This window comes from Facklamia sp. P12950 (assembly GCF_050409465.1).
Lineage (GTDB): Bacteria > Bacillota > Bacilli > Lactobacillales > Aerococcaceae > Facklamia.
The window spans coordinates 230,685-288,355 of sequence record NZ_JBNUPK010000002.1 but is presented as its reverse complement, the minus strand read 5'-3'; the positions used below and the strand labels follow the sequence as shown (position 1 = coordinate 288,355).

At 38.1% G+C, this 57,671-nt stretch carries 52 protein-coding genes, 1 pseudogene and 1 riboswitch (2 of these 54 cut by a window edge); of the genes and pseudogenes, 42 read left to right on the top strand and 11 right to left on the bottom strand.

Annotated elements, in window-relative coordinates; translation table 11 throughout:
- The 10 genes from ACQV2Q_RS03295 to ACQV2Q_RS03250 form a co-directional block, all read left to right on the top strand.
- Positions 1-261, top strand: the 3' portion of a protein-coding gene (locus ACQV2Q_RS03295; RefSeq protein ID WP_428881920.1) for a PTS transporter subunit EIIC. Its footprint begins 1,395 nt before the window's first position; the window shows 261 of its 1,656 coding nt (coding positions 1,396-1,656); its start codon lies beyond the left edge, outside the window; its stop codon occupies positions 259-261.
- The gene (locus ACQV2Q_RS03290; RefSeq protein ID WP_428881919.1) at positions 248-1,570 is read left to right on the top strand and encodes a 6-phospho-alpha-glucosidase; all 1,323 of its coding nucleotides are present in this window, start codon (positions 248-250) and stop codon (positions 1,568-1,570) included. The genes ACQV2Q_RS03295 and ACQV2Q_RS03290 overlap by 14 nt, the downstream gene beginning before the upstream one ends.
- Before the next feature lie 61 nt (positions 1,571-1,631).
- Positions 1,632-2,774, top strand: a complete 1,143-nt coding sequence (locus tag ACQV2Q_RS03285) for a glycerate kinase family protein (protein ID WP_428881918.1) — start codon at positions 1,632-1,634, stop codon at positions 2,772-2,774.
- Positions 2,775-3,470: 696 nt separating this feature from the next.
- Complete coding sequence (locus tag ACQV2Q_RS03280; RefSeq protein WP_428881916.1) at positions 3,471-3,716, top strand: hypothetical protein; 246 nt, start codon at positions 3,471-3,473, stop codon at positions 3,714-3,716.
- A 327-nt stretch (positions 3,717-4,043) separates the two neighbouring features.
- Positions 4,044-4,976 carry an NADP-dependent oxidoreductase gene (locus tag ACQV2Q_RS03275; RefSeq protein ID WP_428881914.1) on the top strand — a complete coding sequence of 311 codons (933 nt, stop codon included), beginning with the start codon at positions 4,044-4,046 and terminating at the stop codon, positions 4,974-4,976.
- A 71-nt stretch (positions 4,977-5,047) separates the two neighbouring features.
- Positions 5,048-5,188, top strand: a complete 141-nt coding sequence (locus tag ACQV2Q_RS03270; protein WP_428881913.1) for a hypothetical protein — start codon at positions 5,048-5,050, stop codon at positions 5,186-5,188.
- A 93-nt stretch (positions 5,189-5,281) separates the two neighbouring features.
- A complete protein-coding gene (locus ACQV2Q_RS03265) occupies positions 5,282-6,004 on the top strand; it encodes a DUF5058 family protein (RefSeq protein ID WP_428874153.1) in 723 nt (240 codons plus the stop codon).
- A gap of 10 nt (positions 6,005-6,014) precedes the next feature.
- Entirely contained in the window at positions 6,015-6,731 is a 717-nt protein-coding gene (locus ACQV2Q_RS03260; RefSeq protein WP_428874151.1) for a hypothetical protein, read from the top strand.
- Between the two features lie 52 nt (positions 6,732-6,783).
- Entirely contained in the window at positions 6,784-7,950 is a 1,167-nt protein-coding gene (locus tag ACQV2Q_RS03255; protein WP_428874150.1) for an amidohydrolase, read from the top strand.
- 740 nt (positions 7,951-8,690) lie between these two features.
- The gene (locus ACQV2Q_RS03250; RefSeq protein WP_428881912.1) at positions 8,691-9,023 is read left to right on the top strand and encodes a hypothetical protein; all 333 of its coding nucleotides are present in this window, start codon (positions 8,691-8,693) and stop codon (positions 9,021-9,023) included.
- Positions 9,024-9,442: 419 nt separating this feature from the next.
- Here ACQV2Q_RS03250 and ACQV2Q_RS03245 read toward each other — a convergent pair whose 3' ends face one another.
- Genes ACQV2Q_RS03245 through ACQV2Q_RS03230 form a run of 4 tightly spaced genes read right to left on the bottom strand, consistent with a single transcriptional unit; the run spans position 9,443 to position 14,816 of the window.
- Complete coding sequence (locus ACQV2Q_RS03245) at positions 9,443-11,185, bottom strand: ABC transporter ATP-binding protein (protein WP_428881911.1); 1,743 nt, start codon at positions 11,183-11,185, stop codon at positions 9,443-9,445.
- Entirely contained in the window at positions 11,175-12,938 is a 1,764-nt protein-coding gene (locus ACQV2Q_RS03240; RefSeq protein WP_428881910.1) for an ABC transporter ATP-binding protein, read from the bottom strand. The genes ACQV2Q_RS03245 and ACQV2Q_RS03240 overlap by 11 nt, the downstream gene beginning before the upstream one ends.
- Positions 12,931-13,389 carry a MarR family winged helix-turn-helix transcriptional regulator gene (locus ACQV2Q_RS03235; RefSeq protein ID WP_428874144.1) on the bottom strand — a complete coding sequence of 153 codons (459 nt, stop codon included), beginning with the start codon at positions 13,387-13,389 and terminating at the stop codon, positions 12,931-12,933. Before ACQV2Q_RS03235 ends, ACQV2Q_RS03240 begins: the two co-directional genes overlap by 8 nt.
- A gap of 59 nt (positions 13,390-13,448) precedes the next feature.
- Complete coding sequence (locus ACQV2Q_RS03230; protein WP_428875373.1) at positions 13,449-14,816, bottom strand: PLP-dependent aminotransferase family protein; 1,368 nt, start codon at positions 14,814-14,816, stop codon at positions 13,449-13,451.
- Between the two features lie 84 nt (positions 14,817-14,900).
- Here ACQV2Q_RS03230 and pdxS point away from each other — a divergent pair, with 84 nt between their 5' ends.
- Positions 14,901-15,761: a pyridoxal 5'-phosphate synthase lyase subunit PdxS gene (pdxS, locus tag ACQV2Q_RS03225; RefSeq protein ID WP_428874142.1), complete on the top strand. Its 861-nt coding sequence runs from the start codon at positions 14,901-14,903 to the stop codon at positions 15,759-15,761.
- Between the two features lie 73 nt (positions 15,762-15,834).
- Here pdxS and ACQV2Q_RS03220 read toward each other — a convergent pair whose 3' ends face one another.
- Positions 15,835-16,176, bottom strand: coding sequence for a phage holin family protein (locus tag ACQV2Q_RS03220; RefSeq protein ID WP_428874141.1), 342 nt, complete (start codon positions 16,174-16,176; stop codon positions 15,835-15,837).
- Between the two features lie 122 nt (positions 16,177-16,298).
- On the opposite strand from ACQV2Q_RS03220, the gene ACQV2Q_RS03215 reads away from it, so the two are divergent.
- Positions 16,299-19,193 (top strand): insulinase family protein, encoded by a 2,895-nt coding sequence (locus ACQV2Q_RS03215; RefSeq protein WP_428874140.1) that lies wholly within the window; start codon positions 16,299-16,301, stop codon positions 19,191-19,193.
- A 70-nt stretch (positions 19,194-19,263) separates the two neighbouring features.
- Here ACQV2Q_RS03215 and ACQV2Q_RS03210 read toward each other — a convergent pair whose 3' ends face one another.
- Positions 19,264-20,217 (bottom strand): NAD(P)-dependent oxidoreductase, encoded by a 954-nt coding sequence (locus ACQV2Q_RS03210; protein WP_428874139.1) that lies wholly within the window; start codon positions 20,215-20,217, stop codon positions 19,264-19,266.
- Between the two features lie 333 nt (positions 20,218-20,550).
- Between ACQV2Q_RS03210 and ACQV2Q_RS03205 the strand changes: the two genes are divergently transcribed.
- Positions 20,551-22,293, top strand: a complete 1,743-nt coding sequence (locus ACQV2Q_RS03205; RefSeq protein WP_428881909.1) for an ABC transporter ATP-binding protein — start codon at positions 20,551-20,553, stop codon at positions 22,291-22,293.
- A complete protein-coding gene (locus ACQV2Q_RS03200; protein WP_428874137.1) occupies positions 22,280-24,025 on the top strand; it encodes an ABC transporter ATP-binding protein in 1,746 nt (581 codons plus the stop codon). The genes ACQV2Q_RS03205 and ACQV2Q_RS03200 overlap by 14 nt, the downstream gene beginning before the upstream one ends.
- 81 nt (positions 24,026-24,106) lie before the next feature.
- Here ACQV2Q_RS03200 and ACQV2Q_RS03195 read toward each other — a convergent pair whose 3' ends face one another.
- Positions 24,107-24,790: a histidine phosphatase family protein gene (locus ACQV2Q_RS03195; RefSeq protein ID WP_428874135.1), complete on the bottom strand. Its 684-nt coding sequence runs from the start codon at positions 24,788-24,790 to the stop codon at positions 24,107-24,109.
- A 158-nt stretch (positions 24,791-24,948) separates the two neighbouring features.
- Between ACQV2Q_RS03195 and ACQV2Q_RS03190 the strand changes: the two genes are divergently transcribed.
- Both ACQV2Q_RS03190 and ACQV2Q_RS03185 read left to right on the top strand, forming a co-directional pair.
- The gene (locus tag ACQV2Q_RS03190) at positions 24,949-25,800 is read left to right on the top strand and encodes a YihY/virulence factor BrkB family protein (protein ID WP_428881906.1); all 852 of its coding nucleotides are present in this window, start codon (positions 24,949-24,951) and stop codon (positions 25,798-25,800) included.
- Positions 25,801-25,863: 63 nt separating this feature from the next.
- Positions 25,864-27,075, top strand: a complete 1,212-nt coding sequence (locus tag ACQV2Q_RS03185) for an FtsW/RodA/SpoVE family cell cycle protein (protein WP_428874133.1) — start codon at positions 25,864-25,866, stop codon at positions 27,073-27,075.
- A gap of 50 nt (positions 27,076-27,125) precedes the next feature.
- Here ACQV2Q_RS03185 and ACQV2Q_RS03180 read toward each other — a convergent pair whose 3' ends face one another.
- On the bottom strand, positions 27,126-27,857 hold the full coding sequence (locus tag ACQV2Q_RS03180; RefSeq protein ID WP_428874132.1) for a gamma-glutamyl-gamma-aminobutyrate hydrolase family protein: 732 nt from the start codon (positions 27,855-27,857) through the stop codon (positions 27,126-27,128).
- A 130-nt stretch (positions 27,858-27,987) separates the two neighbouring features.
- On the opposite strand from ACQV2Q_RS03180, the gene holA reads away from it, so the two are divergent.
- Together holA and ACQV2Q_RS03170 are read left to right on the top strand one after the other, a co-directional pair.
- Entirely contained in the window at positions 27,988-29,007 is a 1,020-nt protein-coding gene (holA, locus tag ACQV2Q_RS03175) for a DNA polymerase III subunit delta (protein WP_428881904.1), read from the top strand.
- A 15-nt stretch (positions 29,008-29,022) separates the two neighbouring features.
- Positions 29,023-30,000 (top strand): diaminopimelate dehydrogenase, encoded by a 978-nt coding sequence (locus ACQV2Q_RS03170; RefSeq protein ID WP_428874129.1) that lies wholly within the window; start codon positions 29,023-29,025, stop codon positions 29,998-30,000.
- Positions 30,001-30,163: 163 nt separating this feature from the next.
- Here ACQV2Q_RS03170 and rpsT read toward each other — a convergent pair whose 3' ends face one another.
- Positions 30,164-30,424, bottom strand: coding sequence for a 30S ribosomal protein S20 (gene rpsT, locus ACQV2Q_RS03165; protein WP_428874128.1), 261 nt, complete (start codon positions 30,422-30,424; stop codon positions 30,164-30,166).
- A 186-nt stretch (positions 30,425-30,610) separates the two neighbouring features.
- Between rpsT and uvrB the strand changes: the two genes are divergently transcribed.
- The 10 genes and pseudogenes from uvrB (at position 30,611) to ACQV2Q_RS03115 (ending at position 42,241) form a co-directional block, all read left to right on the top strand.
- Positions 30,611-32,608 (top strand): excinuclease ABC subunit UvrB, encoded by a 1,998-nt coding sequence (uvrB, locus tag ACQV2Q_RS03160; RefSeq protein WP_428881903.1) that lies wholly within the window; start codon positions 30,611-30,613, stop codon positions 32,606-32,608.
- Between the two features lie 61 nt (positions 32,609-32,669).
- Positions 32,670-32,762: riboswitch (THF riboswitch) on the top strand.
- Positions 32,763-32,836: 74 nt separating this feature from the next.
- Positions 32,837-33,829 carry a dihydropteroate synthase gene (gene folP / locus ACQV2Q_RS03155; RefSeq protein ID WP_428874126.1) on the top strand — a complete coding sequence of 331 codons (993 nt, stop codon included), beginning with the start codon at positions 32,837-32,839 and terminating at the stop codon, positions 33,827-33,829.
- A gap of 8 nt (positions 33,830-33,837) precedes the next feature.
- A complete protein-coding gene (gene folB / locus ACQV2Q_RS03150; protein ID WP_428874125.1) occupies positions 33,838-34,188 on the top strand; it encodes a dihydroneopterin aldolase in 351 nt (116 codons plus the stop codon).
- 3 nt (positions 34,189-34,191) lie between these two features.
- Positions 34,192-35,263 (top strand): annotated as a pseudogene (gene folE / locus ACQV2Q_RS03145) (GTP cyclohydrolase I FolE).
- The gene (locus ACQV2Q_RS03140; protein ID WP_428874124.1) at positions 35,260-36,534 is read left to right on the top strand and encodes a bifunctional folylpolyglutamate synthase/dihydrofolate synthase; all 1,275 of its coding nucleotides are present in this window, start codon (positions 35,260-35,262) and stop codon (positions 36,532-36,534) included. The pseudogene folE and the gene ACQV2Q_RS03140 overlap by 4 nt, the downstream one beginning before the upstream one ends.
- A complete protein-coding gene (locus tag ACQV2Q_RS03135) occupies positions 36,521-37,054 on the top strand; it encodes an NUDIX hydrolase (RefSeq protein WP_428874123.1) in 534 nt (177 codons plus the stop codon). Before ACQV2Q_RS03140 ends, ACQV2Q_RS03135 begins: the two co-directional genes overlap by 14 nt.
- Before the next feature lie 131 nt (positions 37,055-37,185).
- A complete protein-coding gene (gene rpsO, locus ACQV2Q_RS03130; RefSeq protein WP_428874122.1) occupies positions 37,186-37,455 on the top strand; it encodes a 30S ribosomal protein S15 in 270 nt (89 codons plus the stop codon).
- Positions 37,456-37,616: 161 nt separating this feature from the next.
- Positions 37,617-39,722, top strand: a complete 2,106-nt coding sequence (gene pnp, locus ACQV2Q_RS03125) for a polyribonucleotide nucleotidyltransferase (RefSeq protein ID WP_428874121.1) — start codon at positions 37,617-37,619, stop codon at positions 39,720-39,722.
- Between the two features lie 228 nt (positions 39,723-39,950).
- Complete coding sequence (locus ACQV2Q_RS03120) at positions 39,951-41,639, top strand: ribonuclease J (RefSeq protein WP_428873766.1); 1,689 nt, start codon at positions 39,951-39,953, stop codon at positions 41,637-41,639.
- Positions 41,640-41,641: 2 nt separating this feature from the next.
- Positions 41,642-42,241, top strand: a complete 600-nt coding sequence (locus ACQV2Q_RS03115; protein WP_428874825.1) for an energy-coupled thiamine transporter ThiT — start codon at positions 41,642-41,644, stop codon at positions 42,239-42,241.
- A gap of 95 nt (positions 42,242-42,336) precedes the next feature.
- Here ACQV2Q_RS03115 and ACQV2Q_RS03110 read toward each other — a convergent pair whose 3' ends face one another.
- Positions 42,337-42,687 carry a hypothetical protein gene (locus ACQV2Q_RS03110; protein WP_428881901.1) on the bottom strand — a complete coding sequence of 117 codons (351 nt, stop codon included), beginning with the start codon at positions 42,685-42,687 and terminating at the stop codon, positions 42,337-42,339.
- Positions 42,688-42,877: 190 nt separating this feature from the next.
- On the opposite strand from ACQV2Q_RS03110, the gene gmk reads away from it, so the two are divergent.
- The 11 genes from gmk (at position 42,878) to ACQV2Q_RS03055 (ending at position 54,273) form a co-directional block, all read left to right on the top strand.
- Complete coding sequence (gene gmk / locus ACQV2Q_RS03105; protein ID WP_428873763.1) at positions 42,878-43,519, top strand: guanylate kinase; 642 nt, start codon at positions 42,878-42,880, stop codon at positions 43,517-43,519.
- Positions 43,516-43,710: a DNA-directed RNA polymerase subunit omega gene (gene rpoZ, locus ACQV2Q_RS03100; RefSeq protein ID WP_428873762.1), complete on the top strand. Its 195-nt coding sequence runs from the start codon at positions 43,516-43,518 to the stop codon at positions 43,708-43,710. Before gmk ends, rpoZ begins: the two co-directional genes overlap by 4 nt.
- A 75-nt stretch (positions 43,711-43,785) precedes the next feature.
- A complete protein-coding gene (priA, locus tag ACQV2Q_RS03095) occupies positions 43,786-46,200 on the top strand; it encodes a primosomal protein N' (RefSeq protein WP_428881898.1) in 2,415 nt (804 codons plus the stop codon).
- A 14-nt stretch (positions 46,201-46,214) separates the two neighbouring features.
- On the top strand, positions 46,215-47,195 hold the full coding sequence (fmt, locus tag ACQV2Q_RS03090) for a methionyl-tRNA formyltransferase (protein ID WP_428873760.1): 981 nt from the start codon (positions 46,215-46,217) through the stop codon (positions 47,193-47,195).
- A gap of 6 nt (positions 47,196-47,201) precedes the next feature.
- On the top strand, positions 47,202-48,563 hold the full coding sequence (gene rsmB / locus ACQV2Q_RS03085) for a 16S rRNA (cytosine(967)-C(5))-methyltransferase RsmB (RefSeq protein ID WP_428881896.1): 1,362 nt from the start codon (positions 47,202-47,204) through the stop codon (positions 48,561-48,563).
- Between the two features lie 8 nt (positions 48,564-48,571).
- Positions 48,572-49,348 (top strand): Stp1/IreP family PP2C-type Ser/Thr phosphatase, encoded by a 777-nt coding sequence (locus ACQV2Q_RS03080; RefSeq protein WP_428873758.1) that lies wholly within the window; start codon positions 48,572-48,574, stop codon positions 49,346-49,348.
- The gene (gene pknB / locus ACQV2Q_RS03075; RefSeq protein WP_428873757.1) at positions 49,332-51,311 is read left to right on the top strand and encodes a Stk1 family PASTA domain-containing Ser/Thr kinase; all 1,980 of its coding nucleotides are present in this window, start codon (positions 49,332-49,334) and stop codon (positions 51,309-51,311) included. The genes ACQV2Q_RS03080 and pknB overlap by 17 nt, the downstream gene beginning before the upstream one ends.
- Positions 51,312-51,389: 78 nt before the next feature.
- Complete coding sequence (gene rsgA, locus ACQV2Q_RS03070; protein WP_428876399.1) at positions 51,390-52,310, top strand: ribosome small subunit-dependent GTPase A; 921 nt, start codon at positions 51,390-51,392, stop codon at positions 52,308-52,310.
- A 12-nt stretch (positions 52,311-52,322) separates the two neighbouring features.
- On the top strand, positions 52,323-52,967 hold the full coding sequence (gene rpe, locus ACQV2Q_RS03065; protein ID WP_428881893.1) for a ribulose-phosphate 3-epimerase: 645 nt from the start codon (positions 52,323-52,325) through the stop codon (positions 52,965-52,967).
- Positions 52,968-52,978: 11 nt separating this feature from the next.
- Positions 52,979-53,641 (top strand): thiamine diphosphokinase, encoded by a 663-nt coding sequence (locus ACQV2Q_RS03060; RefSeq protein ID WP_428881890.1) that lies wholly within the window; start codon positions 52,979-52,981, stop codon positions 53,639-53,641.
- 131 nt (positions 53,642-53,772) lie between these two features.
- The gene (locus ACQV2Q_RS03055; protein WP_428873753.1) at positions 53,773-54,273 is read left to right on the top strand and encodes a hypothetical protein; all 501 of its coding nucleotides are present in this window, start codon (positions 53,773-53,775) and stop codon (positions 54,271-54,273) included.
- Between the two features lie 67 nt (positions 54,274-54,340).
- On the opposite strand, the gene rpmB is transcribed toward ACQV2Q_RS03055, so the two are convergent.
- Positions 54,341-54,529 carry a 50S ribosomal protein L28 gene (gene rpmB, locus ACQV2Q_RS03050; protein WP_258436016.1) on the bottom strand — a complete coding sequence of 63 codons (189 nt, stop codon included), beginning with the start codon at positions 54,527-54,529 and terminating at the stop codon, positions 54,341-54,343.
- A 202-nt stretch (positions 54,530-54,731) separates the two neighbouring features.
- On the opposite strand from rpmB, the gene ACQV2Q_RS03045 reads away from it, so the two are divergent.
- The 3 genes from ACQV2Q_RS03045 to recG all read left to right on the top strand — a co-directional run.
- Positions 54,732-55,088 (top strand): Asp23/Gls24 family envelope stress response protein, encoded by a 357-nt coding sequence (locus tag ACQV2Q_RS03045; protein WP_428873752.1) that lies wholly within the window; start codon positions 54,732-54,734, stop codon positions 55,086-55,088.
- Positions 55,089-55,108: 20 nt separating this feature from the next.
- Positions 55,109-56,776: a DAK2 domain-containing protein gene (locus ACQV2Q_RS03040; protein WP_428874819.1), complete on the top strand. Its 1,668-nt coding sequence runs from the start codon at positions 55,109-55,111 to the stop codon at positions 56,774-56,776.
- Between the two features lie 75 nt (positions 56,777-56,851).
- Positions 56,852-57,671 carry the 5' end (the start) of an ATP-dependent DNA helicase RecG gene (recG, locus tag ACQV2Q_RS03035; RefSeq protein ID WP_428881888.1) on the top strand. It continues 1,217 nt past the right edge of the window, so only the first 820 of its 2,037 coding nucleotides appear in the window; the start codon lies at positions 56,852-56,854; its stop codon lies off the right edge, out of view.

Here is a 57,671-nt window from a genome sequence, read left to right as displayed (position 1 = left end):
GGCTTAGGAGGCGTTGATAATATTACTGATGTTGATAATTGCATCAGTCGTTTACGTGTGGAAGTCAAAGACAGTTCGTTAATTGATGAAAGTTTACTTAACCGGACCCAACCCAATGGTATTATCAAACCAGATGACCATACCATCCATGTGGTTTACGGCGGAAGAATTACACAAATGCGTAACATCGTTGACGATTACATTTATAATCGTAAAGATCAAAAAATACAAAAGGAGACCGCAGAAAATGAAAAAAAATAATATAGTGGTTGTCGGTGGCGGATCTACTTGGACACCGGGTATTTTAAAAGCAATGACTAAACATCTGGATAAGTTTCCGATTAACAAATTGGTGCTTTATGATATTGATGAGAAACGGCAAGCAGTGATTGGGGAATTTGGCAAAATACTCTTTAGAGAAGAAGCACCAGAGGTAGACTTTAGCTATACGACAGATAAAAAAGAAGCGTATTCAAATGTGGATTTTGTCTTCTGTCAAATGCGGACAGGTGGCTACGATATGCGTGATCGCGATGAAAAAATTCCACTTCAACTCGGTGTCATTGGCCAAGAAACGTGTGGGCCGGGTGGATTTGCCTATGGTATGCGATCAATTAGAGATATGGAAGAAATGGTAAATGATGTGCGCCATTACAGTCCGGATGCATGGATCCTTAACTATACAAACCCAGCGGCAATTGTAGCTCTAGCATTAGATAAAATCTTCCCAGAAGAGGATAAAATTCTAAATATTTGTGATCAACCCGTCAACCTCTTACGTTCTTTCGGTAAGCTCTTAGACTACGATGCAGATAAATTTGAACCGGTTTATTTTGGTCTTAATCACTTTGGTTGGTTTACCCATCTTTACGATGAATTTGGTAAGGATCGCGCACCAGAACTAAAAGAAATGATTCTTAATGGGGGATTTCGACCAGTGGATGCTGAACAGCGTGACCAATCATGGTTGGATACCTATGCAATGGTGGAAGATATGTTGCGAGACTTCCCAGATTATCTACCCAACACCTATTTACAATATTACCTCTATCCAGATGCTAAATTAGCTAAACTAGATCCAAATTGGACTCGTAGTGATGAGGTGCGAAATGGGCGCGAGAAAAAAGTCTTTACTGAATGTCGTCGTATTATTAAGAATGGCACAGCAAAAGATTCAGATATCGTGCATAATGATGCGCACGGAGACATGATTGTTGAAGTCGCTGCTTCGATTGCCAACAATTTAAGGAAGACTTTTGTAGTTATAGTCCGTAACGAAGGAATTGTTGCGAACTTACCGGATGATTGCATGATTGAGGTCGCTGCTTCACTAGGAGTCAATGGTCCACGACCTTACGCAGTAGGAAAAGTAGGAACATTCTATAAAGGCATGATCGAAGGGCAACACGCCTTTGAACAATTAACGGTCGAAGCCTACCTTGAAGAATCTTATGATAAGGCCTTACAAGCACTTACTTTAAATCGTACGGTTGTCGATGCCAAAAAGGCGCGTCAAGTCTTGGATGCTTTGATTGAAGCCAACAAAGAATATTGGCTGACTTTAAAATAAAGAGGGATACGACGTAAGAGTTATGCTTACGTCGTTTTTCTAAATAAGGAGAAGGTGTTTAATGAAGATATTAGCAGCAATCGATTCCTTTAAAGGATCAATGACTAGTGAACAAGCCAATTTATGCGTTAAAGATGCTTTACCTAATCATTCAGTCACCTGCTTTCCAATCGCAGACGGCGGTGAGGGAACAGTGGATGCCTTTGTATCGGTATTAAAAGGGGAATATATTACACAAACCATCAAGGGTGTTGATGGTAAGGCATTTAATGGAAAATGGGGATGGATTGAGCAGGAAAAATTAGCCATTATAGAAGTAGCACAAGGAGCAGGTATTATTCATGCCGACCCTAAAAACTTAGACCCTACGCGCCATACTAGCTATGGGGTAGGACAACAACTGATACAAGCACTTGATTTTGGTGCTGAAAGGATTATTCTTGGTTTAGGTGGTAGTGCGACCGTTGACGGAGGAATGGGCTTACTTCAAGCGCTAGGCTTAAAATTTTTTGATAGCCACCAGCAAGAGTTGCCCATTTTACCTGTAGAGTTGAATCGAGTAGCAAGTATGGATCCGTCAGGTCTAGATCGACGGATGAAGCAGGTTGATTTAATACTTGCCTCTGATGTAAATAATCCCTTAATAGGTCCTAAAGGAGCAAGCTATGTCTTTGGGCCACAAAAAGGCTTAGCTACTAAAGACCTTCCTACTTATGATGCTTCGATGAAAAATTACGCCGACCTATTGTTAGAGGCCACAAAAAAAGACTATCGACATTTAGAAGGGGCTGGAGCAGCAGGAGGGATAGGTTTTGCCTTATCGACCTTTTTTGGAGCCAAATTTAGAAATGGGCTTTTCTTATTAGCTGAAAAAGGGAACCTTGACGCATTGATTAAAGAAGCCGATCTGATTATAACTGGTGAAGGTAGATTCGATGATCAGTCCCTCAGTGGTAAAGTACCTATTGGTATCAGTCGCTTGGCTAAAAAGTATCAGGTACCCGTCTTGTTATTTGCTGGACAGATTGATAGTCAACAAGTTGCCCTTCCTGAAGAAAACTTATTCGCCTTAATACCTATTGTTGATCGCCCTATGGAATTGGACCGAGCAATGGAATTGAGTCAACAACTGTTAACCAAAGCTGTGGAGAGGACGATCAATCTGATTGAGTTCGCTCAAAAAAATAAGCTGGTTTGCTTATAAAATGAAAGGTTTTAATAGAAAAAGACTGTCAAGAAGGATGTTCCTTTAAGGTTATTTTAAAAAAGTTGAAAGCGTTCTTGCAATTTTATATACTTAATTAGCGTTAGAAATTTAGTATGATTGTGTATTGCATGCGAATAACTCAGTTAAAAATATTTTTCTGGGGGAATGGGATGCTTTCTACAAAATTGTTTGTTGTTTTCTTAATATTTCTTTTAGTTTTAATGATGGTTGCGATTTATCAATGGTATAAAGAAAAAGATCCTTACAAGAGAACAATTAATAAGCGTATCAGTATTATTTTAATAATAATTAATTTACTCGCTTTTCTTCCTTTTATTGCATATTTGTTTCATAAATTCTAAAAGGAGACCTTATTAAAAAATAAAGGTCGTCTTATTAGGGCAAATGAATGTTAAATAATCTTAAAACAGATTTTTAATCTATGTTTGACCGTTGGGGGGCTCAAGAATTTGAGTCTTCTTAATAGGACGCAGGTATTGTCTAATAAAAAGATTTCAACTCAAATCATAAGTAATAGGTTAACCAACTCCATTGTTAGTGTTCGGTCAATAATAAAGAGTGTCATTCAATATCAAGGATCAGTTAGGGCACAAAATAATTAAAATTTAAACCATTAACTATACGTTTTGTTTGCACTCTGTGATATACTGTCTTAAAAAGGAGGTTGTTCAAATGATTCATTATACGTCAACAGATTTAGGGACCAATGTTTCAGAAGAAGAAGTGATTAATCAAATCAAACAAGCCACTAAACCTATTCGTTTCACCCATTGGGAAGGGATGGGTACTCCCATTCATAATCAAGAAATTTCGAAAGAAGAAGCCATTGAAATTATAAGAAATGAACACACAACATTGATTACTGAAAATGATAAAATCATTAATGTGCAGACCTTTGAGGCATATAATAGACCCTAATTCTTCAAATCAATGCAGTCGTTAATTGGAACGATTGATGCGACGGTTTAAACAATAAAAGTCTGGTGGTTTAAAAGTTAAATAAATAGGGCTGAGGATAAGACAACTTTATCTTCAGCCCTATTTATTTATCTTACATTAAGTTTTATATAATTCTAAGATTGTTTTCATTATTTTTCACAAAATTCTGGACTGGATTAAACGCTAGATGCTCAATTTTTATGGTCTGTAAGCATCCCTTTAGGGGGTTCAAACAGTCCTGTGCTAAACTATTACTAAAGAGAGATGGAATCTTTCCAGTACTAGAAAATAGAAGGAGTGTTTGATATGAAAGCCATTGTTATCAATCAATACGGCGATACCGATCAATTTGTAGAAGCCAATCTACCTCAACCGCAGCTTAAAGACAATCAAGTTTTAATTGAATTGCATGCCACATCCATCAACCGCTTTGATACCAAGGTGCGAAGAGGTGAGATGGCTGAAGTAATTTCTTTTGACTTTCCCATTATTTTAGGACTGGATGCTGCCGGAGTGGTAGTGGAGGTAGGTAAAGATGTTACTCAATTCAAAGTAGGGGATGAAGTCTTTGCCAACTCTGCTTTAAAGAGCGGAACTTACACCGAATATGTAGCCGTCAAAGAGAGTCTTGTTGCCCATAAACCTCAAAATATTGACTTTATGCAAGCAGCCGCTGTTCCAATGGTGGGTCTAACTGCTTGGCAAGCCATGGTGGAGTTTGGTCGAGTTAAAGAAGGTGACCACGTGCTGATTCATGCCGGTTCGGGTGGTGTAGGCAGCTTTGCTATTCAAATCGCTAAAAGTTTTGGTGCATATGTTTATTCAACAGCCAGTGGTAAGAATGAAGACATGCTTAAAAAGCTGGGCGTTGATCGCTTCATTAATTATAAAACCACTGATTTTGCTGAGGTGGCTAAAGACTTAGACTTAGTCTTAGATACCTTGGGTGGCGAAACACTAGCTAAAAGTTTGGCTCTCGTAAAGGACGGCGGACGAATTGTTTCTACCGTGGGTCAAGCCGACCAGGAAAAAGCTAAAGCAAGAAACATTACGGTTGAAGCTCTTGCGGCCAAATCGAATGGAAACCACTTAGCCAAACTAGCTGAGTTAATTGAAAAGGGCCAAGTTAAACCTTATATCGGGCATGAATTCCCATTGACGGCTCATGGCTTAAGTGAGGCTCATAAAATCAGTGAAAGCCACCATGCTAAGGGTAAAATAGTGATTGTCATTAAATAAGGCCAATAGCTTTCTTCAAATGGGAGAAGTACAGCTGACGTTGGCATCTCACTGTTTTTTGAGCAATGCTGATGGCAAATAAATATTTTATGAGCGTTGAAATAAAAAATAGCAATTTTGATTCAAAACACCTTAGCAAACTATCAAAAACAAACGCTATCAATCAGAGTTTTGTTGATTCTGCACAACTATCCGGACTTCGTTTCATGTAATTTATTGTTGTTTTATAAAAGTGTAAATGTTATACTTTATTTACTTTATAAAGCGCTTTAAAGTTAAAATTTTATTAGAAACGGAGAATACACATGAATGAAACAATGCAAATTGCCAATAGTTTGGTGATGTGGATTTTAGCGATTATTATTGTATCAACTGTAATCATTCAATCCTTTATTTTTTATCGTCTTGCAAAGAATCACGTTAAAAACACTAATTTATTAAGTAATGAAGAGGTAAAGAAATCATTTAAAATTGGAATTATAGGAACGATTGGTCCAGCTTTTGCTGTTTTTGCGGTAGCCATCGCCTTAATTTCTCGGATTGGAGGACCAATTACCTTCGCAAGAATAGGAATTATCGGATCGGCTGCTTTTGAAATTATTTCAGCTCAGATAGGTAGTGGGGGAACTGCTGGTACAGCAGAGTTTATGCCTAAGATGTTATCTGCTGCTGCTTGGGTTATGACTTTAGGAGGAGCAGGATGGCTGGTTGTGGTCTTCTTTGCTACTAAAAGAATAGATGGTATCCAAGAAAAAATGAAAAAAGCCAACCCTTTAACCATCGCTTACATGTCTGTCTTTGCACCTTTTATTATCTTTTTCACCCTAGGTTATAAAGAAGTCATCAATAAGGGAATTTTACAAGAAAACTCTTCGATTGCTCCTATGGCGGCATTAATTGCCGGAGGTTTAGCCACTGTTGCTATTAATAAAATCGTTGAAAAAGATCGTTCTAAAAAGTGGTTGAAGGAATGGTCTATGGGTTTTTCAGTTATTGCTGCAATGATTGTTGGAAGCATATTAAGTTAAGGAGAGAAAAATGGAAAATAATAAAAATTTATCAAGTAATTTTCAAAAGTCCATACATTTTTGGGGAAGGGTAACAATCGCAATTGCATTAATTTCAACTTTAATGATTCCCTCCTACTTAACCTTTGTATTAGGTCATTATCCTGACATTGCAGATATCATTTCTGGATTAATTTCGATTGTTGGGTTCGTGGGAGTTATTTGGTTCGTAGAGCCGATATCCTATTTCCCCACTCTTGGTCCAGCGGGTACTTATATGTCATTTTTATCTGGTAATATTGGGAATATGCGTATGCCAGTCATCGCTGCTACACAAGACGCTCTTGATTTAAAACCAGGATCTGAACAGGCTGAAGTAGCTGGGATATTTGCTATTATTTCTTCAACACTTACAAATCTTTTCATCTTGGGCATTGTCATGGTAGCTGGTCAAACGATTATCAATAGCTTACCACCTACCATCTTAGCTTCTTTTGATTTTGCCTTACCAGGAGTATTAGGAGCAATGATGATAACGTTAGGTTCCAAGGTTAAGAAAAATAATTTAATGGTTTTAGTCTTAATTGCTGTAGCAACTATGATTTTCATTAAATTCTCACCAAATTTTTTACCAGAAAGTATATATAAATTAATTTCATCAGCTGATGTAGGTATAGTCGCTTTATTAGGAATTGCTTATTCCTTGTATAGGGCCAAAAATGATGTAGAGTCAAACAATAAGGAATAAAAGATTTTAATTGACATTTTAATAATTAGTTAGATTTTAAGGAGGATAAATAATGAACTTTATTGAGAAAGCCAAAGAATTAGAAACTCAAATAATCGAAACGAGAAGATACTTACATCAGTATCCAGAATTAAGTGAACATGAGTTTGAGACTCAAAAGTATCTTATGAAGCGTTTGGAGGAGTTAGGGATACCTTATGAAAAGGTTGGTATAACTTCTTTGGTTGCCCATATTAAAGGTGGGAAGCCCGGTAAGACGGTTGCATTGCGTTCGGATATTGATGCCTTGCCTATTCTAGAACAATCGGGAGCTGAATACTCTTCTAAAGAAGATGGAAAAATGCACGCTTGTGGGCATGACGGTCATATGTCGATGCTATTAGGTGCTGCAAAAATGTTGACAGATATTAAAGAAGAATTACCAGGAGAAGTTCGCTTATTATTTCAAGAAGCGGAAGAAACCTTTACAGGAGCAAGAAGGGTTGTAGCTGATGGAGGAATGGAGGGTGTCGATGCGGTCTTTGGAATGCATGGTATGCCTATCGAAGTAGGAACATATGACATAACATCTGGTTATCGGATGGCAGGGTGCGATACAATCTACGTGAGCTTTGAAGGGGTTTCTGGACATGGATCCATGCCTCATAAAGCAAAAGATACGATTTTACCTGCTGCAGAGTTTGTGACTCAACTCAATGCAATGATCACTAAATTTGTGAATTCACAGTCTCCGATTGTGCTAACGGTAGGTAAATTTAACGGAGGAACTAAAGCAAACGTTATTTCTAAATATACTAAACTAGATATCTCTATGCGTTATTTACATGAAGAGACAAGAAAAATTATTCATAATAAGATTAAAGATTTGGCTGCTGGCTTAGAAAAAATCTATGATATTTCAATCAATGTTGAAATTGAAGAAAGTACAATTAGTTTGTATAATGATGAAAGAATCACTGAAATTGCTGCTAAAGCAGCTGAAAAAGTTTTTGGACCTGGAAAGAACGTTCACGGCCCAATCATGATGGGATCAGAAGACATGCCATATTACTTCCAAGAAGCACCTGGAGCTTATGCAATGATGGGTTATAGCAATGAAGAGAAAGATACAATTTATTTCCCTCACCATGAAAAATTCAATATTGATGAAGACTATTTGAAGTTTGGTGCAGCCCTACATGCGCAATTCGCATGGGATTTCTTACATATAAGCGAATAGTCTTTTGACTACTACTGAAAGTATGTTTTTAATTTAAGGATACTGATCTTTTTTGGCTCTATGTCAAATAGGGTGGATGGAAGAAAAAAACTTCCTTCCATCCTATTTATTATAGAGCCTCTTTTTTCTAATAAGCCTAATGGTTAGTAGACTTACTGACGATTAGGTTTTTTATTAATTAATTAGGCTATACACATATGTTATAAAACAATGATTATAAGCTAACAGATTTCGATTATAAGGGACTTCTAATTGATACTGAATAGAAGCGCATAATTGATAAACGCAATGACTATCATCAAATAATTAACTCTCTTCACTTGATAGATGCTTCTCGAACCGGCTTTCTTCAACCTAATGATAAAGAGCTAGCTGAAGCTTATTGTAATTCGGTATAATTACAGGTGGAGCTGACTTGTTCGCATATAAAATTTATGTTCCACAAGTTTACGTGCGATAGAAAGATTTTGTTGAACAGATAATAAAGCGTGAAGAAAAATGTTACACTTCTCTTCTAAAATTACGCTGCTTCAAATTTTTTGATTGTTTTATTAAAGGAGCTATTTCTATGAGAAACACTCAAACTTCAAAAAATTAAGCCGGCTGTTGGAAATGCTTTTAGGGCTAGTTATCCTTTTAAGCATTTGTTCTTCATTTCTTTGTCTATATTTACGAACATGATAACTATACAAGATAGGACTATTAATTAGAAAACACAGGCATTTTCTTCGCTAGAAAAGTTGGAAACCACGCTAATCACTAGCGCAGAGAGCGAACAACATCTAAGTAATTTGCTGAAGGAGCAGACGGCCTTACTCGTTTTAAGAGATAATTATGAAGGTTTTCTAAGGGTTGATTTTGAGGAAGGAGATAAAACTTTTACTGTTACTCTTACAGATGAAGATTTCAAAGCTTCAATTAATTTATTAGGGGCAGGCCATCCAGAAGTTTTGCCAGCATGGCAGAAGATGAAGAAAGAACTAAAAGCTGCTTATAATGAAATTGCCAAAGGGTTGGAAGGCGATTACCGCTTCAACTTGGTAAATCCAGCTGCTACAGACGAACAGGTCTGATCAATTTTAATTGTGTATGATATACCGATGAGACATACGAGTAGATAAACTTAAAAGATAAGTAACTTATGCCTTCAATTATTGAAGTTTTTTTAAATACTTAAAATAACTATCAATAAAAAGCGAATTTGATTGGGGTCTTGCTAAAACACAGACAAGATACAATAAGAGGGAATTTCTTAATAAAGATTATAAAAATATTGTGGAGCAGGATGGTTTTGGATCATTCTTCAAAGCATCCTGACCATCATGCAGTTGGAATCTAGCTTTCTATCGACTTCAGCTTATCAGCTGCTGTAGGGGCTGTCTTGAACTATCATTGTCACTATCAATACTATCACTTTGAATTTAGACGACAAGTGAGCCAATAGCTAAAAAGCTCGCCTGCTAGGGCGAGCTTTTGTGTGAGTAAACCTAGATTAGGCAGCTTCAAACTGACTATTATAGAGGTCGGCGTAGAATCCTTGTGCTTGAATTAATTGGTCATGGTTACCTTGTTCGATGATATTACCATCTTTTAGGACTAAGATTAAATCAGCATTACGAATAGTTGATAAGCGGTGGGCAATGATAAAGGAAGTTCGACCCTCAGTTAATTTATCCATGGCTTCTTGGATAAGCACTTCTGTTCGTGTATCTACTGAAGATGTTGCCTCATCTAGAATTAATAATGGCGCGTCCTTAATGAGCGCACGGGCAATGGTTAGTAATTGTTTTTGCCCAACTGATAGGGTAACTTTTTCATCTAAGATAGTGTCATAAGTATGGGGGAGTGTATTAATAAAATGGTCAATGCCGACAGCTTGACAAGCCGCAATCATTTCAGCTTCTCCCACATCTTTTTTATTAAAGAGTAAGTTTTCACGAATGCTTCCTTCAAATAGCCAAGTATCTTGTAAAACCATAGAGAAGTAATCATGAATTTCACTACGTTTCATTTTTTGGATATTTTTACCGTCTAGACGAATCTCACCCTTATCAATTTCATAAAAGCGCATTAATAAGTTCACAATTGTGGTTTTCCCCGCACCGGTTGGCCCAACAATGGCAATCTTTTTGCCTGGCTTGGCATAGGCAGAGAAGTCGTGAATAATCATTTCTTCAGGATCGTAGCCAAAATGAACATGGTCGAATTCAATTAAACCCTTAACGTCTTCTAATTGACGCGTCTTATGGTTTTCATCTTCTAATTCTGCTTCATTAAGAAAATCAAACACACGAGCCATAGCAGCGCGAGCCTGAGCTAAAGCTTGGCTGGATTGAGCCAACTGTTGAATCGGCCGAGAGAACATCCGAATATACATCATAAAGGCGACAATGACTCCAATCGTTATCTGACCTTCGATTACTAAGGCTGCACCGAAGATACACACCAATACATAACCAAAGTTACCAATAAAAATCATTAAAGGCATGGCAATACCTGAGAGAAATTGGGCTTTCCAAATGCTGCTTTCTAAATCTTCATTAATCGTCCGAAAGGTTTCCTTGGCGAATTCGATGGCATTATATGAACGTACAATAGCATGGCCAGTATACATTTCTTCTATATGGCCGTTAATGTCGGCTAAGTGGTTTTGTTGTTGCTTAAAAAAGCTTCTGGATTTTATCATTAGAAAAATAGTGATTCCAAAACCAACTACAACGGTTGCGATAGAAACAAAGGTCAAAGTAACATCTGTGCGAAACATCATAATAAGTGTTCCGATTAACATAGTGGTAGCAGAAACAAGGGTAGACATACTTTGGTTGAGTGTTTGTCCTAAAGTGTCTAAGTCATTGGTCACTCGTGACAGGGTATCGCCTTGCGAATGTTGGTCAAAATAATTAAGAGGCATGCGGTTGACCTTGTGACCAATCCCTTCACGCAAATTTTGCGTTAAACGTTGTGAGATAGTTGCCATGATAAAGGAAGCACCGTAGTTGGCAACAGCCCCCAAAGCAAACAACATAGCTAAATAAGTGGCTTGTTGACTGATCTTTTCTAAATTCATTTCATTCATCATGCCTTGAGCAATTAAGTCGGTAATTTGGCGAATTCGATCCGGTCCGATTACTGAAATATAAGAACCAGCTATTGAGAAAAGAAGAGCCAATGCAAAAATTAGACGGAAGCCCTTGCTATAGGTTCTTAAAGTAACAGTTTTATCTTTATTTTCCATTGTCAAGTTCCTCCTTGTTTAATTGTGAATAAGCGATTTCTTGATAGATTTTGTTGGATGTTAATAATTCTTGGTGGGTTCCTTTACCAACAATTCGTCCCTTTTCTATGACCATAATCAAATCAGCATCCATGATGGTTGAAATTCTTTGACCGACAATGACTTTAGTCATTTCTTTGGTTTTTTCAGCTAGAATGTGGCGCAATTTACGATCGGTTTGATAGTCAAGGGCTGAGAAGGAATCATCAAAGATAAGAATTTGCGGTTTTCGACCGATAGCTCGGGCGATGGCTAAACGTTGCTTTTGCCCACCTGAGAAGTTGGTACCGTCTTGAGCCACATAACTTTGTAATTGTTCTTCTTTTTCAGTGACGAAATCTTTTGCTTGGGCGATATCGATGGCCTCCCATATTTCGGCTTCACTGAGTGGGCTTTGGCTGGAATCGCCAAAAGCAATATTAGATTCAATGCTTCCTGAAAATAAGACAGACCTTTGGGGGACATAGCCAATAATTTCGTTTAGGCGTTCACGAGGATAGTCTTTGATCGAATTGCCATTAATCAAAATTTCTCCTTCAGTGGTATCGAATAAACGTGGAATCAAGTTGATCAAGGTGGATTTACCAGATCCAGTTGACCCGATAAAGGCGAGGGTTTGACCAGCTTTTGCTTCAAAGGATATATCCTCCAGTACAGGCTTAGAAGCACCTGGATAAGTAAAGCTAACATCTTGGAATACCAGCGACCCTTTATCTTTTTCTTGTGGGGCATTTTCTGGATAGATGAGACTCGATTTAGTATCTAGTACTTCACCGACTCTTTTAGCAGAAACCATGGTACGAGGCGTTATAATGAAGATCATAGTCATCATCATAAAACCAATCACTACTTGCATGGCATAAGATGAAAAGACAATCATATCTGAAAAAAGAACGATTTTTTCTTGAAAGGCAGCAGCTGCAATCAAATAGGCGCCTACCCAATAAACTCCTAAAGTCAAACCGTTAGAAACAAGCATCATTAGAGGGTTCATAAAACTCATTGTTCGGTAAATGACTAAGTTTAAACCGGTTAGTTCTTGGTTAGCGTCTGAGAATTTTTCGGTTTGATAGTCTTCCGCATTATAAGCACGAATTACGCGCATACCGGATAGGGTTTCTCGCATGATACGGTTCAAGCGGTCGGTTAAGCTTTGGACTAGCTTTTGTCTAGGTAAAACGATGGATAAGAGGATAATAATGGTTGTTAACATTAAGCCAACAGCAGTAAAGGTTACCCACATCCATTCCACATTTTTTGTAGAAATTTTACCAACAGCTAAAATAGCCATCATCGGTCCTCTAACAATAATTTGTAGGCCCATAGCCAAGAAGACTTGAATTTGAACGATGTCATTGGTTGTTCGCGTTAATAAGCTAGGAATGGAGAAATCTTGCAATTCTTTTGTTGAGTAATCCATAACAGAATCAAAAACGTCACGTCTCAATCCCGAGGCAAAACTAGCTGCCACTCGTGCTGATAGGAAGACAACTATCAGCGATAAGACGAGACCAATAATCGATAGACCAACCATCTTAGATCCTGGATGATAGAGATCTGAAACAGCTACTCCCGGATTTTGCAGTCTTTGTGTAATTTCTGACATATAGCCAGGTACTTGCAATTCAATCCAAACGCTAGCAATGATTAAGATAATAGCAGTTATCATCGTGGCTACTTGTTTAGCGGTTAGTCTTTTAAATATTTTAAGCATGAGTATCCTCCTTTTGATCCAATAATTTATTGGCTCTTATAATATTTTGGTCTATTCGCAGAAAAATTTTATGCAGGCAATTAATTTCTTCTTGTGAGATTCCATTCAGAAGGGTTTGTTTGATCATGATAATAAACGCTTCAATTTTACTCGATTTTTCAAGACCTAATTTTGTTAATTGTATGACTTTATGACGTTTATCTTCCGCATAGGGAAAAGTTTCAATAAAACCATTACGTTTCATCCGTTGAATTAAATGGCTGGCCACAGATTTAGAAATGTTTAAGTGGTCTTCAATATCCTTTTGAAAAACGTCTGAGTCTTGATGGCAGTATAGGTACATAATAGTGTGTCCTTGTGGACCGTCTAAATGTTGTATATCATAATCATTTGCATAACGCATTTTAAGTTGTTCGGCCTGGTGGATTGTATGTTTTAAATGATAGAGCATGGAAGTCTCCTTTCATATTAGTTACCATGAGAACTATTTTAAAGCAATCCTTTCCAATGTCAATCATTATGATCTGAAAGCTCTCTCTTTTTAAGATTTAATATTTCCTCCAAAAGCTTCATTCCGGCTTCTAATTCATTAAAATCAGCTCTAGCATATCCAACTACTAAACTAGCGGGTCTTCTTTTTTTATTTAATTCATAGTCTGCTAAAGGGGATAGAGCCATGCTGCTTTTTTTTGCTATCTCAACAATTTTACTTTCACTAAGAGTAGTAGCGTGAATTTCCAATAATAGGTGGAGCCCCGCGTTTGTACCAACAATTTTGAGATTATCGAAGTTTTTAGCCCATTCTTCTAATAATTGTCTTTTCTTAGCATATTTTCGTCGCATGCGGTTAACATGACGCGTAAAATGTCCACCAGCCATGAATTGTGCTAAGACATTTTGGGTCAATCGTGGAACGGGACAAGAAAAATAATAAGGGTATTCTTTAAATTTTTGTAAGAGCGAGTCTGGTAAAAGTATAAAAGATATTCTTAAAGCGGGACTAATTAATGATGAAAAAGACTGTAAGTAGATAACATGGTCATGTGAGTCGATCGCCTTTAAAGGGGGAATAGGCTTACCTTGATAGCGAAATTCACCATTGTATTCATCTTCAATTATCCATTTATCGTCTTGATTGGCCCACTCTAATAATTCTTGTTTGCGTCCGATTGTCATAATCGAGCCCGTCGGAAACTGGTAAGAGGGGGTAACATAGAGTAAGTCCATTTCTTTTTTATCAGTGGGACTAGGATTTGCACCTTCTTGATCTAATTCAATCGGTATCTGTTCAATTTGATTGGCTTTTAAAAAATCACCCCAACGATGAAAACCAGGATCTTCAACACCGATTTTAGCCTTACCAATCAATTTAACTAAGAGTAAAAGTAAGTTTTCAGTTGAGGAGCCAATAATAATGTGACTAGGAGAAGCCTTAATTCCTTTGGCATTCCATAAGTAGGTAGCAATCGTTTCACGTAAATGATGTTCACCGAGTTTAGAGCCTTTTTCAGTCAAATATCTTGCATCTTGATTGAGACACTCCATAGTAATTTTTTTCCAAGTGGCTACTGGAAATTCAGGATCCACTCCCTTGTAACGCCAATCAATAGCTGGCTGGCTTTCTGCTTCTATTTCACTTAGCTGCCATTGATTGGGTTCTTTTAAACTTAACTTTTGGCTGAGAACGAAATATCCCTTTCGCTGAATAGCTTCAATATAGCCTTCTGCAGCTAACTGATCCAAACTAGCTGTTATAGTATTAAGGCTGACCCCACGGTCTTTAGCCATTTGTCTTTTACTAGCTAGCTTTTCACCGGGATTTAATTGACCTTGTAGGATTCTTTGTTTGATTTCATTATATAATTGTAAGTATAACAATCTGGTACCCTCACATTCTTTTGTTTTGGTACTTTATATAGTACCAAAATCTTTTATCATATAGCTATAGAAGGGAATGATTTTATGTCTAAAGAAATTATTGATCCAAAAACTTTTGTCGGTGGCGTGATTATGGATGTTATGAATCCAGAGCAAGCTAAAATTGCTGAAGCGGCGGGTGCAGTGGCTGTTATGGCTCTAGAACGTATTCCAGCAGATATTCGTCAAGCAGGTGGCGTTAGCCGGATGTCCGATCCAGCCTTAATCAAGTCGATTCAAGAAGCTGTTTCTATCCCGGTTATGGCTAAAGTGCGTATTGGTCATTTTGTCGAAGCGCAAATCTTACAAGCTATTGACGTTGATTTTATTGATGAATCTGAAGTTTTATCACCAGCTGATAATGACCATCATATAAATAAGACAAATTTCCAAATACCTTTTGTATGTGGAGCTAGAAATATTGGCGAAGCTCTCCGTCGTATTCAAGAAGGAGCTTCCATGATTCGGACCAAAGGAGAAGCGGGAACAGGAGATGTGGTTCAAGCTGTGACCCATATGCGGTCGATCCAAGCGGGCATTAAACGTATTCAAGCCATGGATGAAGATGAACTATATGTCGAAGCCCGTGACTTAAAGGTACCTTATGATTTACTTAAAAAAGTGCATGAAACGGGTGAATTACCAGTAGTTAACTTTTCTGCTGGTGGGGTAGCGACTCCTGCCGATGCAGCTTTAATGATGCAATTAGGTGCTCAAGGGGTCTTTGTTGGGTCTGGTATTTTCAAATCAGGTAACCCTGAAAAAAGAGCCAAAGCAATTGTTCGAGCTGTTGAAAATTATCAAGATCCTAAAGTCATCGCCGAAGTGTCAGAAGATTTGGGTGAAGCCATGGTCGGCTTGAACCCAGATGAAGTCGAAGTGATTATGGCTAATCGCGGTAACTAATCGAAAAGATACATGCTTCAAAAAAGACAAGGTCTGCCATGGCAAACCTTGTCTTTTTGTTTTTAAAATGGAACTAGATTCTATTGTGTTTAATATCTTCGTTCTGATTGAAAGTAGAGAAGAGGCTAATAACGATTGACAGTAAAGCTGCGTACCAGAAGTTTTCAACTTGAATACCATCCAACATACTGTCTACTAATTGAATCATAAAAGCATTAATAGCAAGGTTGAAGAAACCAAAGGTCAGTAAATTAATGGCACAGCCTGCAAACTTTAATAAACGTCCTAGAGTTCCACTTACTAATCCCAATAAAATAGAAAAAATAATGACAGACAATAAACTAGTGACAACAATCCCAGGGATTATGTAACTTAAAACAAGAACCACTAAAGTTGTTGTTAAAATATTTTTCATTCAATCACTCCTTTTATAATATTATAGCAGAAATTATCGCTTCGAAATACTTCTAAATTCTTTTAAAGGGCTTACAATTATGCCATAATGAGAAAGTAAACAAATAATTAGGAGGTCATATAATGACATTTAACAAAATAGAAAGTCAAAACATTCCAGATATTCACTCGGTGGGACATTTATATGTCCATGAAGAAACGGGGGCTCAAGTTCTATATCTCGAAAATGAAGATAAGAATAAATCTTTCACCATTGGCTTTAAAACACCGCCATATAGTGACAATGGAATTACGCATATTATCGAACATTCAGTTCTCAATGGGTCTAAAAAATATCCGTCTAAAGAACCTTTCGTAGAGATTATCAAAGGATCGATGAATACCTTTGTAAACGCTATGACTTTTGCCGATAAAACCATTTATCCTGTCGCTTCAACGAATGACCAAGACTTTAGCAACTTGATGAGCGTTTATTTAGATGCCGTTTTCGAACCGAATTTCCGTCAAAATCCTCAAATTTTAGCGCAAGAGGGTTGGCATTATCATTTAGAAAAGGCTGAGGATGAGCTGATTTATAAAGGGGTCGTCTATAATGAAATGAAAGGGGCGATGGCTTCACCGGATGATCAAATGTATCATGCCATGAGTCAATCCTTATATCCAGACTCTATTTATCAATATGAATCAGGTGGTCTACCATCAGCTATTACAGATTTAACCCAAAAAGAATTTGTGGACTACCATCAAGAATATTACCATCCAAGCAATTCATTAACCGTTCTTTATGGTGACTTAGATATTAACCATGCTTTTGAGAGGTTAGAAGAATACTTTTCAGGAAAAGGCAAAACACCAGCTGTAGATTTAAAATTTAATATCCAAGAGCCAAGCCAAAAAGAAATAAATAAACACTATTCGATCACTGAAGGAGATGACCCAGCTGACAAAGACTATCTATGTTTAGCTTGGCATGTTTCGACTGCTGACAGATTACTAGAAGCCATGGCCTTTGAAATTTTGGAAGAAATTTTATTCGGTAATAACCAGTCTCCTTTGAAGAAAGCACTCCTTGATGCGGAAATAGGTGGCGACATCAGTGGAGGGCATGATTTACCTGGTTATACTGAAGTTTTTATGATTCTAGCTAAGTACTCGTCTGCTAATAAGATGGAGGACTTTAAAAAGGTTGTTAAAGAAACCTTAGCTAAATTGGTTGATGAAGGAATTGATCCAGCAATTATTCAAGCTTCCATTAATAAAATTAGCTTCCGTTTGAAAGAAAGAGTCATTTCAGAATCACGTCCTCGCGGCCTTTTTTATACCTTATCGGCTTACCAAACCTGGTTGTACGACTTTTCACCTTTTGACATTCTTTCCTTCTCTGAGAGGTTAACAGAATTGCGAAAGCTTGCCAAAGAGGGCTACTTTGAAAAATTAATTGAAGAAAAATTGTTAAACAATAACCACCGTGTGGCAATCACGCTTGAGGCAAGTCCAGGACTAAGTGATCAAAAAGAAGCCAAGCAAGATCAAGAACTACAAGCATACAAGTCTCAACTCTCTCAACAAGAGGTAGAAGATTTGGTAGCTTCCACTCAAGCCTTAATTGAACGTCAAGTATCGGTCGATAAGCCAGAAGATTTAGCTAAAATCCCTATGTTAACTAAGGAAGACTTAACAACAGAAACAGAAGAATTACCTTTGACAATTAATCCGCTTGAAAAGAGTCAAGGTAAGTTTTATCATGCAGACCAATTCACCTCAGGCATTGATTACTTATCGCTTTATTGGGATATTCGTGATCTTGAAGTCGAAGAATACTCACGCCTTTCATTATTAGCCAAGTTGATGTCAGGCCTTGCTACAAAAAACTATTCTTCTGATCAATTACAACGGCAAATGGATACCCACACCGGTGGCATCTTAGCCTCAGTAGATATCGTTCCCAAATTAGACGGTAGTATTCAAACCTATTTTGCCTTAAATGGAAAAGCACTGGAAGCTTCATCCGATCATTTGATCGACTTAATGCAAGAAATTATGACTTCGACCTTGATTGAAGATCAGCAAGAAATCTTACGCATCATCCAAGAATTAATTGCCGGTTTTGAAAACCGTATAAACTTTGGGGCTCATGTTTTAGCCCTTAAACGCGCACTGAGCCAGTATAAGCCAGCTCTTAAATTAGAACAAATGACTTCAGGCATTGATTTCTTTAATTATTTAAAAGAATGCCGTGACTTACTCAAAGAAGGAAAAGGCGATCGATTATTAGACCAATTAAAGACTAGCTATCAAAAAATTCTTAACTTTAACCGTCTAAACATTTTATATACCGGTAATCAAGAGCGAGCAAGTTTGGTTAAAAACAAGGTGCTTAAAGCGTTTAATCAGCTTCCATCAAAAGATTTAGGACCTTTGCAAACTTATCCAAGTGGCAAGAAACAAAATGAAGCCTTTGTCACCGCTCAAGATGTCAACTATGTTGGTCTTGCGGCTGATGCTAGTGACCACCTACAGTATTCAGGTGCTTCTAAGGTCCTGAGCAATGAATTGAATTTAGGCTATCTTTGGAATACCATTCGTGTACAAGGTGGAGCCTACGGTTCTGGTTATGGTCATGATCGGTTAGGTTCTTTATATATGATGTCCTATCGTGATCCTAATATCCGCCAATCAGTAGAAAGTTATTTAGCGATTCCTGCTTATGTGCGCCAATTAGAGCTTTCAGAAAGCGAGCTACTTAAGAATATCATTGGCAGTCTTTCACCATTAGAACGTCCTAAATCAGCACACGAAAAAGGAGTAGAAGCCTTCACCTTGCATTTAACTGGCTTAGATTATCGAATGATTAGTCAGTTAAAAGAAGAGATGATTGCAGTAACGAATGAGCAACTAAATGATTTAGCAGATGGATTAGAAAACGCACTTCAAGATTACACTTTAGCAGTTATTGGTAATAAGGCGAAAATTGAAAAAGATAAAGACTTATTCGATGTAATCTATGAATTATACTAAGCTATTTAACTGGTTCAAATTGAAAGAGAAAAAGCATCCTATTTTTTAGGGTGCTTTTTTATAAGGAGTATTAAACTAAGTTTTGTGGTTGATTTTCAAGATAACGATAGATGTTTTCAAAAGCGATTTGAGCTCTTAAATCCATCGCTTCATGGGTAAAGTAACCAACATGAGGAGACAGTAGGATGTTTGGTGCGGTTAGCAGCGGGTGGTCTTCACGAAGAGGTGCCTCGCTATCAAAGACATCAATTCCGGCTCCAGCAATCTCTCCATCCTTTAAGGCTTGGGCTAGGGCATCACTATCAATGATTGGACCGCGAGCGCAATTAATCAAAACGGCTGATTTTTTCATAGCTTGTAATTGATCTTTTCCAAAGAATTGCTGGGTTTCGCGGTTAAGTGGAAGGTGGATAGTGATGATATCACTCTTGGCTAGTAATTCTTCTAAGGAGGAGTAATCCATTCCCATATTGATTAATTCCTGATCACGACTGCGATTGAACCCCATTAAGTTAGCGCCAAAGGCCTTGAATAATTTAGCCGTTTCTTTACCAATTTTTCCAGTTCCAATAATTCCTACCGTCTTGCCTTTAATTTCAGAGCCTTGCCGAATACCAGGAAAGTCTTCGGTCATTCTTACTTCTTGGTCGCTAGCCTTGAGTTGACGGAATAAATTAAGCGTCATCCCTAGGACTAATTCAGCGACGGCTGTATTGGCATAGCCAGCGGCATTCGAAACTAAAATGTCGCGATCTTTGGCTTTGATTAAAGGAATATGGTCGACGCCAGTAAAAGCCACATTGATATATTTCACCTGATCTAGCTGGTCTAAAACTTCTTCAGGCAAAGGATTGTTAGCTAAGGTAAGAATATCTGCCCCTTGACTGCGTTCAATCAATTCTTCTGGATGGGTCGTTTTTTCAGGGTAATATTTAAATTCATGGCCTGCTTCTATTAAAGGTTTTGCCAGTTCTTCAATCCGTTCTTGGGGGACTTTTAAGTTTTCTAGAACAACAATTTTCATAAAAAAACCTCCTAATTAAATAGTAACTCTAATTATACGATACGCTATTGACAATTAATTGCAAATAAAATGAAATCAGTGTTTACAGATTATATGAAAAGGTATACAATAGATTCATTAAATTTAGAAAGGAGTTAAAACAATGAACACTATGAACTTATTTGTCTTTCATTTAATTATCACAAAAACTCCTTTCATAATAAATAGGAAGACTCACTAGCTAATTGATCTAGGAGTCTGTCATTATGCAAAAAGACACCTATTTAAGGAGCACCTTAAATAGGTGTCTTTTATGCTTACTTATTATGAAAGGATCTAGGAAGAAGGAGAGAGATGTTAGCAGCATTATATCAATTTATTAAGGAACATAAAATGGCTTATTTCATTGGCGGCCTACTAGCCATTTTATCAGGCTTATTAGCTATCGTTCCCAATTATATTATTCAATTATTCATTGATGCCATTGTCAAAAAATCTTTAGATTCAAAGACTTTAATTTTTTATTTAGCCGTTTTCTCAGTAGCGGCTGTATCAAATTATATCGTAGAGGCTTCTTGGTTGGTGATTCTTTTTGGTCGTTCATCACTTTTCACCAAGCAAGTCCGTCAAAAATTATTTCGCCGACTCACTTATTTAAAATTACCTTTTTATGAAAATTACCGCTCGGGTGATTTAATGACGCGGATGACTTCAGATATAGATCGTTTGGGGGAAACATTAGCTTATGGTTTTCTAATTATCATTTCAGATGGATCTTGGCTGATTTCAATTCTTTTAGTCATGTTTATTACTATTTCCTGGAAATTGACCTTAATATCAATTATTCCTTTAATTCTTTTTGGGGTGATCATTCATTTCCTAGGACAAGAAGCCGATAAACGCTATGAAGCCAGCCGCGATGCGGTAGCTAAATTGTCTAACGAAGTGCTTGAAACAGTTGATGGGGTACGCGTAATCCGTGCCTATGGAAAGAAAGACTTAGAGCAGGTGCGTTTTCAAGAAAGAACCAAAGATGTTGTCAAACAAACCAATGTGATGAACTTCTTATTTGGTTTTTTTGGACCTTCTGCTCGTATCTTTTCTGGCCTTTCCACAGGGATTGGTCTAGCCTTAGGGGCATACTACGTCAACCAAGGCCAATTATCAATTGGTCAATTGATTACCTTCCAAATTTATCTCGGTATGTTTAATGAAGTGATTTGGGGGATGTCTGATTTGATTGCGATCTATCAACAGGGTCAAGTTTCACACCGTAAGATTCAAGAAATCGAAGAGGCTGATGATCTCTTTGGCAAAGAAGGCGACCGATCGATTAGTCAGATTGAACAAATTGATTTCAAAGATTTTCAGTTTGCCTATCCTGATGATCAAGAGCCAGTTATTCAAGCCATCAATTTTTCTTTAAAGGCGGGTCAAACTTTAGGAATTGTTGGCAAAACCGGTTCAGGTAAGTCGACCTTAGTGCGACAACTCTTACGCCAGTATCCTGTTGAAGATCCTGAATCCTTAAAGATTAACGGCCATCCGATTGCTGATTATCATTTTGAACAATTAGCTAGTTTGATTGGTTATGTTCCTCAAGACCATGTGCTTTTCTCTCGCTCAGTCAAAGATAATATTCTTTTTGGAAAGTCTGATGCGACAGAAGCGGAGCTGAACGAGGCCATTGAAGCAGCTGATTTTACTAAGGATATGGCCCATATGAATAAGGGCTTAGAAACCTTAATCGGTGAAAAAGGGGTAGCCATTTCAGGTGGACAAAAACAAAGAATTGCGATTGCCCGTGCTTTAATTCGTAAGCCGGAGCTTTTAATTATGGATGACTCCTTGTCTGCAGTAGATGCTAAAACCGAAACGGCTATCATTAAAAATATTCAAGCAGCACGTCAAGATAAAACCAATATTATCATTACCCATCGTCTTTCAGCTGTTTCGCATGCAGACTTAGTTTTAGTCTTAGAAGATGGGCGCATTATTGAAAGAGGAAAACCTGAAGAACTATTAAAAACTAAAGGTTGGTATTACCAACAGTATCGTAATCAACTAATGGAGGAGGGCGAAAATGGAAACTTTTAAACGTTTATTATCCTATTTGAAGTATGCTAAATGGAAATTTTTATTAGGTGTTTTCTTCCTAATTGCTTCGGTCGGCCTTTCTGTTTATGCTCCTTTATTAGCTAAAGATTTAATTGATTATGCAGCCAATCAAGTCAGTAATAATCAAATCATTGAACAAGGCAAGGTAATTAGCTTCTTCATTCGCTATGTCTTGATTTTGGTTTCTTCGGCAGTCCTTTCTTACTCTGCATATATTTTAATGGCTTTTGTGGCCAATCAGTTGAGTAAAAAGGTGAGGGATCAAGCCCATCAGCATATGCAAACCCTACCGGTTTCATACTTTGATGATAAACCGGCTGGAAAAATTGCGGCTCGAATTGTCAATGACACGGAAGTTTTGCGTCAGTCCTTTTATCAAAACTTTTGTAACCGTATGTTGATTAACTTAATGACGGTCATTGGTATTTATGCCGCCTTACTCTACGTCAATTTAAAAATTGGTTTAGCCTTTCTTTTATTCATCCCACTTTTTATCGTTTGGCAAGTTATTTATATGCGTAAAATTGCGCCAGTCAATACTAAATGGCGTGAAAGTATCTCTGAATTAAACAGCAAAACGGCTGAGATTATTCAAGGGGTAACAATTGTTCAAGCCTTTGGACAAGAAGAAATGCTCAATGATGAATTTGAAGCAACCAATGAAGAATGGTATCAATCAAGACTCCAATCCCAAAAGATTGATTCTAGACTCTCTTGGTCCTTGGCTGATTTATTAAAAAATATGGGTATTTTATTGGTAGTGACCTATTTAGGAACTCAATACTTAGAGGGCATCTTAGGTATTTCTGTCGGTAAATTATATGTGTTAATTAATTATGTATCGCGCCTTTTTGATCCGATTACACAAATTGTGCGTTTAATGACTATGTTGCAACAATCTTTAGTTTCAGGCTCTAGGGTCTTTTCCTTGATGGATCACCCCAGTGAAAAAGATCAAGCAGCAGTCTTTGAAATGGGTGAGGGGCGTGTTAGCTTTCAAAATGTGAACTTTGCTTATAAAGGCGATCAAAAAGTCTTAAAAAATATTAATTTTGAAGTTGAACCTGGTCAGACAATTGGTTTAGTCGGTCATACCGGTTCAGGAAAATCTTCGATAATTAATTTAATTTTCCGTTTCTATGATCCACAAGATGGAACGATTTTGATTGACGGCCAGGATATTCAAGACTTTTCGCGTGAGAGTGTTCGAGCCGATATGGGCATCGTCCTACAAGAGCCCTACCTTTTCTCAGGAACCATTGCTAGTAATATCTCTATGAATGATCCGGAGATCAGCCAAGAAAAGATCATGCAGGCTATCGAACAAGTTGGGGCCAAAGAAATGATGGCTAAATTAGAAAAGGGGATCGATGAAGTAGTGGTTGAAAAAGGTCAATCCCTTTCTTCAGGGGAACGGCAGTTAATTTCCTTTGCGCGTACCCTGGCTGCTGATCCTAAGATTTTAATTTTAGACGAAGCAACTTCACATATTGACACTGAGACTGAAACGATCATTCAAGCAGCCATGAAAGTGCTACAAAAAGGTCGGACAACTTTTATCATTGCGCACCGCCTATCGACTATTCAGCATGCCGATCAAATTATTTTGATGGATAATGGCGAAATCAAAGAAAAAGGCAACCATCATGAATTGATGGCTTTAAATGGACAGTATGCCGAAATGTATCGGATGCAGGCTAAGGTTTCCTAGTTTCTAAATTCTCAAGCAAAAAACACCGGGTAAATGCCCCGGTGTTTTTATTGCTTAGGATTAATTTATAAAATGGCTGACTTATTTATCGTAGATAAAATGCTCAGTTTGATTAAAGGCGTTTAAACGAAATTGTCCGTCACGATATTCAACAATGGATAGGGAACAATTAGATAGGGGTTGTCCACTCTCGAAATCTGCTACTAAACCGTGAATTAGATTGCTAATGGCCATGCCATGGCTCATAATCAATATTTTTTGATTAGTTCCCGCATGCTTATTTAATAGAATTAAAAGTCCTGATTCAATCCGATCCCAAAATTCAACATAATTTTCAGCCCAATGTTCAGGGTCTAAATGTTTTACTAGCTTTAGAAATTTAGGCATTTCAATTGGTTTATCCATTTTTTTTACGTCAATACCACCGGCCAATAAATGCTCATCCACTGCATCATACAGATTGGAAGCAGGTTGACCTTCAAATGAACCAAAGAAGACTTCCCGTAATTCCTTCATTAATTGGATTTCGTAGTGGTCTTTGTGATGGTTTTCATCCAGAACATAGCGGAGAGTTTCTTGCGTTCTGTGTAAATCGCTGGAATAAACCGCATCAAAATGGATATCTGCAATGCCACGACCAGAAGCTCTTGCTTGCTCAATTCCTTTAGCAGTTAGGGGGGCATCGGACCAACCTTGCACTTGACCATTGTGATTAAATATCGTTTCACCGTGCCGCATAAAGTAAAAAGTAACACCGTTAGACATAAATTCCCTCCGTTCTTTATTCTCTTTAATTATAACCTTATTGCCAATTATTGTCTAAGCAATCCGATTGAATTTATCGATTTTGCTTAGACATTCAAGTGCAATTACTCAATGATTATGGTAATCTATAGAAGTTATAAGAAGGGAGAGTAGCCTAAATGGGGTTGTTAAATACCAAGTCTAAAGACCAAATCAAAAGCTTAGTTGTCAAAATAAAAAAGCAGCTTGATGGGCTTTCTTTTGGCTCATACGCGGCGGAAGTTTCTTACTTTATTCTCTTAGCCGTTGTTCCTATTCTCTTAGCCTTTTCCAACTTGATTGTGCTCTTACCTTATTCTTATGAAGAAGTCATTGTCTTTTTGAGAACTACTTTGCCTGGACAAGTGGCTAAGTCCTTAATCCCAATGATTCAACAGTACTATCAAACAGCTTCTACTAGCTGGGTGCCAATTGGTTTAGTCTTAGCCTTATGGCCTGCTTCCAATGTGTTTAATGCCTTGCAAAGAGTGCTCAATCAAATATATAGGGTAAAGAGTAAGAGACACTTTTTGATTCAACGCTTATTTGCCTATCTTTTTACCTTAGTCAGCGTCTTAGTTATTTTAGTTTCAACCTTTATTTTTACTTTCGGTGAGTATTTACTGACTTGGATTGACCAGTATTTAAGAAGTGATTTGAGCTTTTTGTTTACTTGGTTAAGAGGGGGAAGTTGGGGGTCTTTATTTTTCCTCTTTATTTTTCTAGTGATTGTTTATACCTATTTACCGCATCATCAATTAAAATATACTAAAGCTATTCCAGGATCCTTATTCTCTGTATTAACGTTTACTCTTTTAGGTAAATTATTTGGGACCATTATTCAATTTAATCAATCACTTAATAGTAACACTGCCTTGGGTGCAATTTTAGTCATCATGTTTTGGATTTATCTAAATTGTCTCATATTTTTTATCGGCGCTTTTATAAATGTTTTAACTTTAGATTTTAAGGCAGTTAATAAGAGACTTTAATGAAATGATCCGATCTATCAAATCCATCGATTAAGTCTTATCCTTAAGGAGGAAGAAATATTAATGCAAATAAATAGAAGAATTGCTAGTTATCAAGAAAATCGAATTGATTATGGCATTGTTTTAACTGTTTTGTTGTTATGTTTAGTGGGCTTAGCCGTTGTATATGCAACTACCGCAATGATTTCCAACCAAGGAATCGGGCCGACCTTACAACAAGCCTTGTGGTACGCCTTAGGTTCTCTGGTCGTTATTATCGTTATGCAGTTTGATAGTGAACAGTATTGGAAATTATCCATTTACTTTTACGGTATTGGTCTGTTTTTACTGGTGCTCGTCCTTTTTTTCCATGATCGCCAAACAGCAATCATGACGGGAGCTAAATCTTGGTTCAAATTAGGTTCTTTATCTTTTCAACCTTCAGAGTTGATGAAACCAGCCTTGATAGTTTATCTGTCACGATTGGTAACCGAACACAATAATCAAAATACTAATCGAACGATTCAAAGCGACTTTATCTTGATTGGTAAACTCTTATTGGCTTCCGCACCTGTATTAATATTAGTGCAAATGCAAAATGACTTGGGAACTAACTTGGTCATGCTGTCTATTATCGCTGGATTGATTCTTTTATCCGGTGTTTCATGGAAAATTTTATTTCCAGCTTTTTCAGTTGTTTTCATTGTTGGTGGGGGATTAATCTTACTGGCCGTCTTATTCCCAGATGCCTTACTGAAAATCGGCTTCCAACCTTATCAGTTAGGCCGGATCACTACTTGGTTAGAACCCTTCTCAGACACCAGAGGTGAATCTTACCAACTGGTTCAATCGATCTTAGCGATTGGATCTGGTCAACTCTATGGTAAGGGCTTTGGCATTTCCGAAGTGCCAGTTCCGGTTCGTGAATCAGACTTTATTTTTACGACTATTGGTGAAAATTTTGGTTTTTTTGGTGCGGCGATTATTCTGGTGATTTATTTTGTTTTGATTTATCAAATGGTTCAAACTTGTTTTGAGACTCAAAATGAGTATTATACTTATATTTCTGCAGGAGTTATTACCATGATTCTTTTCCACGTTCTAGAGAATGTGGGCATGACTATCGGTTTACTGCCAATTACGGGAGTACCATTACCCTTTATCTCTCAAGGGGGATCGGCCATACTGTCTAATATGGTCGGAGTGGGTCTGATACTCTCTATGCGTTACCATCACCGATCCTATATGTTCTCAGAAGCTGACCCTTATATGTACGGTGATCGTAAGCAATACTAAAACAAAAACGAATCCTATGCAGGATTCGTTTTTGTTTGATTAATTAAAAATTACTGCTTATTTTTAGCCCGTTCTACCAAATCTTTAAAGATAGCTCGACTGCTTTCTTGATGTTTGTAAGTGAGTTCAGGGTGCCATTGGACAGCTAAAATATCCACATTTGGATCAGTGGATTCAATGGCTTCAACCAGATGGTCACCTGACCAGGCAATGGCTTTTAAGTCTTTACCCAGCTCTTTAATGGCTTGATGGTGAAGACTGTTGACGTAATCACCAGTTCCCATCCAATTACTTAAACGTGAATTGGGATCAATTTTAACCCGGTGGGTCATACGGTTTAATTCTGATTTTTGCACGTGTTGAATAGCCCATTCTGGATACAAGCTGAGGTCTTGATAGAGGTTCCCACCTTGAAGAACATTAATTAATTGCATACCACGACAGATACCAAGGATTGGCTTGCCAGCTTGCATAAAATGTTTAATTAATTTTAATTCATGGTGGTCACGGTCGATATTTAAAGATCCTAATTTTAAATGAGGTTCTTCTTGATAAAAACGTGGATCCACATCTTGTCCACCAGTTAGGATCAGACCGTCTATACGGTCAATAATGGCTTCAATTGGATATTGGTTATTGATGGGTAGAACGAGTGGAATCCCTCCCGCTTCAATAATAGCTTCTACAAAAAAGTGAGGGGTGTAAGTAGCATCGAAGGCTGCATATCGAGGGTCGTTTTGAATGGGTGTAATACTACCAGTAATTGCGATGATTGGTTGCATAATAAATTCCTTTCTGCGACTATAATGATATTCCTATTATACAAGAAAGTGCCTGCAAGTTAAAAGGCTTTATAGCATACAAAGCATAAAATATTTGGTACACTAATGAGAGAGGATGAGGAGGGGCATTATGGACTTTCAAAAGGCAAAACAGGCTTTAGTTCAGGGTAAGATTGATAATGTTTACTGTCTTCAAGGCAGTGAAGTTTATCTTCAACAAAATTTTCGACAAGCTCTGGCTCAAAAAATTGAACATTTGGCCGGCGAACTAGACCTTTCTAGCTTTGACGCTAATGAAGTATCCATTGACACTGTTTTAGATGAAGCAGAAAGTTATTCGTTTTTTGTCGACCAACGCCTCATTATAGTGGACCAAGTAGATTTTCTAAACAGCCAAGCTCAACAAAAAATGACTGATGGTCAAACAAAGCGCTTGTTGGATTATTTGAAGGATCCTAACCCCGCTACTTGTATTCTTTTTATCGTCCCTCATGATCAAGTGGATAAAAGGCGAAAATTAACTAAGGCATTCCTGAAAGAGACGACTTATATTAATATTTCTCCTCTAGGAGAAGCGGCTGTTCAGTCCTTTATTCAAAGTTATATTCAAAGTGCTGATTTTGAGATGACTACAGAAGCTCAAAAGGCTTTGTTACAACGTGTAGATTATCAATTGAGTCAAGCAGTGGCCGAATTGGAGAAGTTGAAACAATTTGCTCAAAGTGGTCAAAAGGTTACCCTGGAAGTGGTAAATTCTTTAGTCACACGCAGCCTAGCTTCAGATGTCTTTGAATTGACCAATGCTATACTAGCCCGCAAGCTTGATCGCTCGATTCAAATTTATCAAGACTTAATATTAATGAAGCACGATCCCATTCAACTACATGCCTTAATCGTTTCGCAGTTTCGCTTATTTTTACAAGTTAAACTCTTACAAATGCAAGGAATAAAGCAAGATGAAATAGCTCAAACACTCTCTGTCCATCCTTATCGAGTGAAATTAGCCCTTCAAGCCAGTCGACCCATGCAAATAGGAGAACTTAGTCAGCTTTATTTACAACTCATTCAAGCCGATTACCAAATGAAAACCGGTTTGGGCAATAAGGATACGTCTTTCTATCTGATCCTGACCAAAATCATGCAACTTTAATTAAAGGAGGTTCCTATGCAAAAAATTCGCTTAGCCATCGCAGGTTTCGATCAAGTGGGTCAAGCTATTATGGAAGTTATGGATCAACACCAAGACTTAATTATCCAACATATCTTTAGCCGGCAAAGTAAGCAGGACTTCCCACAAGCCTTGCAGTCTTTGCCTATTCATCCCATGGAACAAGCACTTAACTTTAAAGAGTCTATTGATGTCTTGCTAGTCTGCAGGGGTACTACTGAGGATAATCCTGATAATCTAACGGAATATGCGGCTCATTTTAATTTAGTGGATACATATAATTTTTATGCTAAGCCAGCTCTTTTATTAAAATCGATCGATTCTATCAGTCAGGTTCACCATAAATTAGCCGTGATAGGTGTAGGGTGGAATCCTGGTATTTATACAATCAATCAATTATTGGCAGAAGCTGTGATGCCTCAAGCAACTAATTATCGTTTTATCGAAAATGAATGGAGTCAAAAAATGAGTGAAACACTGGCTGGCATAGAAGGAGTAGCCCAAGCAAGTGTATATATCAAAGCCTCTCCTCAAAGTATACAAGCCATTTTAAAAGGGGAAGGTGCTGATTTGCGTTTTTCTGACTATCAAGAAAGAGTGGCTTACCTAGTTTTGGAAGAGGGAGTGAATCCTGACAGGATTCATGATCAAGTACAGGCCTTACCTAATTATCTTTCTCAAGTTGAAAGGAATATAAATTTTGTTTCGAGTGATCAGATGACCAAGCTTTCAAAGGAAGCCAAAGCGGGTCGGCTGATTCGGACCCTTTCAGACAATCAAGAGCTTACTACTTATGATTTGAGCTTAAGTTTTAATCACCCTCGATTTAATCAAGCCCATTTACTGCTGGCCTATGCCAGAGCGGTTTACCGTTTAGCTAGTGAAGGAAAATCAGGAGCCTTAACACAATTAGATGTTCCAGTGTCTTATTTAAGCAAGCACAGTCGACAAGAACTACTTAATCAGTATCTATAAAATGAAGTTCAACATAAAAAGCATCCTTCTTAAAACCTTTCGATTAGGGTCTGTAACAAGATTTATCGGCTTGTTGTTAGGCCCCTAATCAAGCAAGGATTAACGAGGATGCTTGGTCTGATTAATCAGTAAAACAAAAAAGCTCCCAATGGAAGCTCAATTATTATTTAGCAGATGCAATTAATTTAGCTAAACGAGATTTATCACGTGCTGCTTTGTTGTGATGAATTAAGCCTTTAGTTGCGGCAGAGTCAATAGCTTTAACTGCGGCTTGGTATAATGCTTGAACATCACCTTCGCCCGTTTCAACTGCTACGCGAACTTTTTTCATTGCAGTTCTTAAAGCAGAAACTTGAGTGCGTTTACGGCTAGAAACTTTTTCAGTTTGACGTGTACGTTTTTTTGCTGATGCTGTATTGGCCATGAATGGTCACCTCTTTTCAATAAATCTAGTCTAAGTCTGAAAACTTAGTCAACAAGAAATATTATACAGAAGACAATGTCAACTTGCAATAAAAATAAGTCAGATTATTTAATAAGCATTGAACTTGTGAGACAAGCAAAAGTTGTGTAATTTATTAAGAGCAAAAGCATAAATGGAGGCGAGTTTTTGAAGAGTAATAAATTTAGGGTGGTATCACCTTATGAACCAGCTGGTGACCAACCCCAGGCAATTAAAGAGTTAGCGGCTGGTTTAAGAGCAGGAAAAAAAGAGCAGATTTTACTTGGGGCTACTGGTACGGGTAAAACATATACGGTGGCTAAGGTAATCGAAGAAGTCAATAAACCAACATTGGTCCTAGCTCATAATAAAACACTAGCCGGTCAATTATATTCCGAATTATTAGAATTTTTCCCTGATAATGCGGTCGAATATTTTGTCTCCTACTATGATTATTATCAGCCAGAAGCCTATGTGCCATCTTCTGATACCTATATCGAAAAGGAATCCAGTGTCAATGACGAAATTGATAAGTTGCGTCATTCGGCTTCTTCTTCTTTATTAGAAAGAGACGATGTGATAGTAGTCGCCTCAGTGTCGTGTATTTATGGTTTGGTTGATCCGGACATGTATCGTGAGCATGTACTTTCTTTACGTCAAGGTCAAGAAATTGCCCGTGACCAAGTGATGGCTCGTTTAGTCGACATGCAATTTGTTCGCAATGATATTGATTTTCAACGTGGAACCTTTAGAGCCCGTGGCGATGTCCTAGAAATCTTTTTAGCTTCAAGAGATAAAGAAGTCATTCGGATTGAGTTTTTCGGTGATGAAATCGACCGTATCCGTGAAGTAGATGTTTTAACAGGTGAAATCAAAAAGGATGTCGAACACTATCCCATTTATCCGGCTACCCACTTCGTAGCTAATCAAAAACAAACGCAAAGAGCAGTTGAAAGTATTCGTCAAGAATTAGAGGAAAGATTAGAAGTCTTACGCTCTGAGAATAAACTATTAGAAGCTCAGCGACTAGAGCAAAGAACTAACTATGATATTGAAATGTTATTGGAAATGGGCTATTGTTCAGGCATTGAAAACTATTCGCGCCATCTGGATGGGCGTGCACCAGGAGAGCCACCTTATACGCTATTAGATTTCTTTCCTGATGATTTTCTAATCGTTGCTGACGAATCCCACATTACCATGCCGCAGATTCGTGGGATGTATAATGGTGACCGGGCGCGTAAGGAGCAGTTGGTTGAATACGGCTTTCGTCTACCTTCAGCTGTGGATAATCGTCCACTTAAACTCAATGAGTTTGAAGACCATATTAATCAGATTATTTATATCTCAGCCACACCAGGCCCTTATGAATTAGAACATACCAACCATGAATATGTCGAACAAATTATTCGTCCAACAGGTCTTTTGGATCCTGTTATAGAGGTTCGACCGATTAAGGGACAAATTGATGATTTAGTTTCCGAAATTAGTTTAAGAGTGGAAAGAAATGAACGTGTCTTTGTAACGACTTTAACCAAAAAAATGTCTGAAGACTTAACCGATTATCTAAGGGAATTGGATATTAAGGTCAAATATCTGCATTCAGATATTGTGACTTTGGAGCGAACGGAAATCATCCGTGATCTCAGATTAGGTGTTTTTGACGTCTTAATCGGGATTAACTTATTAAGAGAGGGACTAGATGTCCCTGAGGTATCACTGGTGACGATTTTAGATGCGGACAAGGAAGGCTTTTTAAGGTCAGAACGTGCCTTGGTACAAACTATTGGTCGAGCCGCTCGAAACCAAAACGGTCGCGTAATTATGTATGCAGATCGCATCACTAATTCTATGCAAAAAGCGATTGATGAGACAGAAAGACGACGCCAAATTCAAATAGCTTATAATAAAGAGCATGGCATCACACCGACGACTATCAAAAAAGATATTCGCGACTTAATTCGTATCACTCACGATGTGGAAGCAGAAGATCGTCAAGAAAATGTCTTACTAGATTTCAAACAACTATCTCGGATGCAAAGAGAGGAAGAGCTGGAGCGTTTAACCATGTTGATGAAAGCTTATGCTAAAGAAATGAATTTTGAAAAAGCAGCCGAGACGCGTGATTTAATGATGGAGTTGAAAGCGCATTTCAAGATAAAATAAGTAATAAAAATCTAACATTGTAATTTTTAATGTATTCCCTTACAATATAAGGGAATTCAAAAACAGAGTAGGTTATTTACGTAAAGTGCTTCTAGATGGGATGTCGCTAGAAGACGAAGTGATTCTCACGCGATAGATAATCGCCTCCGCTGTTTTCATCTTGTGGAGGGCACTCTTTTGAAGAGTGCTCTTTTTTGAGTCAAACTATCTAAGTGGGGAGAGTAAAACATGCAAGCAAATCCAAAAAAACAGCCAGTCTTTCGCTTTAACCATCGTGAGATTAAGCATGGCGACCCGACCATTCTCTGTGGAATCGTCAATGTGACCCCAGATTCTTTTTCAGATGGAGGAAAATGGTTTGGTCTAGAAGTGGCCTGTAAGCGAGCGATGGAATTGATTAAGCAAGGTTGTCAAATGATTGATATCGGAGGAGAATCTACCCGTCCGGGGTCGACTTATGTGGCCGTAGAAGAAGAAATCCAACGTGTCGTCCCAGTTATCAAGGCCCTAAGAGCGCAATCTGATGTAATAATCTCAGTTGATACTTGGAAAGCTGAGGTTGCTCAAGCAGCGCTTGCAGCCGGAGCCGATATTATCAACGATATTACTGGACTTTTAGGTGACCCGCGCATGGCCTCAGTGATTGCACCAACTCAAGCTGGTGTCATTGTGATGGCTAATCCAGTAATTGTCCGTCCAGACCATCCTTCCGCCAAGGTCTTTCCGCAGTTTGGAGCAGAAGGCGTCTTTAGCAAAGCAGAATTGGACGCTTTTGCCAAAATGGACGCTGTTGAATTGATGGATAAGTATTTTGATAAGTCTTTAAAGTATGCGGCTGAAGCGGGTATCAAAAAAGACCGCATCGCACTTGACCCAGGAATCGGCTTTGGTTTAACTAAACGTGAGAACTACCAATTAATCCATCAAGCCAATCGGATTCACCAAAAAGGCTTTACCTGCTTCTTAGGGGTTTCTCGTAAACGCTTTATTCAAAACACCCTGCAAGAAGCTGGCTTTAATGTAGATGTTGAAACCGAAGAAGGATTCAAACAAAGAGACGAAGGCTCTGCTGCCTTATCCGCTATCGCTGCTTTTATGGGTATCGAAATGCTTAGGGTTCATGTGGGAAGCTCTCACCGGATTGCTTCGTTAATTGGTAACCACTTGCGCTTATCTGATGGCTTAGAGGATACAAATTTTGCTGCTTATCCACTTAAATAGGAGGAGTTATGTTTAAGATAAAATTAAATAACATGCGTTTTTATTCGCATATTGGCTATTTTCCTGAAGAGAAGAAATTAGGTCAAAATATCGCTGTTGATCTGACGGTGACCATGAAGGCCAGTCTCACGCGAGATGATTTAAATGAAACAGTCTCTTATGCGCATTTTTATGATCTAGTTGCTGAATATATAAAAAAAACACGGGTCGACTTGATTGAAACAGTTGCTTTTGACCTTTTAGATTTAATAAAACAATCCAATCCACAACTAATTAGTCAGGTCAAAGTCAATGTTCGCAAATTACAATTACCCATCGATGGTATTTTAGATTCTGCCGAAATTGAATTGGAGGGATAGAGGATGGCAACTGTTTATCTGAGTGTCGGATCTAACTTAGGAGATCGGATGGCTAATCTGCGAAAGGGGCAAGAGCTGTTAGCGACTCATCCACAAATTGAAGTCTTAAAAGCCTCGGCCTATTATCAGACTTCTCCAGTAGGAGGAGTCGTGCAAGATGACTTCATTAATCAAGCTCTCGCCATTGAAACAGACTTAGATCCTTATGACTTATTGGACTACCTTCATGAAATAGAAGCCAAGTTACTAAGAAAGCGATTGATCGTTTGGGGACCTAGAACTTTAGATATGGATATCTTATATTTTGGCCATCTAGAAAGTGAAGACCCTCAGCTAACTTTACCGCATCCCGAAATAATGAACCGTTTGTTTGTGTTAATTCCTTTAAAAGAAATTATTGACACCAATTTTTATGCTTATTGTCAAATTAATCAAGCCATTGAACATTTAGAAAAGACACAAGACCAAAGAATAGAAAGAGTGGTAGAAAATGAAAGAAATTAATTTGAATCGTATAGAAGAATTAGTTCGTGAGCTTTTAATCGAAATCGGAGAAGACCCAGATCGTGAGGGGCTCATTGAAACACCTAAACGTGTTGCCAAGTCGCTAAAGGAAATTACAGCTTCTACTCGCTTAGAAGAATTTACGGAAGGAAAAATGTTCCCAACCGATGCCAGTCCTAATCAACAAATGGTGGCAGTCAATAATATCCCTTTTTATTCTATGTGTGAACATCATATGTTACCCTTTTTTGGGAATGTTCATGTAGGCTATCTTCCACAAGATGGACAAATTATTGGCCTGTCAAAAATACCAAGATTGGTAAACTATGCTGCAAGAAAGTTAAATGTGCAAGAAAATATTACGCGTGAAGTCGCTGAGGTTTTGATGGAGATTACCCATGCTAAGGGAGTAGCTGTGGTGGTTGATGCCCGTCATATGTGTGTGGAAATGCGCGGGGTCCAAAAAGTCAACTCCATTACCCGTACCAATTATTATTTAGGCGCCTTTAATGAAGATGTTCAGTTGCGGAATGAATTTCTGCAGTCTTTACCTAAGGTGAACGCCTTATGATTAACAGTTTGACCGATGATTTACCAACTATTCTTTATGGTGAAGGAGACCGTCTAAGTGTTTTAAAAGCCATGTTGAAACAATTGGGCCAACCGGACCAAACCGTTAAAATCATCCATATTGCGGGAACTAATGGTAAGGGGTCAACTGCTAATATGATTTCTCATTTATTACTTGCTCATGGATATCGCACAGGACTATTTACCAGTCCTCATTTATATTCAGAATGTGAAAGTATTAAAGTCAATGACCAAATGATTAGTCAGTCAGATTTTAGCTGTATCATGGCGGAAGTTCACCGAGCGGCGATTGTGTTAGGCTTAGACCCACAAAAAGATTTGTCACAATTTGAGACCACCTTTTTGATTGGGATCCTTTATTATGCCCATTTAGCCTGTGATTATCTAGTTTTAGAATGTGGTGTAGGTGGGGGCCTTGATGCGACCAATGCAATTAGCCACTCTGAATATGCCATCTTTACTAAAATTGGTATGGATCATTTAAATTTACTGGGGGATTCTTTGCAAGCTATCGTAGAGACTAAAGCTGGTATTATCCGTTCAAATCAACAAGTCATTGTGGCGCCGAACCAAAAGAACGGAGTGGTTGAGCGTCTTAAACAAATAAGCTCGGAGCAAAAAAGTTCTTTCCATGATAGCTCTGACCAAAAGATTGTTTACAAGCGTCCACATTATTTTCAAGTGGAACTAAATCAAAAAAGTTTTGAACTCTACTTGCCCTTATTAGGGACTTTCCAAAATGAAAATTTAAAGACCGTCTTTAAATGGTATCAAGTATGGTTGGAAAGTGAACAACCTTCTCCTATAGAGACTGACATGACAAAAGCTTTTAAAGACTTAAGAATGGTAGGACGTTTTGAAAAAGTGCAAAGCACTCCCGACATTATCCTAGATGCTGCTCATAATTTAGATGCCATTCAAGAATTAATCTCTAGCATCCAATCATTATATGCTGGTCAAAAGTTGAGCATTTTGTGTGGTTTTCTCAAAGACAAAGATGTACCGGCTATTCTAGATGAATTATTAAAATTAACTGCTGATTTTTATGTGACCCAGCCCGATTTTCCAGATCGAGCGATGGATACCAAAGAGCTAGCAAAACTTTTTGAACAAAAAGGAAGCTCAGTGATTTCTTATCCGGATAGTCGTGCAGGCTTAAAACAACTGATGGAAGACCAAGACGATCCTATTATGGTTGTGGGATCTTTCCATCTGATAAAAAAAGTGAGGGATTTGTTTGCAACAAATTAATGCAGCAGAGCTTTTGAATAATGCGCAAGAATTGATTAAAGTCTCACCCTTCTTTAATCAGAAGAAGTTTTTAAGGCTCCAAGAAATAATGGATCAATATCCTGCAAGCAATCTCTTGGACCGCAAAAGTCCATTGCACTTATCAGCTTCAGCCTTGGTTTTTCAAGATCAGTCTTTAGTTTTTATTCATCATCCTTATTTACATAAAACTTTATTACCCGCAGGACACGTGGAAATAGGGGAGACCCCTCAAACAACAGCCTTGCGTGAGCTATACGAAGAAACGGGTTTAAAATTCACCTCCCTTACTCAGTCCGAATTAGTAGACCTTAATCTATTTGCCATCCCCGCTAACCCACAAAAAGGCGAAGGGGCTCATTATCATCTAGATTTTAGGTACTACTTCCAAGGGACCACTAAACAAAGCGCTCAATCAGAATTGGCTGTTCACTTATTAGCAGAAGATCAAGCTCCAGACGAATTTCAGCCCTATTTCCAATTAATTAAGAAAACCCCTTGATTATGAGACTGCTTTAAACTATAATTAATCATTGTTCTGTATGAAAATTCAGAACAATGCCCTCGCTCGGTTTAGCGCATCACCAACGCTTTACTTAGCTAGTGGAAATAAAATAGAAAGAGGTGAATAATATGGCATTAACACAAGAACGTAAAACTGAAATCATGAAAGAATACGCACGTCACGAAGGTGATACCGGTTCTGTTGAGGTTCAAGTTGCTGTCTTAACAGAAGACATCAACAATTTAAACGACCATATTAAAACACATAAGAAAGATTTTCACTCTTATCGTGGATTAATGAAGAAAATTGGTCACCGTCGTAACCTTCTTGCTTACCTACGTAACAAGGACGTTACTCGTTACCGTGATTTAATTAAAAGATTAGGATTACGTCGTTAATCCTGCGACTAAAGGATGGCAATTAGCCATCCTTTTTGTTATATTACTAGTAGATTTGTTCGGAGTTTCACACTATACAAAAATGAGTCGTTTAAACTTTAAACGGTTGATTTTTGTTTAGTGCTACTCCGAATGATTAAAAATTTAAAAGGAGTTATGTTATGACAACTAAACAAGTATTTGAAACAAATTGGGGAGGCCGTCCCTTAATTGTTGAAGTAGGACAAATGGCTAAACAAGCCAATGGAGCAGTTTTAGTACGTTATGGCGATACAGTCGTTTTGACTGCTGCTGTCGCTTCCAAATCCCCTTCACCGATGAATTTCTTCCCCTTAACGGTTCACTACATTGAAAAAATGTATGCGGTTGGTAAGGTGCCAGGTGGTTTCTTAAAACGTGAGGGTAGACCTTCTGATAACGCGACCTTGACTGCTCGCTTAATTGACCGTCCAATCCGCCCAATGTTTCCTGAAGGCGTGCGGAATGAAATTCAAATTACTAATACAGTCCTTTCAGTTCAACAAGATTGCTCACCAGAGATGGCAGCTATGTTTGGTTCTTCGCTAGCATTGGCTATTTCAGATATACCATTTGATGGACCGATTGCCGGAGTGGATGTGGGACGTGTCGATGGTGAATTTGTTATCAACCCTACACCCGACCAAAAAGAAGTTTCTGAGATTGATTTAACCGTAGCAGGGACTGCGACCGCGATCAACATGGTAGAATCTTCTGCTAAGGAAGCATCAGAAGAGGATATGCTGGAAGCCTTATTGTTTGGACACGCTAATATTCAAGAATTAGTGGCCTTTCAAAAAGAGATTGTCCAAGCAGTTGGAAAAGAAAAATTTGAATTTGAATTAGTTCAAATCGATCAAGAAATCACTGAGCAAGTCAAGAGCTTATACAATGAAAAAATGGTTACAGCTGTTAAAACACAGGAAAAACAAGCCCGCGATGAAGCGGTTAATCAATTGAGTGAAGAAGCTGAAGTTTTCTTTAGTGAAAAGTATGCCGAAGCAGAAGATTTAGAAGAGAAACTGAAAGATGTTTCTTCGGCTATGCAGGACTTAGAAAAAGAAGTCGTTCGTCGGTTGATTACCCATGACCGTATTCGTCCAGATGGTCGTCAAATAGATGAAATTCGTCCTTTGGAATCTTTGGCTGGCATTTTACCACGTACCCATGGTTCAGGACTCTTCACCCGTGGACAAACGCAAGCTTTATCAGTAGCTACCTTGGCTCCTTTATCCGAACATCAAATTATTGATGGTCTTGGATTAGAAGAAGGCAAACGCTTCATGCATCATTATAACTTCCCTAACTTCTCAGTAGGAGAAACCGGACGAGTGGGTTCACCAGGTCGTCGTGAAATTGGTCACGGTGCGCTAGGTGAGAAAGCTTTAACCCAAGTGATTCCTTCAGAAGAAGAATTCCCATACGTTATTCGTTTAGTGGCTGAAGTATTAGAATCCAACGGTTCTTCTTCACAAGCATCCATTTGTGCCGGTACGCTGGCATTAATGGATGCCGGTGTTCCGATTAAAGCACCGGTGGCAGGAATTGCTATGGGCTTAGTGATGGACGGCGATAACTACACTGTCCTAACCGATATCCAAGGCTTAGAAGACCACTTAGGCGATATGGACTTTAAAGTGGCGGGGACTGCCGAAGGGATTACGGCCTTACAAATGGATATTAAGATAAAAGGAATTACTAAGGCCATTTTAGAAGAAGCTTTAGCCCAAGCTAAAAAAGCCCGTCTCGAAATCCTAGATAATATCACTCGTGAATTAGCTCAACCACGACCAGAATTAAGTCCTTATGCACCGAAGATTGAGATGGTGCAAATTGATCCTGAAAAAATTAAGGTGGTTATTGGTAAGGGTGGTGACACCATTAACTCCATTATTGACCAAACTGGCGTTAAGATGGATATTTCTCAAGAAGGACAAGTTAGCATTGCTTCTTCAGATTTAGCTATGATTAAAAAGGCAAAAGAGATTGTGCTTAGCTTAGTTGAAGATGTGGAAGTCAATAAAATATACGAAGGTAAAGTTATTAGAATTGAGAAGTATGGTTGCTTTGTGGAAGTCCTACCTGGTAAATCAGGTTTGCTTCACATCTCTCAAATTGATCATCGTCGCATTGAAAAGGTCGAAGATGTCTTTGATATTGGGGATACTGTAACAGTCAAAGTAACCAGTATCGATGAAAAAGGTCGGATTGATTTATCACGTAAAGTGTTAATGCAAAAGCCAGAATAATTATTAACGATAAATTTAATAAGTCTTAGCCCCCTCCTATAAATGAAGGGGGCTTATTCTAATTCATTAGTCTTTAATCAGTAGTCGTTGAGGTGGAAAGAGGCTCAAATTTTAATTTAAGGTGGTCTATGTTATAATAACTGAGATAAGCCAGAATTTGACCCCTTAACGGAGATCAAGCTGCTAAGCGTTTAATAAAATATGAAAAAATAATAATAGAGGTGTATTATGAGTGAGATTAAAGTTATTCCCTTAGGTGGTGTTCGCGAAGAAGGCAAGAATATGTATTTGGTTGAAGTCGATCAAGCCATATTTGTGCTAGATTGTGGGCTATTGTATCCACAAGATGATTTATTAGGAATTGATATGGTGATTCCAGACTTCACCTATTTAGAAGAAAATGCTGAGCGTGTAGTGGGGATTTTCTTGTCACATGGGCATGCCGATGCAGTAGGTGCCTTACCTTATTTATTAGATAAGATTGATGCCCCGGTTTTTGGAACCCAGTTAACGATTGAATTGGCTTCTATTTCTGCTCGTAGACAAGGACACGATGACCGCCTTGAAAATTTCCATGTGATTGATTCAGAAACTGAAATTGAATTTGGTGATGTCAATGTTTCATTCTTCCCTACCACTCACACCATTCCAGATTCAGTCGGAATCGTGATAGATACTAAAGATGGGGCGATTGTCTTCACAGGCGATTTCCGCTTTGACCCTTCAGCTTCTCAAGCTTACCGCACTGATTTTGGTCGGTTGACAGACTTAGGTAAGAAAAAGGTTCTTGCCTTATTGAGTGACTCTGCTGAGGCAGAATCACCAGTGGAAAATGTGAATGATCGTGTTATTACAGAAGAAATAACAGAAGTCTTCCGCAATGCGCGAGGAAGAGTGATAGTAGGGACGATTGGCTCGAACATTATGCGTATTCAGCAAGTCTTAGAAGCAGCTCACCATTCAAGACGAACCATTTTCTTCCCAACCAAAGACCTTTACGAAATTGTCGATGTCGCTTTAAAGTTAGATAAAATTTCTATTCCAAGTCGTGATGTCTTTGGTAATTTTAAAAATATCGATAAATATCAAGAGGATCAAATTGTTATTCTGGCTACTGGCGATGTGGGCGAACCGATTCAAACTATCCAAGCCATGGCTCAAGGTAAGCATAAAACAGTCACCATAAAGGAAGATGATACGGTTTATATTGCAACCACTCCATCTGTTTCAATGGAAAAGAGTGTGACTCGTACCAAAGATATGATTTATAGAGCCGGTGCTCGGGTTATGAGTGTGACAGACCACTTTAAGACATCGGGTCATGCTACACCCAATGATTTAAAATTAATGTTAAACTTTATTCAACCGGACTTTTTACTTCCAGTCAGTGGGGAATACCGTATGTTAAGAGCCCACGGTGATCTAGCCTTGCAAGTGGGAATGTCTGAAGATCAAATTATTATCCCATCTATTGGAGATGTATTAAGCTTTGAAAACGGAAAAGTTATCCAAGCAGGTCAGGTGACAGCAGGGGATGTCTTAGTCGATGGAAGTGGCGTAGGCGATATTGGGAATGTGGTTTTAAGAGACCGTCGTATTTTAAGTGAAGACGGAATTTTCGTTGTAGTCGCGACTATTTCACGTCGTTTGAAGAAAATTCTAGTTGGCCCACAAATTACCTCGCGTGGTTTCGTCTTTATGAAAACTTCCATTGATTTAATTGAAGCTTGTTCAGATATTACGCTAGATGTTTTAGAAAAACACATTGTTTCAGATGATTTTGATTGGAATAATCTTAAGGGCGATCTGCGTGAAAAAATTGGTAAGTATCTATATAAGGAGACTAAACGTCGTCCGGTTATCCTACCGATTATTATGGAAGCTTCAAATTATCAAGTAAAAAAAGGTGATAAATAATTATGAATAAACGCAGTATTAGACAATTTTGGGACATGGTGATTGCTCTTGTCCTATCCCTAATCTTGTTTTTTGTGTCTGATGAAGTAGCCATTAATTTTTTTGGGCTTGAGCTAATTATTGCCTTAATTCCTTTAATGTGGTTGGCATTGCGCCATGGCGCCCCATCAGCTATTATTAGCGGACTTTTGGTAGGAATTATCCAAGGAGTGCTTAACGGGGGATTAGATGATGGGTTAGTCTTAATCGTTCAATGGATTGCTCCCATCTTAGCAGTAGGAGTAACCGGTTTATTTGCGAAATATACACAAAAGACCTTGAACAATAAACGTTACTCTTCTACTTATTTGAATATCTTCACTGGCAGTCTTTTAGCGTTAATATTATTTATTGCTATTCGCCAACTGATTGTGCCATTTGCCTTGGGTGAAGAAGTCTTATTTGAGTTCAATAATCTTAACCATTGGCTAGGTCTTTTATTATCCTGGCTGCTATCAGCAAGTGTCCTAGTGCTGCTTGCGCGATTTATGCCACAAACAATTATTCCCAAACGCAGTAAATATCTTTCACGCAAAGAAACTTCTAGTTTATTAAATGATTAACAAAATTAATTAAAGCCCCCATCTTAATGATGAGGGCTTTTAAAAAACAGCGGGGAGGATGCTGTTTTAATCAAATCTTTAATCGATTAATGGACTTAAGCAATTAAAGTTTCTGTGATGGCAGTCACATTAATAATTTGATTCAAATTTAAAAGGAAGTGATTGGCTCCTAATTGCAGGCTAACGTTGTTTTGTGAACCAATTGGAGCCAGTACATATGCTTCCATTTCGGTCATATCCATTGTTTGATCGGGTAAATAATATTCAATGAGTATGTTTAAAGGAACTTGCTTGATATAAGCTTGATGAAGGATTCTTTCAACTTGTGCAAGGGGCATCATTTCAATAGATTCTTTGATAAGTGGAGTGGGTTGAAAGAAAGGTTGAAAAAGGGATTGGCTTACACGGCCAAGCCAGTTAGTTTGTCTTTTGATGGGTAATTCCATAAAAACCTCTCCTTTAATATCGAACGTTTGTTTGTAATTATATTATACGAACAAAGGTTCTTTTTGTCAACCTTTTTACGAACAAATTTTCGCATTTCATAATGGCTGTATTTTATTTATTTTTCAGCTTATCTTTATGTAGAGAGTGAATTGTGGTACTATATAGAACATGAAGTAATGGAGGGAAGTCATGTTAAAACAAAGGGGATTATTAATCGTTTTATCAGGCCCTTCGGGTGTCGGAAAAGGAACAGTTCGCAGCGCGATTTTTGAAGATTCAAATTGTGACTATGTTTATTCTGTTTCAGCAACTACTCGAGAGCGTCGACCAGGTGAATTAGAAGGGGTAGACTACTTCTTTATGAGTAGAGAATCATTTGAGGACTTAATTTCCCAAGAAGCCTTGTTAGAGTACGCGGAATATGTTGGAAATTACTACGGGACGCCGCTAGCATCTATTGAAGAAAATTTAGCGCAAGGACGCGATGTATTTCTTGAAATTGAAGTTCAAGGTGCCCGTAAGGTGAGAGAGAAGATTCCTGAGGGAATTTTCATTTTCTTAGCGCCTCCAAGTCTGAATGAGTTGGAGTCCCGTCTAACCGATCGTGGAACGGATTCCCAAGAAGTAATCGCTCGCCGTATGAATAAAGCTAAAGAGGAAATTGAGTTAATGCGTCACTATGATTACGTGGTAGTTAATGATGAAATTTCTGAGGCGGTCGATGAAATTAATGCTATAATTAAAAGTGAACATCTAAGGGTTGAAAGAGTCATGCATTCGATCCAGGCAGATATTAATGCATATTTTGAAGAGGAGGCTAAGCAATCATGATGCTATATCCATCAATTGACGAATTATTGAAAAAAGAACCATCTAAGTATTCTTTAATAACTTTGGCAAGTAAACGCGCTAAAGAAATGGAAGATTATAAAATTATGCAATTACAAGACTATCAATCAGATAAACCTGTAGGCAAGGCTTTAGAAGAAGTTGTTGCGGGCGTATTATCCATTAAAAAATAAGAGGGCGAATAAGAAGGCTACTATGCAGATCATTTTTAATGATTTCATAGTAGCTTTTTAATAGGAGGTGAGCGAATGATCGCTGAAGTTATCATTGATATACCTACTGCACAAGTCAATCATAGCTTTGATTACAAAGTAAGTGCTGAAATGCAAGCTTTAATAAAGGTTGGTATGCGAGTGGAAGTTCCTTTTGGATATCGTAACCTAATGGCTTTTGTTGTTCATTTAAAAGATAATAGTGACTATCAAGGGGAATTAAAGGCGATTAGACGCTTGATTGATTACGAATCTTTTTTGAGTCAGGAACTAGTTGAACTTTCTCAAGTGCTTGCCGACCAACTTTATGCTTTTAGGATTTCAGTCCTACAAGCCATGTTGCCAAGTATTTTACGAGTCAAGTATCAAACGGTTGTTACAGTTAAACAGTCTGAAAAATTAGCTGAAGTGCTCGATTGTTCACCTGCAAAGTTAAATCAGCTTGGTGTCACGCGCCAATGGTTGGAAGAAAGGTTGACAGCTAGTCAAATTCGTTCATTATTAGATGAAGAAATTATTCAATTATCTTATCAGTTAATTGATAAAAAAACGCATAAGACCCTTAAGTATATCTTGCCTAATCGTTCACAGGCAGAATACCAAGACTTACTCGATCATTTAGATAAACGCAGTCATAAACAAGGTCAAGTTTTATCAGTCCTCATCGACCATCAATGGACTCAAGCCATAGAGTTCGATCAATTAGCAAAGCTGGCTCAAGTTTCTAAGGCCACCCTTAATACCATGATTAAAAAGGGGTGGTTGACGCTGGAAGAAAGGGAAGTTTATCGGCCAGCTTATCAAGTAGATCAAGCACCTCCTTCCTCAGCCAAAGCCTTATTAGCACAGCAACAAACAGCATTTGAGACTATAAAAAATCACATGACAGCTGAAGAAGCCCAAACCTTTTTATTGCAAGGAGTCACCGGATCAGGTAAAACCGAAGTCTATTTACAATTAATAGCTGAAGCCCTTAAAGTTGGTAAATCAGCGATTCTATTAGTGCCAGAGATTGCCTTAACACCACAAATGGTAGACCAGGTGATTGGTCGCTTTGGCAAAGGCGTTGCCGTTTTGCATTCAGCTTTATCATTGACCGAAAAATATGATGAATGGCGCAGAATCATTCGGCAAGAAGCGAAAGTGGTCGTCGGAGCGCGTTCTTCTATTTTTGCTCCGTTAAAAAATATCGGCATCATTATTATTGATGAAGAACATGAAACGACCTATAAACAAGGAGACAATCCACGTTATCATGCAAGAGAAGTTGCTAAATGGCGATCAAAATACCATCAGTGTCCCTTAGTTTTAGGTTCAGCCACACCTTCTTTAGAATCACGTGCTCGGGCTGAAGTTGGTAAGTATCAATTATTAAGAATGGACCAACGTGTTAATCAACAACCCTTACCACCCGTAACCATAGTGGATATGACTCAGCATTTATTGGATCAAGAAACACTGGAACTTTCTCAACTTTTAGAAGATAAAATTGCCGAAAAATTAGCGTCTAAAGAACAGGTTGTTTTGCTTTTAAATCGCAGAGGCTATGCCTCTTATGTCTTATGCCGTGAATGTGGTCATGTCATTCAATGCCCACATTGTGACATCTCTTTAACTTACCATAAGACTGGAGAAAAGCTTAAATGTCATTATTGTGATTACCAAGTAGGACTGCCAACCAATTGTCCTCAGTGTGGTTCTAAGCATTTGAGAAAACAAGGCATTGGCACTCAAAAAGTAGCCGAAAGTTTAAAGCAACGCTTTCCTCAAACACCAATTATCCGTATGGATAATGACACCACTCGACGCAAGGGCGCTCACAAAAAATTATTAAAAGCATTTGCCAGTCAAGCAGGTTCAATCCTTTTAGGAACACAGATGATTGCTAAAGGTCTCGACTATGAACAGGTAACCCTGGTTGGTGTTATTAATGCAGACACTGGTTTGAACTTACCAGACTTTAGAGCTGCTGAAAAAACCTTTCAGTTGCTGACTCAAGTAGCCGGAAGAACAGGGCGAGGCAAGCTAAAAGGCGAAGTGGTCATTCAAACCTATAATCCTAACCATTATGTGATTCAGCTAGCCAAAAAACATGATTATGACAATTTTTTTTATTACGAAATGCGAAGACGCCATATGAGCCATTATCCTCCTTATTTTTATACAACATTAATTAAGGTGTCTTCTAAAAACCGAGGCAAGGCTCAAAAAATGATCTATCAACTCAAGGATCAATTGATGGACAAAGTGAATACCCAATTAATGATATTAGGTCCCTCAACAGGAGGAATTGAAAGAATCAATAATTATTATCAATTCCATTTGCTCTTAAAATATAAAGAAGTAGACTTAGTTAAAGATCAGCTACAAACTATTCTTCTTGCTAGTCAAGAAAGCCAGGCCAAGGGAGTCTTTGTTCAAATAGACCATGAACCCCAGTATTTTATTTAGAAAGAGGTTATTGAATGAAAAAAATAATTTTTATGGGAACCCCTCCTTTTGCGGCAACCATTCTGAAAGGATTAATTCAACAAGTAGAGTATGAAGTGATTGCAGTAGTGACTCAACCAGATCGTCCAGTTGGTCGAAAACGTATTCTAACACTACCTCCAGTTAAAAAAACAGCTTTAGAAGCTAATATTCCAGTCTTTCAACCGGAAAAGTTAGCCGATTCAAAGGACTATCAGACTCTATTGAATACAGAAGCCGATTTAATCATAACGGCTGCTTACGGACAGAAAATACCACTTGCTTTATTAGAAGCACCCAGTCAAGGGTCTATTAATGTTCATGCTTCACTCTTACCTAAATATCGTGGAGGGGCTCCAATTCATTATGCAATTTGGCGGGGTGAAGAAGAGACGGGTGTAACAATTATGAAAATGACTGAAGAAATGGATGCTGGGGATATTCTCATTCAAACAGTTTTACCGATTTCTGAGAAGGATGATGTGGGCATACTGTTTGAAAAACTGGCTGTCGTTGGTAAAGAATTATTATTGAATTTCTTGCCGAAATTTTTTAATGGGGAGTATGAAGCGACTCCACAAGAATATAGCCAAGTTCTATATTCTCCAACCATCAAAAAGCATGAAGAGCAGTTAAATTGGTTGCAAAGTGCGCGTGTCATTGACCGTCATATACGCGCCTTTAGACCTTTTCCAACAACCTATACCCTACTAGATGGTCAAAGAGTAAAAATCTGGCAAGCTCAACCCTTAAAAGAACTGGATGATAACATTGAAAGAATATTAACAGAAGAAATTCCGGGCCAAATTGTTGCTGCTGATGAAGAACACTTCTATGTTCGATGTGGTCAAGATTCCTACTTAGCAGTTAGTGAATACCAACCCGCTGGAAAAAAAAGGATGATGGTTAAAGAATACTTAAAAGGGACACCGGCAGAAAGTTTAATTGGTAAGATATTCGACAGTGAAAAGGACTAATAAATAATGAAAATTAAACAAAGAAGCCAAACAAAATTGAAAAACAATCTCCGCTGGGACATGCTGAGATTGTTAGATCAAATTGATAACCAAGACCAATATTCTAATATCGTGATAGATAATTATCTGGCTTCAAGTAATCGAAGCAGTCAAGATAAAAATTTAGTGGTTAAGGTGGTTTACGGTAGTGTCCAACGTCGCTTGACCTTGGATTTCTATTTACAGGATTTAGTAAAAGGTAAAATAGAAGATTGGGTACGCAGCCTATTGCGATTATCTATCTATCAAGCTGTTTATTTAGACCGCGTGCCTCAGCACGCTATTGTAAATGAAGCAGTCGAGATAGCCAAAGTAAACGGCCACCAAGGCATTGGAAAATTAGTTAATGCTATTTTACGTAACTTTTTCCGCCAAGAGCCTCAGTCATTGACGGTAATCACAGAACCCTTGGAGAGACTATCGATTGAGCATTCCGTTCCGCTTTGGTTGGTCAAATACTTTGACCAGCACTTACCAGAACATCAGCTCAAAGCATTTCTTTCTAGTTTGAATCAAGTTCCTAATTTGAGTGCTAGAATCAATGGTCCAACAGCCAAACGATCACATATCATGAACCAATTAAAAGAGCAAGGGTTGGCGGTTACTAGCAGTCAAGTTTCTCCTTTTGGTTTTCGAATCACAGCAGGGGATGTCTTTAATAGTCAAGCTTATCAGGAAGGTTTGTTTACCATTCAGGATGAATCATCCATGCTGGTTGCACCTTTAGGTAAATTGACAGGTTCTGAAAATGTTTTGGATGCATGTGCAGCTCCAGGAGGAAAAGCTAGCCATATTGCTTCACTTCTAACTGACGGACACTTAACAGCTTTAGATATTTCTAAGCATAAGTTAAGTATCTTAAAAGATCATGCCGAGCGGTTAGGCTTAAGTCATAAGATAGATTCAATAGTAACCGATGCCTTGGACTTCCAACCACTTTCTCAAACTGCTTTTGATGTGATATACTTAGATGCACCCTGTTCGGGTATCGGTTTGATGCGTCGTAAACCTGAAATCAAATATCAGAAGTCGCCTGTCGCTATTCAAGAACTGGTTAAATTACAAAAGCAATTATTTAATCATATGCTTTCTTTGCTCAAGCCAGGTGGTCGCTTAGTCTATTCTACTTGCACCCTGACTTATGAGGAAAATGAACAATTAATTGAAGAAATCTTAAAGGAAAATAGTGAGTGGCAAGTGGAGTCCATCCTAGCTGAAGAAGTTTTAACAGATAATGTAATAACTTCCCAAGGCTTTCTTCGCATTTGGCCCCAACAGCATGGAACAGATGGCTTTTTTATCAGTCGTTTTCTTAAAAAAATAGATTGAGGTGAGTTATGAAAATCACTATACATTCAAACATAGGGAGAAAGAGAAGTTCTAACCAAGATTATGCGGATTATTTTTATTCTCAAAACCAACAAATCCTTTTTATTCTATGTGATGGCGTGGGAGGCAACTTGGCAGGAGATATTGCTAGTCAACAAACGACAGAGTTTGTTGGTCGGGCATTCGAAACAATTGATTACCCTATGACCATCACCCAAGCGCATGCTTGGATGACCCAAATGACCAATCAAGTGAATACTTTCATTTTGAATCAAGCAGACCTTAATCCAGATTATGAAGGAATGGGAACGACAATTGTACTTGCAACAATTGTCGAGCAGACCATTCTTATTTGTCATGTCGGTGATTCGCGGGCTTATGCATACGGAGCGGGCCAATTAAAGCAATTAACCGAAGACCATTCTTTAGTCAATGAGTTAATTCGTACAGGTGAAATAACAGTAGAAGAGAGTATTGATCACCCACGTCGTAATGTGGTCACCCAATCCATTGGAACACCAATGGTTTTAGAACCAGCTTTTTCAGAGATTTCTCTTGATAAAGTGGAACTTCTCTTGCTTTGCTCGGATGGTTTAAACGGCATGCTTAAAAATGAAGAAATTGAACAAATAATTAATAATCAAACAGATTTAGACCGCTTAGGTGATGAACTAGTCGCAGCGGCTAATAATGCTGGGGGTCTCGATAATATTACTATTATTCTAGCCAGCGATTTTAATTTGGAGGACGAAGGAGGTGACATTATTCATGGAAATAGGGGATAAACTATCCGATCGTTATGTCCTAACTTCTGTCATTGGTCAAGGCGGCATGGCAAATGTCTTTTTAGCTCATGATTTAATTTTGGATCGAGACGTAGCTGTGAAGGTGTTACGCTATGACTTCCAGGATAATCAAGATGCGATTCGTCGTTTCCAAAGAGAAGCCATTTCAGCCAGTCAACTGCTACATCCCAATATTGTAGAAGTTTATGATGTCGATGAACATGAAAAACAGCAATATATTGTGATGGAGTATGTAAAAGGTCAAGACCTTAAAACTTTTATCAAAAAGAATGCACCTGTCCCGCTAGAACTAGTTGTTTCCATTATGGGACAAATTGTAGCGGCTATCGATGTGGCCCACAAAAATCGTATTATTCACCGCGATATAAAACCACAAAACATTTTAATTACTGCAAATAATGTGGTTAAGATTACGGACTTTGGTATTGCTGTGGCTTTATCAGATACTTCGATTACTCAAACCAATACCTTGCTAGGCTCAGTTCATTACCTATCGCCCGAGCAAGCCAAGGGCAATAGTGCAACCACTAAATCAGATATTTATGCCATGGGTGTAGTTTTATATGAGCTAATCACGGGTTCTGTCCCACATGATGGTGAATCCGCAGTTTCGATTGCACTTAAACATTTTCAAGAACCCTTTCCAACTATTCGAGAGCGCTTAGAATATGTTCCTCAAAGCTTAGAGAATGTCGTCTTAAAAGCGACGGCTAAGCAAGCGAAGGATCGTTATCGTACGGCTCAAGAGATGTTTAACGACTTATCTTCTTCTCTTAGTGTCGGACGTATTGATGAAAAACCCTTTATTCCTAGCAGTCAGTTGGATGAATCAGAACAATTTAAATCCATTCAGCCCATTCCAGCCGCTGATCGTGTGTTGACGGAAACAATCGAAGGGCCTGAGCCTTTAAATGAAGAGGAGTTTCCAACTTTTGATTTACCAGATAAAAAGACTAGCCATTTAGGGTCCAAGATTTTTAAAATTCTCTTCTTTGCTACGATATTGTCCTTACTATCTTTAGCTGTCTTTTTCGCCTATCGCTTATTCGTTGCCAGTGTAATCGTTCCTGAATTGGCTGGCCTAGACCAAAAACAAGCCATTGAATTACTAGAAGAGAATGATTTAATGCTAGGCGAAAGTACAGTTGTTTGGGATGATCTTATTCCGCGTGGCCAAATTATTGAAAGTGATCCCCAATCAGGGGACCGCATAAATCGTGGTTCTAAAGTTAATTTAACCTTCTCTGACGGCAAGCCAAGAGTCAAAATCGGTGATTACCTCAATCAAAACTATGAGCCGGTCCGTCGTAAACTAATTGATGCAGGTTTTATAGTTGACTTAAGGTATTTAGCAGCTAGTCAGTCAGAAGCAGGTAAAATTTTAGAACAGAGTATTGCACCGGGTACGGAAGTCGTTCCTGGTGAAAGTTCAATTATTTTAGTAATCGGATCCTATTCTGAGCAAACGACCATGCAAGATTTTACTAATTTATCGATTGATATGGTCTATAAGTTTGCAGACACTTATGGTCTCTATGTAGAAGAAGCTTATCAATATCATGATTATCTACCTGAAGGGATTGTCATTGATCAAGACCCACTTTCAGGCTCACCCATTGCTCAAGGAGACACCATTAAGGTGACGGTTTCTCAAGGTGAAGAAAAAGCAGAAGTGTCGACTGCCACAGAAACGGTATACCTTGATTATGTCCCTAAGTATGCTGAAAATGACTACGAACAAAGCAAGCCATTACCGAATAAAATCCAAGTTTTTATAGGAGATGACCGTAATAATATCACTCAAGTTGCGCGTGAAATTGAAATCACCGAATCACGTGAAATTCAAATCGTCCTCTATATTCCTGAAGGAGGATCCGGACAGTACCGTGTCTTAAGAGACGGCGAAATTGTCGCACAGTCCTCAGCCGTTTATCCTAATTAAGAATTTGAAGAGTTAAGAGCAGCATTACTGACTCTTAACTTTTTTTCTGAATAAATACTGACCAAAGGAGGAAATTATTTGAAACAGCTTATTACCTCACATGAAGGGATCATCTATCAAGCAGTTAGTGGCTTCTATTATGTATGGTCGCAAGGAGAATCTTTTGTAACAAAAGCAAGAGGTAACTTTCGTCACTTGAAGACCAATCCCTTAGTGGGAGATCGCGTACGATTTGTCATGGATCAACAAGATGAAAGTCAAGTGGGCAGATTAGAAGAGATCTTCGAACGAGATAACTTTTTGATTCGACCGGCTGTTGCTAATGTCGACTATGCTCTCATTGTTATGTCCTTAGTTGAACCTGAGTTTTCCTATAATTTATTAGATTATTTCCTTGTTTCGATGGAGTCTCATCGCATCCAACCCATTATTATCTTGAGTAAATATGACCTTTTAATCGAGCATCAGGGACGGGATGCAGCCAATGACTTAGTAGCAGAAATCAGAGCAATCTATGAAGTAATTGGTTATGATGTTTTTCTCTTTGACCAATCCAATGAAAAGATGCAAGCTATTCAAACCATTTTCCAACAAGGAATATATGTAATGACCGGTCAATCGGGAGTGGGAAAATCGACCCTTTTAAACAAACTGCTACCTCAAGCTGAAATTAAGACCAACCAGATATCCAGCCATTTAAACCGCGGTAAGCATACCACTCGAGAAGTTACTCTTTATCGTTTTGGTCAAGGACTCTTAGCGGATACACCCGGTTTTTCAGCTATTGATTTCGACCATTTAGAAAAAGAAGAACTGGCCGCTTGTTTCCCAGAAATTCACCAAGCAGGTGCAAAGTGTCGGTTTAGATCTTGTATCCATAAGAACGAACCTAATTGCCATGTGAAAGAGTTGGTGGCAAGTGGCATAATAAGTAACAGCCGTTATCAAAATTATTTGCAGATTTTAGAAAAAATTGAAAACAAAAAAATTTATTATTAAAGGAGAATAGTCATGAAAATTGCACCTTCAATGTTGAGCGCTGATTTTAATCACTTGTTAGAAGATATCCAGACCATCGAAAAGGGTGGAGCAGATTATCTACATATTGATATTATGGATGGCAGCTTTGTACCGAATATTTCATTTGGTCCCATGATTTTTAAAGGATTAAGATCTCATAGCCATATGGTTTTTGATTGTCACATGATGGTGGATCAACCGGAGCGGTATTTGGAAATGGTTGCTGATGCGGGAGCGGATATTATCACCGTACATGTGGAAGCGACCCAACATATTCATTCAGCCTTACAAAAGATAAAAGCCTTAGGAAAAAAAGCGGGAGTGGCTATTAATCCAGGAACTCCAGTCGAAGCGGTTTATCCTTTATTGGAATTAGCGGATTTAGTCTTGGTGATGACTGTTAATCCAGGCTTTGGTGGTCAGGCTTTTATTGAATCAACCATGAAGAAGGTAGAAAAACTAGCCAAACTACGTCAAGAAAATGATCATTATCACTATGAGATTGAAGTAGACGGTGGGGTCAATGATCAAACAGCTAAAAGTTGTATAGCAGCTGGTGCAGATGTTTTAGTAGCTGGTTCCTACATCTTTAAGCAAATGGATCTGACTGCAGCTATCGCTTCCTTAAGACCCTAAGGCCAATTAGTATGGTGGATAAGATTATTATCTGTGCTGGGGCTCCTAATCCAGCCCTCAGCCATTTGTCTGAGGTGACAGATCAGACTTATCTCATTGGAGTTGACGAAGGGGCCCTCCAATTGGTGAAGGCAGGCTACCGATTGAACGTTGCAATTGGAGACTTTGACTCGGTCACTCCCACCCAATTTAGTAAGATTGAAGCGGCTAGTCAAGCAGTTTTAAAATATCCAGCTGCCAAAGATGATACCGATATGGAGTTGGGCCTTGAATTCGCTCTTAAACAAGACAGTCGATGTCCGGTGGAAGTATATGGCGCAATAGGTAATGGAGAGGGACGTTTAGATCATTTAATTGCTAACCTTTGGCTCGTCTTTCAAGAACGCTATTTTGCAATTATCCCCCGTTTAAGCTTTATTGAAAAAGATCAAGTGGTGCGATTTTTTAAACCAGGCAATTATTTTCTACAAGACTTGAACAATTGCCGCTACTTATCCATTATTTCAATGACGGCTGTTAAGCAGCTGCAGATTAAGCAGGCTAAATATGAACTAGGTCTAACAGATTATGCTTTTCCTCGAGCCTTGGTGTCTAATGAGTATGTCGATCAGCATAAAGTAAATCTTTCTTTTACTGAAGGTCTCTTGATGGTTATTTGGGAAAAAGGAAAATAAAGGCTTGAGTTTAAAAATAGAAGATAGGGATATAAAATTGAAGCACTTTCATTATTGTGTTAAAATTTGCTTAATAAATGATATTCGAAGTTTATTTAATCAAGTTTTTATTAGGAAAGGAAGTTGATGGGATGAAAAAGCTTTTTGCTTTAATAATGATTATGATACTCATGCTACCGCCAGCTATATCTGCTCAAGAGGAGATAGTTGATTTTGAGGGACGCTATTTGACTGAAGAAAACTCAAATATTATGGGGTTCGAAATAGAAGAAGACTTATTGAAAGTAATTTTAGGCCGGTCTTACTTTGGACAAGCAGCTTTGGAAGGTGATTATTCGGACGCATTACTACAATTATATACCGAGAGCATTAATCAGGATGGGCGTTTAATGATGGTAAAAACAGATGAAGCAGCAGAATCTTTAAAAAATCAACAATATATTAACCTGCGCTTTTCTGATGAAGTTCCTATGGCAGTTGAAATTATCGTACATAATCCAACCTACAGAATAAAAGATCAAAAACTAACCATTTCTTTTGCGGATAAAGAACTTTTCAGCTTTGAACTAAATGAAGAATCTAATTTGGTGGATGAAGAGGGCAATCAATTTATGCTAAAAGAAAAAGATTAAACCAAACAAAAAAGCCTCCTAGCGCTTCATCTTGATGATGATTGGCTAGGAGGTTTTAATGTATTGATTAAGCACGTTCAACTTTACCTGATTTTAATGCTCGCGCTGAAACCCAAACTTTTTGAGGTTTGCCATCGATCATAACACGTACTTTTTGTAAGTTAGCGCCAAAACGACGTTTTGATTTATTCATTGCATGAGAGCGATTGTTACCAGATACAGCTTTACGCCCTGTGAAATAACATTCTTTAGCCATGGTTCTGCCTCCTTTTCCTTGTAACAATTTAAAAGTTACATTTCATACCAAATTAATTTACCATAATTTGACTTTTGAAGCAAGTGAATTATGATGAAATTAACTACTAATCTTAAATATCTCGTTACTAAAACTATTAAAATAGGTGCTAAGCTAAAAAATTTATGCTAAACTATGGTGGACAACAAAAAGGAGGTACTTTATGGCTATTAATATCCAAACTCCAAATGGAGAGATATCCTTAGAAAATGAAGTGATTGCAACCATTGTCGGTGCAGCAGTTACTGACAACTACGGTGTTGTAGGAATGGTAAGTAAACATTTCTTCCGTGATAATTTAACAGACATTCTTAAGAAAGAAAACTATTCACGTGGTGTTTTAATTTCTCAAGAAGGAGACAATATTTCAGTAGATGTCTATATTGTCGTTTCTTACGGGACAAAAATCTCTGTGATTTGTCAAAATATTCAACAAGCTGTTAAATACAATGTCGAGCAACTCTTGGGCTTTGAATTGGACTTTGTTCATGTCCATGTCCAGGGTGTGACTATCGACTAGGATCGTTTAGGAGGTAAAGTGTGGAACTGAAAACAATCAAAGCATCTGACTTTAAACAGATGTTTATAGCAGGTGCCGAGCGCCTGGCTGAAAATGTTGACTTAGTGAATTCGTTAAATGTCTTTCCCGTGCCTGATGGAGATACAGGAACTAATATGAATATGACTTTCCAATCAGGTGTTGAGAATATGCGTAATTCTACTAGTCATCATGTTGGAGAATTAGCAAATGCCGTGGCCAAAGGACTGTTAATGGGGGCTCGAGGAAATTCAGGCGTTATCTTGTCACAAGTTTTCCGTGGCTTCTCAATGGCAATTAAAGATTGTGAAGAATTAAATGCCAAAGACTTTGCTAAGGCTTTTATTGGTGGTGTGGAATCAGCTTATAAGGCAGTGATGAAGCCAGTTGAAGGAACCATTTTAACTGTTGCTAGAGAATCTGCTGTAAAAGGTGAACAAGAAGCTAAGCAAACAGAAGACATCCTACAAGTGATGCGCACGATCGTAGCAGAGGCAAAAGAATCATTGGATCGAACACCTGAATTACTACCAGTTTTAAAACAGGTGGGTGTAGTCGATTCGGGTGGTAAGGGGCTTTTATGTATCTATGAAGGCTTCCTTGCCAATCTTTCAGGGGAAGTCATTATCGATGAAGTTGAAGACCAATCTAATGACCATGCCCACGCAATCTTCGAAGAAATGAATGAACACCCAATGTCTATGGATGAGATTACCTATGGTTTCTGTACCGAAATTATGGTAAGAATTGGACAAGGACAGACTGTTAAGAAAGCTTTTGATTATGAAGAGTTTAGACAAACGCTTGATAAAAAAGGTGATTCTTTGCTGGTTGTTGCTGATGATGAAATTGTTAAGGTTCACATCCATACGGAAGATCCAGGCGAGATTATGCAATTGGGTCAAGAATTTGGTGAGTTAATTAAAATTAAAGTCGATAATATGCGTGAGCAAGTTAGAGACTTAGAAGACAAAGAGACTACGCTGCGTCAACAAGCTGTCCCTCAAACTCAAGAAGATTACGCAGTGATTGCTGTAGCTTCAGGTAAAGGCTTGACAGAGCTCTTCCATTCTATTGGAGTAAAGGAAGTCCTTTCTGGAGGTCAGACAATGAATCCTTCTACCGAAGACTTCATTAAAGCAATCGAGCGAGTTAACGCCAAAAATATTATCTTGTTACCGAATAATAAGAATATTATTATGGCGGCTCAACAAGCGGCTGAAGTCAGTGAAGTACCAACGGTAGTTGTGGGCACAAAGTCAATCACCCAAGGAATCTCAGCCATGTTGATGTATGATCCTTCAGTTGCCATTGAAGAGAACAGACTAGCTATGGAAGAGTATGCGCTAAGCGTTGCTTCTGGACAAATTACTCATGCTATTCGAGATACAGAAATTAATGGCCTATCCATTAAAGAAAACGATTTTATGGGTATTTTAGATGGCGATATAATCTTAACCCACACTGATTTAAAAGAAACTCTGATCCAATTGGTTAATCGAATGGTGGATGAATCAAGTGAGTTAGTAACGGTTATTATTGGCGAAGAGGGTGATCATTCATTAGCCCAAGAAGTTGCTGACCATTTTGAACAAACTAACTCTGAGATTGAATTTGAACTTATTCAAGGAGACCAACCAGTCTACAATTATTTTGTAACGGTGGATTAGATTGTTAGAAAATAGCTGATCACCACTTAGTTTCTAGGTGGTGATTTATTTTTTTGCTCAAAGAGGAGGAAGAAGATGGGAAAGTCTTGGTTAGATCCTATCGATCAGCTCAAAGGTGTTGGCCCCAAGACCAGTCTTTTATTTAAACAATTAGGAATTGAAACAGTAAAGGATTTAATGTTTCATTTTCCATTTCGTTTTGAGGATATCCAAGCACGACAGTTAGAAACTATTCTTGACCAGGAAAAAGTTGTCTTGATGGGAAAAGTTGTTAGTCCAGCTGTGGTCAACTATTTTGGTAGAAAGAAAAGTCGCTTAAGTTTTAAATTGGCTGTAGATGGCCATCAAGTGATAACCGTCTCTTTTTTTAACCAGCCCTACTTAAAGAAACAAATTGAATTAAGTCAAACGCGAGCTATCTATGGTAAATGGCAAGAAAGTAACCAGTCGCTAATGGCCATGAAATTAATTAATCCGTCAGCAGGTGAGGACTATGCACCCATTTACCATACTAGCAAGGGACTGAGTCAGGGCCAGATTGTCAAAGCCATCAAGCAAGCCTTTGTTGATTATCAAGAAAGTATTGAAGAAATCATTCCGACTTATTTAAATCAACAATTTAACTTAATAAATCTGAAGGAAGCACTTTGGGCCATGCATTTTCCTAAGCAAGATAATGCGAAAAGACAGGCCCAGCGAAAGATCATCTTCCAGGAGTTCTTTCTTTACCAATGGCGCTTACAAAGCGCCAAATTTAACCGCTTAAAAACTAAGGGTATTCAAATCCACTATCAAGTTGAAGAATTACGACAAATTATCCAAAGCATCCCTTTTGAATTAACGGATTCACAAAAAAAAGCGGTTAATGAAATTTGCCGCGATCTTTTATCACCTT

Bases quoted from the DNA above. Each gene is read 5' to 3' on its own strand.
- ACQV2Q_RS03290 (WP_428881919.1), top strand. From the start codon at position 248: ATGAAAAAAAATAATATAGTGGTTGTCGGTGGCGGATCTACTTGGACA.
- ACQV2Q_RS03285 (WP_428881918.1), top strand. From the start codon at position 1,632: ATGAAGATATTAGCAGCAATCGATTCCTTTAAAGGATCAATGACTAGT.
- ACQV2Q_RS03280 (WP_428881916.1), top strand. From the start codon at position 3,471: ATGATTCATTATACGTCAACAGATTTAGGGACCAATGTTTCAGAAGAA.
- ACQV2Q_RS03275 (WP_428881914.1), top strand. From the start codon at position 4,044: ATGAAAGCCATTGTTATCAATCAATACGGCGATACCGATCAATTTGTA.
- ACQV2Q_RS03270 (WP_428881913.1), top strand. From the start codon at position 5,048: ATGGCAAATAAATATTTTATGAGCGTTGAAATAAAAAATAGCAATTTT.
- ACQV2Q_RS03265 (WP_428874153.1), top strand. From the start codon at position 5,282: ATGAATGAAACAATGCAAATTGCCAATAGTTTGGTGATGTGGATTTTA.
- ACQV2Q_RS03260 (WP_428874151.1), top strand. From the start codon at position 6,015: ATGGAAAATAATAAAAATTTATCAAGTAATTTTCAAAAGTCCATACAT.
- ACQV2Q_RS03255 (WP_428874150.1), top strand. From the start codon at position 6,784: ATGAACTTTATTGAGAAAGCCAAAGAATTAGAAACTCAAATAATCGAA.
- ACQV2Q_RS03245 (WP_428881911.1), bottom strand. From the start codon at position 11,185: ATGGAAAATAAAGATAAAACTGTTACTTTAAGAACCTATAGCAAGGGC.
- ACQV2Q_RS03240 (WP_428881910.1), bottom strand. From the start codon at position 12,938: ATGCTTAAAATATTTAAAAGACTAACCGCTAAACAAGTAGCCACGATG.
- ACQV2Q_RS03235 (WP_428874144.1), bottom strand. From the start codon at position 13,389: ATGCTCTATCATTTAAAACATACAATCCACCAGGCCGAACAACTTAAA.
- pdxS (WP_428874142.1), top strand. From the start codon at position 14,901: ATGTCTAAAGAAATTATTGATCCAAAAACTTTTGTCGGTGGCGTGATT.
- ACQV2Q_RS03220 (WP_428874141.1), bottom strand. From the start codon at position 16,176: ATGAAAAATATTTTAACAACAACTTTAGTGGTTCTTGTTTTAAGTTAC.
- ACQV2Q_RS03215 (WP_428874140.1), top strand. From the start codon at position 16,299: ATGACATTTAACAAAATAGAAAGTCAAAACATTCCAGATATTCACTCG.
- ACQV2Q_RS03210 (WP_428874139.1), bottom strand. From the start codon at position 20,217: ATGAAAATTGTTGTTCTAGAAAACTTAAAAGTCCCCCAAGAACGGATT.
- ACQV2Q_RS03205 (WP_428881909.1), top strand. From the start codon at position 20,551: ATGTTAGCAGCATTATATCAATTTATTAAGGAACATAAAATGGCTTAT.
- ACQV2Q_RS03200 (WP_428874137.1), top strand. From the start codon at position 22,280: ATGGAAACTTTTAAACGTTTATTATCCTATTTGAAGTATGCTAAATGG.
- ACQV2Q_RS03195 (WP_428874135.1), bottom strand. From the start codon at position 24,790: ATGTCTAACGGTGTTACTTTTTACTTTATGCGGCACGGTGAAACGATA.
- ACQV2Q_RS03190 (WP_428881906.1), top strand. From the start codon at position 24,949: ATGGGGTTGTTAAATACCAAGTCTAAAGACCAAATCAAAAGCTTAGTT.
- ACQV2Q_RS03185 (WP_428874133.1), top strand. From the start codon at position 25,864: ATGCAAATAAATAGAAGAATTGCTAGTTATCAAGAAAATCGAATTGAT.
- ACQV2Q_RS03180 (WP_428874132.1), bottom strand. From the start codon at position 27,857: ATGCAACCAATCATCGCAATTACTGGTAGTATTACACCCATTCAAAAC.
- holA (WP_428881904.1), top strand. From the start codon at position 27,988: ATGGACTTTCAAAAGGCAAAACAGGCTTTAGTTCAGGGTAAGATTGAT.
- ACQV2Q_RS03170 (WP_428874129.1), top strand. From the start codon at position 29,023: ATGCAAAAAATTCGCTTAGCCATCGCAGGTTTCGATCAAGTGGGTCAA.
- rpsT (WP_428874128.1), bottom strand. From the start codon at position 30,424: ATGGCCAATACAGCATCAGCAAAAAAACGTACACGTCAAACTGAAAAA.
- folP (WP_428874126.1), top strand. From the start codon at position 32,837: ATGCAAGCAAATCCAAAAAAACAGCCAGTCTTTCGCTTTAACCATCGT.
- folB (WP_428874125.1), top strand. From the start codon at position 33,838: ATGTTTAAGATAAAATTAAATAACATGCGTTTTTATTCGCATATTGGC.
- ACQV2Q_RS03140 (WP_428874124.1), top strand. From the start codon at position 35,260: ATGATTAACAGTTTGACCGATGATTTACCAACTATTCTTTATGGTGAA.
- rpsO (WP_428874122.1), top strand. From the start codon at position 37,186: ATGGCATTAACACAAGAACGTAAAACTGAAATCATGAAAGAATACGCA.
- pnp (WP_428874121.1), top strand. From the start codon at position 37,617: ATGACAACTAAACAAGTATTTGAAACAAATTGGGGAGGCCGTCCCTTA.
- ACQV2Q_RS03120 (WP_428873766.1), top strand. From the start codon at position 39,951: ATGAGTGAGATTAAAGTTATTCCCTTAGGTGGTGTTCGCGAAGAAGGC.
- ACQV2Q_RS03115 (WP_428874825.1), top strand. From the start codon at position 41,642: ATGAATAAACGCAGTATTAGACAATTTTGGGACATGGTGATTGCTCTT.
- ACQV2Q_RS03110 (WP_428881901.1), bottom strand. From the start codon at position 42,687: ATGGAATTACCCATCAAAAGACAAACTAACTGGCTTGGCCGTGTAAGC.
- gmk (WP_428873763.1), top strand. From the start codon at position 42,878: ATGTTAAAACAAAGGGGATTATTAATCGTTTTATCAGGCCCTTCGGGT.
- rpoZ (WP_428873762.1), top strand. From the start codon at position 43,516: ATGATGCTATATCCATCAATTGACGAATTATTGAAAAAAGAACCATCT.
- priA (WP_428881898.1), top strand. From the start codon at position 43,786: ATGATCGCTGAAGTTATCATTGATATACCTACTGCACAAGTCAATCAT.
- fmt (WP_428873760.1), top strand. From the start codon at position 46,215: ATGAAAAAAATAATTTTTATGGGAACCCCTCCTTTTGCGGCAACCATT.
- rsmB (WP_428881896.1), top strand. From the start codon at position 47,202: ATGAAAATTAAACAAAGAAGCCAAACAAAATTGAAAAACAATCTCCGC.
- ACQV2Q_RS03080 (WP_428873758.1), top strand. From the start codon at position 48,572: ATGAAAATCACTATACATTCAAACATAGGGAGAAAGAGAAGTTCTAAC.
- pknB (WP_428873757.1), top strand. From the start codon at position 49,332: ATGGAAATAGGGGATAAACTATCCGATCGTTATGTCCTAACTTCTGTC.
- rpe (WP_428881893.1), top strand. From the start codon at position 52,323: ATGAAAATTGCACCTTCAATGTTGAGCGCTGATTTTAATCACTTGTTA.
- ACQV2Q_RS03060 (WP_428881890.1), top strand. From the start codon at position 52,979: ATGGTGGATAAGATTATTATCTGTGCTGGGGCTCCTAATCCAGCCCTC.
- ACQV2Q_RS03055 (WP_428873753.1), top strand. From the start codon at position 53,773: ATGAAAAAGCTTTTTGCTTTAATAATGATTATGATACTCATGCTACCG.
- rpmB (WP_258436016.1), bottom strand. From the start codon at position 54,529: ATGGCTAAAGAATGTTATTTCACAGGGCGTAAAGCTGTATCTGGTAAC.
- ACQV2Q_RS03045 (WP_428873752.1), top strand. From the start codon at position 54,732: ATGGCTATTAATATCCAAACTCCAAATGGAGAGATATCCTTAGAAAAT.